A 45,867-nucleotide genomic window follows, 5' to 3' on the forward strand; every position below is an offset into this window, starting at 1 on the left:
GCGTGGAAAACCCGCCAAGGTAGCCCTGATCGCCTGCCTACGCGTCTTGCTGATTCGGCTCAATGCCATGCTCAGGGACGGTACTCCTTGGCGATCTGAGCCCGCTTGAGAAGACAGTTGCTCCTACAGGGAGTGATGCTCTCGTAGGAGCGGCCCATGGCCGCGATGGCGCACCGAACGCTTAGCCGGTAGGGTGGAAAACCGCGTAGCGTTTTCCACGCGCAGGCTTTCAGGCAGGTGGCGTCAGGACTTGCCGATCTATAGGTGGAAAAGGCTACCCCCGTTTCCACGCCACGTTCTTGATCGCCATGGCCGCGATCAAGAACCATCACTTCCCACCCCCTGCCTCATCCAACAGCCCCATGAACGCCTGGGCCGCGTTCGAATGGGTGCGTTCCGTATGCAGGATGTACCCCAGTCGCCGCTCCAGCTGGATGCCCGGCAACGGCAGCTGGCGCACCTGATCGTCCAGCAGCGTCCGTGGCAATACGCTCCAGGCCAGTCCGATGGACACCAGCATCTTGATGGTCTCCAGGTAGTTGGTACTCATGGCGATGTTGGGCGTCAGCCCCTGGGCATCGAACAGTCCATGGACGATCAGCCGGGTGAAGGTATTGCCGCCGGGAAACACCGCCGGATGCCGTGCCACGTCGGCCAGGGTGACCCGCTCCTGATTGGCCAGCGCATGCTCGGGCGCCGCGACGAAATCCAGCGGATCGCTCCACACCGGCACCGCCTTGATCGGCACCGCGGTTTGGGGTGCCAGGGTGATGATGGCCAGTTCCACCCGTCCATGCAGGATCTCGTCGTAGGCCGCCTCCGAATCGAGAAAGCGGATATCCAGCGCCACTTCCGGATATTCCCGGGTGAAGCGCCTCAGGATCGGCGGTAGACGATGCAGGCCGATATGGTGACTGGTCGCCAGCGTCAGCCGGCCGCCGATGGCACCATTGAGATTGGTCAGGGCACGCCGGGTGTCATCTATCACGCCTAGAATCTGATAGGCGCGGGGGAGCAGGGCGCGGCCCGCCTCGGTCAGGCTGACCTCGCGCCCGATGCGGTCGAACAGCCGCAGCCCCAGCTGCTGCTCCAGCGCGGCGATGCGCTTGCTCACCGCCGGCTGGGTCAGGTGCAGGCGCTCGCCGGCGTCGGAGAAGCCGCCGGTTTCGGCGACGGCGACGAAGGCATTGAGATTGGCGAGGTCCACGACTTTGAATTCCTGTTGGTTATGCGCTTCATGAAAAAGATGAATTTGTTTCATGCGAGCCTAGCGCGGTATCTTTGACCCCACAAGCACCAAGGGCATGCAAAGGCCCGTGCCGTTCCACGCCTGATGAGGAATCCACCCATGGCTGGCAAGACGCTCTACGACAAACTCTGGGATATGCACCTGGTCAAGCAGCGCGACGACGGTTCGGCGCTGCTCTACATCGACCGCCACATCATCCACGAAGTGACCTCGCCCCAGGCCTTCGAAGGCCTGCGTCTGGCCGGCCGCAAGCCCTGGCGCCTGGACGCCAACCTGGCGACGCCCGACCACAACGTGCCCACCACCCCGGATCGCAAGGAAGGCCTCGACTCCATCAAGGACGAGATCTCGCGTATCCAGGTCAAGACCCTGGACGAGAACTGCGATGACTTCGGCGTCACCCAGTTCAAGATGAACGACATCCGTCAGGGCATCGTCCACGTCATCGGCCCGGAGCAAGGTGCCGTGCTGCCCGGCATGACCGTGGTCTGCGGTGACTCCCACACCTCCACCAACGGTGCCTTCGGTGCCCTGGCCCACGGCATCGGCACCTCCGAGGTCGAGCACGTGCTCGCCACCCAGTGCCTGGTGGCCAAGAAGATGAAGAACATGTTGGTGAAGGTGGAGGGTGAATTGCCCTTCGGTGTCACCGCCAAGGACATCGTCCTCGCCGTCATCGGCAAGATCGGCACCGCCGGCGGTAACGGCCATGCCATCGAGTTCGCCGGCAGCGCCATCCGTGCCCTGTCCATGGAAGGCCGCATGACCATCTGCAACATGTCCATCGAGGCCGGTGCCCGCGTGGGCATGGTGGCGGTGGACCAGACCACCATCGATTACGTCGAAGGCCGTCCCTTCGCGCCCACCGGCGCCGTCTGGGAAGCCGCCGTGGCCCAGTGGCGTGGCCTGGTGTCCGATGCCGATGCTCACTTCGATACCGTGGTCGAGCTCGACGCCGCCCAGCTCAAGCCGCAGGTCAGCTGGGGCACCTCGCCCGAGATGGTCCTGGCCGTCGACCAACAGGTGCCGGACCCGGCCCGCGAAGCCGATCCGGTCAAGCGCGGCTCCATCGAGCGCGCCCTGAAGTACATGGGCCTCAAGGCCAATCAGCCGATCACCGACATCGTGCTGGATCGCGTCTTCATCGGTTCCTGCACCAACTCCCGCATCGAGGACCTGCGCGCCGCCGCCGCCGTGGCCAAGGGTCGCAAGGTCGCCGCCACCCTCAAGCAGGCCCTGGTGGTGCCGGGCTCCGGCCTGGTCAAGGCCCAGGCCGAGCGTGAAGGCCTGGACAAGGTCTTCATCGAAGCCGGTTTCGAGTGGCGTGAGCCGGGCTGCTCCATGTGCCTGGCGATGAACGCCGACCGCCTGGAGAGTGGCGAGCACTGCGCCTCCACCTCCAACCGCAACTTCGAAGGCCGTCAGGGCGCCGGTGGCCGTACCCACCTGGTGAGCCCGGCGATGGCCGCCGCTGCCGCCATCGCCGGTCGTTTCGTCGACGTCCGCGACTTCGCCACCGCCTGAGGAACCCGACCATGCAAGCCTTTACCCAGCACAGCGGTTTGGTCGCACCCCTGGACCGCGCCAACGTCGACACCGACCAGATCATTCCCAAGCAATTCCTCAAGTCGATCAAGCGCACCGGCTTCGGCCCCAATCTGTTCGACGAATGGCGCTATCTGGACGTCGGCCAGCCCGGCCAGGACAACAGCAAGCGCCCGCTGAACCCCGAGTTCGTGCTCAACCAGCCGCGCTACCAGGGTGCCAGCATCCTGCTGGCCCGCGAGAACTTCGGCTGCGGTTCCAGTCGTGAGCACGCGCCCTGGGCGCTGGATGGCTACGGCTTCCGTTCGGTGATCGCGCCCAGCTTCGCCGACATCTTCTTCAACAACAGCTTCAAGAACGGCCTGCTGCCGATCATCCTGAGTGACGCCGACGTGGACGAGCTGTTCCGCCAGGTCGAGGCCAACGAGGGCTACCAGCTGACCATCGACCTCCAGAGCCAGACCGTGCGCCGGCCCGATGGCGTGGCCCTGACCTTCGAGATCGACGCCTTTCGCAAGCACTGCCTGCTCAATGGCCTGGACGACATCGGCCTGACCCTGCAGGATGCCGACGCCATCGCGAGCTTCGAAGCCCGCTATCGCCAGAGCAGTCCCTGGATGTTCCCCAGCGCTTGACCCAGCCGCCGATCCCCGGGATCGGCGCTCTTCCCGGAGGCTCCATGAGCGGTGACCACGAGCAACACGTACAGCAGCAATTCGGCGCCACCGCCGAGGCCTATCTGACCAGTGCCGTCCATGCCCAGGGCGCCGAGCTCCTTGAGCTGCGCGACGCCGTGGCCCAGCGGGAAGGCGCCAAGGTGCTGGATCTCGGTTGCGGTGGCGGTCACGTCAGCTACAACGTCGCGCCGGTGGCCGGGCAGGTGGTCGCCCTGGACCTGGCCGAGGAAATGCTCTCGGTGGTCAAGCGCAGCGCGGCCGAGCAGGGCCTGGACAACATCAGCGTCCAGCCCGGCATGGCCGAGCACCTGCCGTTTGGCGACGCCAGCTTCGACTTCGTCTTCAGCCGCTATTCGGCGCACCACTGGCGCGACATCGGCGCGGCCCTGCGCGAAGTGCGCCGGGTACTGCGACACGGTGGCGAAATGGCCATCATCGACGTGGTCTCGCCGGCCAACCCGCGCCTGGACACCTACCTGCAGACGGTGGAGATCCTGCGCGACATCAGCCATGTGCGTAACTACTCCCTGGCCGAGTGGCACCGCCTGCTGGACATGGCCCGTCTGGGCGTGACCCGCTGCCGCCGCCAGCGCCTGCGCCTGGACTTCGCCAGCTGGACCGAGCGCATGCGTACGCCCGAGCCCCAGTGCCAGGCCATCCGCAGCCTGCAGAGCAAGATCGGCCAGGAAGTCCGCCAGTATTTCGAAATCGACCGCGACGGCTCCTTCAGCGTCGACGTCATGGTTCTCTGGGCCCAGCCCATCTGATTTGGAACAGGAAAAGACAATGAGCAAGCAGATCCTCATCCTGCCGGGGGACGGCATCGGTCCGGAAATCATGGCCGAGGCGGTCAAGGTGCTGGAGACGGTCAATCGCGACTACGAGCTGGGCTTCGAGTTGGTCCATGACGACCTGGGCGGTGCCGCCATCGACCGTTATGGCGTGCCCCTGGCCGACGAGACCCTGGAGCGTGCCCGCGCGGCCGATGCCGTGCTGCTGGGCGCCGTGGGCGGTCCCAAGTGGGACAAGCTCGAGCGCGACATCCGTCCCGAGCGCGGCCTGCTGAAGATTCGCTCCGCCCTGGGCCTGTTCGGCAACCTGCGACCGGCCATCCTCTATCCGCAACTGGCCGAGGCTTCCACCCTCAAGCCGGAAGTGGTGTCAGGCCTGGACATCCTTATCGTCCGGGAGCTCACCGGCGGCATCTACTTCGGCTCGCCACGCGAGACCCGGGTGCTGGAGAATGGCGAGCGCCAGGCCTTCGACACCCTGCCATACAGCGAAGGCGAGATCCGCCGCATCGCCCGCGTCGGCTTCGACATGGCGCGTCTGCGTGGCAGGAAGCTCTGCTCGGTGGACAAGGCCAACGTGCTCGAATCCAGCCGCCTGTGGCGCGAAGTGGTGGATGAGGTGGCCAAGGACTATCCGGACGTCGAGCTCAGCCATATGTACGTCGACAACGCTGCCATGCAGCTGGTCCGTGCGCCCAAGCAGTTCGATGTCATCGTCACCGACAACATGTTCGGCGACATCCTCTCCGACGAAGCCTCGATGCTCACCGGCTCCATCGGCATGCTGCCCTCGGCCTCCCTGGATGCCCACAACAAGGGCATGTACGAACCCTGCCACGGCTCGGCACCCGATATCGCCGGCCAGGGCGTGGCCAACCCCCTCGCGACCATCCTCTCGGTGGCCATGATGCTCAGATACACCTTTGGTGCCGCCGTGGCGGCCGAGGCCATCGAGGCGGCGGTGGGCCAGGTGCTGGACCAGGGGCTGCGGACCGGCGACATCTGGTCGGAAGGCAAGCAGCGGGTCGGTACCCGCGAGATGGGCGAAGCAGTAGTAGCGGCGCTCGTTAGGCGTTAATCTGATCGGCCGCCAGGGCGGGCGGCCGTCCTCAAGACAACAAAGGTGCAGTAGCGATGAAGCGTGTAGGTCTGATCGGTTGGCGTGGCATGGTGGGCTCCGTGCTCATGCAGCGCATGCTCGAAGAGCGGGATTTCGACTTGATCGAGCCCGTGTTCTTCACCACCTCCAACGTCGGCGGTGAAGGCCCCGCCATCGGCAAGGGCGTGGCACCGCTCAAGGATGCCTACAGCATCGACGAGCTGAAGACCCTCGACGTCATCCTCACCTGCCAGGGCGGCGACTACACCAGCGAGGTGTTCCCCAAGCTGCGCCAGGCCGGCTGGAAAGGCTATTGGATCGACGCGGCTTCCAGCCTGCGCATGCAGGATGACGCCGTCATCGTGCTGGACCCGGTCAACCGCCGGGTCATCGACCAGGCCCTGGCCGATGGTCGCAAGGACTTCATCGGCGGCAACTGCACCGTCAGCCTGATGCTGATGGCCCTGGGCGGGCTGTTCGAAGCCGGTCTGGTGGACTGGATGAGCGCCATGACCTACCAGGCCGCCTCCGGCGCCGGTGCCCAGAACATGCGCGAGCTGATCCGCCAGATGGGCGCGACCCACGCCGCCGTGGCCGACAGCCTGGCCGATCCGGCCAGCGCCATCCTCGACATCGACCGCCAGGTCGCCGAGACCCTGCGCAGCGAAGCCTTCCCCACCGAGCAGTTCGGCGTGCCCCTGGCCGGCAGCCTGATCCCCTGGATCGACAAGGAACTGCCCAATGGCCAGAGCCGCGAAGAGTGGAAGGCCCAGGCCGAGACCAACAAGATCCTCGGTCGCTTCAAGAACCCCATCCCGGTGGACGGCATCTGCGTACGCATCGGCGCCATGCGCTGCCACAGCCAGGCGCTGACCATCAAGCTGAACAAGGACGTCCCGCTGTCCGACCTCCATGGTCTGATCAGCCAGCACAACCCCTGGGTCAAGCTGGTGCCGAACAACCGCGACGTCAGCATGCGCGAGCTCACGCCGGCGGCCGTCACCGGCACCCTGAGCGTGCCGGTCGGCCGGCTGCGCAAGCTCAACATGGGCTCCCAGTACCTGGGCGCCTTCACCGTGGGCGACCAGCTGCTGTGGGGCGCCGCGGAGCCGCTGCGGCGGATGCTGCGGATCCTGCTGGAGCAGTGAACCGACGGCATAACGTTTGCCAGTGGAGGAGGGCCGCCAGTAAAGTGCGGCCCTCTTTCGTTTTGGACCGCCTATCATGACTGCCAGAGATATCGCCCTCGTTGGTGCGACCAGCGCCTACGGCGAAGCCATTCGCGAACTGCTGGACGAGCGTGACGTGCCCCTCGGACGCCTGCACCTGCTCGCCAGTGGTGAATCGGCAGGTCAGAATCTGCCCTTCCGAGGCAGCAACCTGAGAGTCACAGGGCTCGAAGGCTTCGATTTCGCCCAGGTCGGCATCGCCATCCTCGCCGTGCCCGCCGCCGTGGTGGAGACCTTGAAGCCGCAACTGGCCGCTGCCGGCTGCGCGGTGCTGGACCTCAGCGGTGCCTCGGCCGCGGCATCCGTGCTGCCACGTATCAACGGCGAGCGCCTCGATAGCCTGCCCGCCGCGCCCTGGCTCGGCGTACCCCTCGCCGCTGCCCAGGCCGCTGCCAGCGTGGCGGCCGTGCTGGCGCGCCGCAACAGCCTGACCGATGCCTCCCTGACCGCCTGTCTTGCCGCCTCCGGTGCGGGGCGCGGTGGTGTCGAGGAACTGGCGCGCCAGGCGACCGAGTTGCTCAACGGTCGCCCCGTCGAGGCCCGGCTGTTCGAAGGCCAACTGGCGTTCAATCTACTCGGTCGTACCGGTGCTCCCGTAGCGGATGGCTATACTGCCCAGGAACATCGTTTGTTGGACGAATGTCAGCAGCTACTGGGCGAAGCCTTGCCGGTGCTGGACGTCACGGCGCTGCAGGCGCCGGTGTTCTTTGGCGACAGCCTGGCGCTGAGCCTGAGGGGCGAGGAGCCCTGGCAGCTGGAGCAGGTGCTCGAGGCGCTGGGTGACGAGCCCGGGCTGGCGCTCGATGAAGAGGTTGATTGTCCTTCCGCGGTGGGCGATGCCCTGGGGCGGGAGGAGGTGCTGGTGGGGCGGGTACGGCTGCATCCGCGAGATGCGCGGAGGCTGGAATGCTGGTTGGTGGCGGACAACGTCAGATTGTCGGCGCTGACTGCCGTTCAGCTGGCCGAATTGTTGCTTAAACAGTCGGCCTAAAAGATACTCCGTGAAACGTTTCGCCCTGGTCGCCTGAGCGACGGGGCGTTGACGCAGCACGCAGCGATGGACACAGGCGCCGCTCTCCTGGCGCGGTCGATAGCTTCTAAAAAGGGACGGTCATGGTTCGAGTTCAGAAACTGGTGCGGGCAATTGCAGCGGCGAGCGCCTTGATGTCCGGCGCAGCCCAGGCACTCAGCCTGGGGGAGATCCACCTCAATTCCGCTCTCAACCAGCCTTTCGATGCCACCATCGATCTGTCGGACCTGCGTGATCTCGGCTCCGCCGACTTGCGGCCCGGCCTTGCCTCTCCTGAAGAGTTCGGCAAGGCCGGGGTGGATCGCGCCTTCTTCCTGAACGATCTGAAGTTCGCGCCGGAAACGCGCAATGGTCGCACGGTCATCCGCGTCACCTCGGCCCGTCCGGTGCGCGAGCCCTATCTGAATTTCCTGCTCGAGGTGAATTGGCCCAGTGGCCGCATCCTCCGCGAGTACACCGTGCTGCTCGATCCGCCGCTGTATACCCCGCAGGCGGCCGCGGCTCCCTTCGCCCCCCAGGTCCAGGCGACCCCGCGGCCCCGCGCGACCGGCCCGGACGCCCCGCGCCCGACGGCGGCACCCGCGGCGCCGGTGCCCAGTGCCCCCCAGGCGCCCGGTACCTACACCACCGAAGCCCGCGACACCCTGTGGGAAGTCGCCGCGCGCAACCGGCCTTCGGGCAGCGTCAGCGTCGACCAGACCATGCTGGCGATCCAGGACCTCAACCCGGACGCCTTCATCGACCGCAACATCAACCTGATGAAGAGCGGTCAGGTGTTGCGCCTGCCCGATCAGGCCCAGGTCAAGACGCGCTCCCAGCGTGAAGCCGTGGCCGAGATTGCCCGCCAGACCCGTGCCTGGAAGCAGGGGGGCGACAGCGCCGCGTCCGGCACGCCGCGCCGCCAGGTGGACGCCGCCAGCCAACCGGGTGCCACCGAGGCGCCTGCTGCCGCTGCCCCCCGGGACAACCTCAAGCTGCTCTCCGGCCAGCCGACGAACAAGCCGGGCGATGCCGCCAACGGCAAGGGTGGCAAGGTCAGCGACCAGGCCCTGGCCGATCGCCTCGCCGTGACCCAGGAAAGCCTGGACACCACGCGCCGCGAGAACGATGAACTCAAGAGCCGTCTGGGCGACCTGCAATCGCAACTCGACAAGCTGCAGAAGATCATGCAGCTCAAGGATGCCCAGCTCGCCCGCATGCAGGCCACCATGGCCAATCCCCAGGCTGCGGGCCAGCCCGCGCCGAGCACGTCCGAGGCGCCAGCGACGGCGACGCCGCCGGTGAATGGCGCGCCGCCAGCGACCCAGGAGCCCAGCGCGGCCGTGCCGGCCGCTACGCCGCCTGCGGAGACGCCGCCTGCCCAGCCCGCCACACCGCCTGCCAGCGAGGCCGGCACCGGCACGGCGCCGCCAGCCGCCAGCGAGCCCAAGGTCATCCCCGTCACGCCGAGCACCCCGGCCACGCAGCCCACCGAGGCGACCAACAGCTTCCTCGACGACATCCTCAGCAATCCGCTGTGGCTCGGCATCATTGGCGGCAGCGCCTTGCTGGCCCTGCTGGTGCTGCTGATGGTCAATTCGCGGCGCAATGCGGTGAAGGAAGCCGAGCGCGCCCGTGAGGCCGAAGCGGCGCGTACCGATACCGCCTTCGAGCCGGACCCGGAACTTGGCGATCACCACGGCCTTGCCGGTCTGGAGCTGAGCCAGAATGCCCAGGATGCGAGCCGTGACGCCGATGCCCAGGACGATGCCCTGGGCCAGGCGGACATCTACATGGCCTACGGGCGCTTCAGCCAGGCGGCCGAGGTGCTCAAGAAGGCCAGCGACCAGGAGCCCCTCCGCGCCGACCTGCGCCTCAAGCTCATGGAGGTCTATGCCGAGATGGGCGACAAGGACGGCTTCCAGCGCGAGGAGAGCGAACTCAAGGAAATTGGCGGTGCCCAGCCGGCGGTCGATCACCTGAAGTCGCGCTATCCGGCCATGGCTACCATGGCCGTGGGCGCTGCTGCCGTGGGGGCCGCGGCCCTGGCCGCCGCCCACGAATTGAGCGAGGAATCCACGCGCAACCAGGGATTCTCGGCCACCGAGGACAGCCAGGACTTCGACCTTTCCCTGGATGATTTCGGCAACGACGAGCCTCGCCCGGCCGCCGGCCCGGCCGAAGAGCCCCTGTTCGGCGAAGCCTTCGCCGAGGCCCAGGCCAATGGCCGGGAGGCCCGCGACGATTTCGATTTCGACCTCAACTTCGATCCGGCACCCGCCGGTTCGTCTGCCAATCCGGCGGCCAAGGACGATGACTTCGCCCTGGATTTCAGCGACTTCGAACGCCAGGGCGATCTGGCGCGGGACGAAACCAGTGCGCCGTCCACGGCGGATTCGGCTTTCGATGAGCCGCTGAGCCCCCGCGAGCCGGTCGCCGACAGCGAGTTGCCGGCCAATTTCGACCTGGCCGATTTCGAGGAGCAGCCGGCACCCAAGCGTGAGAGCGACGAGGAATTCGCCGCCCGCCTGCAAGAAGCTTCCCGCCAGTTCGATGCCGAGACCACGAAGGGTGCCGCCGCCGGGGAGGGCGTGGACGATTTCGACTTCCTCTCCGGTGAGGACGAGACCGCGACCAAGCTGGACCTGGCGCGCGCCTATATCGACATGGGCGATCCCGAAGGGGCCCGCGACATCCTCGACGAGGTACTGGCCGAGGGCAATGCCGGGCAACAGCAGGAGGCCCGGGAGATCCTCGCCCAACTCAGCTGAGATGCGCCAGGCTTGGCAGAGGAGGGGAGGCGGCTATAAGCTGCCTCCCCTTTTTTTCGCCTGGCCGCCGCTGTGGATTTTCTCGACCCCACCCTGACCGCTCCCCCGCAACGCATCGCCCTGGGCGTCGAATACAAGGGCGCTCGTTATCGCGGCTGGCAACGCCAGCAGCCGGGGGTGCGCTCGGTGCAGGAAACCCTGGAGGCGGCACTGTCCAAGGTCGCGGCGGCGCCCATCAGCCTGAGCTGCGCCGGGCGCACCGATGCCGGCGTCCACGCCAGTGGCCAGGTGGTGCATTTCGATTCGCCGGTGGAGCGGCCGCTCAAGGCCTGGGTGCTGGGTACCAACGCCAACCTGCCGTCGGACATCAGCGTGACCTGGGTCCAGCCGGTCAGCGATGCCTTCCATGCCCGCTTCAGTGCCATGGCCCGGCGTTATCGCTATGTCATCTACAACGACCCCATTCGACCCGCACACCTGGCGGAAGAGGTGACCTGGAACCATCGGCCTCTGGACCTCGAGCGCATGCGCGAGGCGGCTCAGGTGCTGATCGGCACCCACGACTTCACCTCCTTCCGTGCCAAGGAATGCCAGGCCAAGTCGCCGCTCAAGACGGTGCATCACCTGCGGCTGTGGCAGAACGACCGCTTGCTGGTGCTGGACATTCGCGCCAACGCCTTCCTCCATCACATGGTACGCAACATCGCGGGGGTGCTGATGGCGGTGGGCTGTGGTGATCGGCCGGTGGAATGGGTGGCCGAGGTGCTGGCGGCGCGCGAGCGGCGCCAGGGCGGGGTCACGGCCCATCCCTTCGGTCTCTACCTGGTGCGGGTGGAATATCCCGACCACCTGCAGGTACCGGAGCGCCCCCTGGGCCCGCTGTTCCTGGGGCGGGTACCGGAGCTGGATGACCCCCAAGGCTGACGCTGGGCGGGCGGTCTGCTAACATCCATCGATTTGGGACGAGGTCATTCCAGTTTGGCTAACGTTCGAGTGAAGATCTGCGGGATCACCCGGGTCGAGGATGCCCTGGCCGCCGCGGCGGCCGGTGCCGACGCCATCGGCCTGGTGTTCTACGCCCGCAGTCCGCGGGCGGTCAGTGCGGCCCAGGCCCGGCAGATCGTGGCGGCCTTGCCGCCCTTCGTGACCAGCGTGGGGCTCTTCGTCGATGCCTCGCCCTGCGAGATCGAGGAAACGCTGGACGCCGTGCCCCTGGATCTCCTGCAGTTCCACGGCGACGAGACGCCGGCCCAGTGTGCCCGTTATCGTCGCCCTTACATCAAGGCGCTGCGCATGCGCGCGGATATCGACCTCGCCGCCATCGCCCAGGACTACGCCGACGCTCGCGGGCTGCTGCTCGACACCTACGTCGCCGGCGTGCCCGGTGGCACCGGCCAGGCCTTCGACTGGACGCGGGTGCCGCAAGACCTGGCGCTGCCGTTGATCGTCGCGGGCGGCCTGGAGGCGGGCAATGTCGCCACGGCCATCGCGGCGGCGCGGCCCTATGGGGTGGATGTGAGTGGCGGCGTGGAACGGGCCAAGGGCATCAAGGATGCGGCTGAGATCGCGCGATTCATGGCTGCCGTGCGGAGTGCCCCTATCCCCTGATGTGACCCTCGCGGGACGGTGGCCGTCCACACCTGCGACATATTTGACAGGCTCGCCCCGGCAGGCCTGAAGTCCGACCCCGGCGGAGTCGGCATTGAGACGTGGCAGTGGCCCGCAACTGAGCGGGCATTGCCGAACCCTATATACGGATGCTCAAGGAAGGCGTGGCCTAGGTCGCGCTGGGAGCCCATGCAAGTGGAGAGAGATGCATGAGCAATTGGCTGGTCGACAAACTGATTCCTTCCATCATGCGGTCCGAGGTGAAGCGCAGTTCGGTACCGGAAGGTCTTTGGCACAAGTGTCCGGCCTGCGAAGCGGTCCTCTATCGTCCGGAGCTGGAAAAGAACCTGGACGTGTGCCTGAAGTGCGGTCACCACATGCGCATCAATGCGCGTCGCCGCCTGGACATCTTCCTCGATGCCGATGGGCGTGAAGAGCTGGGTGCCGAGCTGGAGCCGGTGGATCGCCTGAAATTCCGCGACAGCAAGAAGTACAAGGACCGCTTTACCGCGGCGCAGAAGGAGACCGGCGAGAAAGACGCCCTGATCTCCATGCGTGGCACCCTCAAGGGCATGCCGGTGGCGGTCTGCGCCTTCGAATTTTCCTTCATGGGCGGCTCCATGGGCGCCGTGGTGGGTGAGCGTTTCGTCCGTGCCGCCAACGTGGCGCTGGAAGAGCGCTGCCCGCTGGTCTGCTTCTCCGCCTCGGGCGGTGCGCGGATGCAGGAGGCCCTGATCTCCCTGATGCAGATGGCCAAGACCTCCGCGGTGCTGGCGCGCCTGCGTGAAGAGGGCATTCCCTTCATCTCCGTGCTGACCGATCCGGTCTATGGCGGCGTCTCCGCCAGTCTGGCGATGCTGGGTGACGTCATCGTCGCCGAGCCCAAGGCGCTGATCGGCTTCGCTGGCCCCCGTGTGATCGAGCAGACCGTGCGCGAAAAACTGCCGGAAGGCTTCCAGCGCAGCGAATTCCTGCTGGACCACGGCGCCGTCGACATCATCGTGCCACGCAGGGAACTGCGTGATCGCCTGGCCCGCCTGCTGGCGACCTTCCAGCACCAGCCGGCTCCGGCAGCCTGATGTCTTCGCGCAGCCTCGCGCAGTGGCTGGCCTATCTCGAGCAGCTGCATCCGTCGGCGATCGACATGGGCCTGGACCGGGTGCGCGAGGTTGCGCAGCGGCTGGGCCTGACCCGGCCGGCGCCGCGGGTGGTGACCGTCACCGGCACCAACGGCAAGGGCTCCACCTGCGCCTTTCTCGCCAGCCTGCTGCGCGCCAACGGTCAGCGGGTCGGCGTCTACGCCTCGCCGCACCTGGTGCGCTACAACGAGCGGGTGGACGTCGAGGGTATCCTCGCCAGCGATGACGACCTCTGTACCGCCTTCGCTGCGGTGGACGCCGCACGCGGCGAGATCAGCCTGACCTATTTCGAGATGGGCACCCTGGCGGCCTTCTGGCTGTTCGAGCGGGCCCAGCTGGACGTCGCCGTCCTCGAGGTCGGTCTGGGTGGTCGCCTGGATGCGGTGAACCTGATCGACGCCGATCTGGCGCTGGTCACCAGCATCGGCCTGGATCACGCGGAATGGCTGGGCGATACCCGCGAAAGCGTGGCGGTGGAAAAGGCCGGTATCTTCCGTGCCGGCAAGCCGGCCCTCTGTGGCGATCTGGAGCCACCCGCGCCGCTGACCGAAGCCGCCGAGCGCCTGGGCGCGCCCCTGCTGCAGCGGGGCGAAGCCTTCGATCTGCGGATCGAGAGCGCCGGCTGGTTCTGGCGCGGGCGCGATGCCCAGGGTAACGACCTGACGCTGGCCGGTCTGCCTTTGCTGGATCTGCCCATGGAAAATGCCGCCCTGGCGTTGCAGGCCTATGCCTTGCTCGGACTGCCCTGGATTCCCGAGAGGATCGCCGCGGCCCTGCTGGCCACGCGCATGGCCGGCCGGCTGGATCGTCGCCAGGTGGCATGGGCAGGGGAGCGGCGCCAGGTGCTGCTGGACGTGGCCCACAATCCCCATGCGGCCGAGTACCTGGCGCGCCGCCTGACCATGAAGCCTGTCGCAGGTGTGCGCCGCGCCGTGTTCGGCGTGCTGGCGGACAAGGATCTGGACGGTATCCTGGCACCGCTGGAACGACTCTTCGCCAGTTGGGCGGTAGCCACGCTGCCGACCGGTCGCAGTCGTGACGGTACCGAGGTGGCGGCCATCCTCACCGCCCGGGGCGCCCAGGCGGAGGTCCACGACTCCCTGGTCGCCGCCTTCGATGCCCAGTTGGCGGCCAGTACCGCGGACGACGAAGTGGTCGTGTTCGGCTCCTTCTACAGCGTCGCCGAGGTGCTCGCGCAGCTCACCCCTCTATCCGAATCCGCGGAGACCTAACCCATGCTCAAGCAGCGAGTCATCGGAGCGCTGGTGCTGCTGGCGCTGATCATCATCTTCGTGCCCATGCTCTTCAGCCGCCAGGACGACGCCCGCAAGGTGGTGGTCGAGACCCCGCCGCAACCCGCCGCGCCGACCGTGCCCAGCACCACCGTGCAACCGGTGCAGACGCCCGAGGCGCCGCCGGTGGAAGTGGTGCCCGACGATCCGGCCAAGCCACTCGGCAAGCCGCAGACACCCATTGCCGGAACCGCTAGCCAGGCGCCGGTGCAGAACGCTCCGGTCAGTCCGCCGCCAGCCCAGCCCCAGGCTGCGCCCTCTGCCCCGATCGCCAAGGTGCCGCCGACCACTACGCCTGCAGCGCCGACCGCTACCCCGGCACCGGTAGCCAAGCCCGATACACGGCTGGGCGCCGCCAATCTGCCAGTCAGCTGGTCGGTCCAGCTCGCCAGCCTGTCGTCGCGTCCCAGTGCCGATGCGCTGCAGGCCAAGCTGCGCAGCCAGGGTTACAACGCCTACGTGCGTACCGCCGATGGCATGAACCGGGTCTTCGTCGGGCCGGTGATAGAGCGGACCGAGGCCGATCGGCTGCGCGACCAGCTCAACAAGCAGAATGGCGTCAAGGGCTTCGTCGTACGCTTTCAGCCGGAGCGCGGTTAACCCGGTCACAAGGCTCTGCTAGAATGCAGGGCCTTTTTGTAAGTGGACCTTGCCGTGGGCTTCACCTGGGTGGACTGGGCGATCGTCGCCGTCGTCATCGTTTCCAGCCTGATCAGTCTCAGGCGTGGCTTCGTCAAGGAAGCGCTGTCGCTGGCCACCTGGATCGTCGCCGGCGGCGTCGCCTGGGTGTTCGGCGGGGCCCTGTCGACCTACCTGGTGGACTACATCCAGGTACCTTCGGGGCGAGTGATCGCCGCCTGCGTCATTCTCTTCGTGCTGACGCTGCTGGTGGGTGCTCTGGTGAGCTTCTTGCTTGGTGAATTGATCCGTGTCACGGGCTTGTCGGGTACCGACCGTTTCCTGGGCATGGCCTTCGGCGCCGCCCGTGGTGCCTTGCTGATCACCGTGGCCGTGGGTCTGTTGAGCCTGGGGCCGGTGCAGCAGGACGGCTGGTGGCAGCAGTCGGTGCTGGTACCGCATTTCCTGTTGGTGGCCGATTGGTCGAAGAATCTTCTGCTGGGCTTCGCTGGCCAATGGCTGGGCGCTACGCCCATGCCGAGTCTGCAGATGTTGCCGCAGTTGGGGCCCAAGGCTCCTTGAACCGTTTTTCAGGCTCCGTTCCGCCGGGGTCATCCGGCGATGGTTCGCCATCGCATCACTTGAAACAGTGGGGTCGCGTCACATGTGTGGCATCGTAGGTATCGTGGGCAAGACGAACGTCAACCAGTCGTTGTACGACGCGCTCACCGTCCTTCAACATCGCGGTCAGGATGCCGCCGGTATCGTGACCAGTCGGGACGGCAAACTCTACCTGCGCAAGGACAACGGCCTGGTCCGTGATGTCTTCCAGCAGCGGCACATGCAGCACCTGATCGGCCATATGGGCATCGGCCACGTGCGCTATCCCACCGCCGGCAGCTCCAGCTCCGCCGAGGCGCAGCCGTTCTACGTGAACTCGCCCTATGGCATCACCCTGGCGCACAACGGCAACCTGACCAATGTCGAGCAGCTGTCGCGGGAGATCTACGAATCCGACCTGCGCCACGTCAACACCACCTCCGATTCCGAGGTGCTGCTCAACGTCTTCGCCCACGAGCTGGCCGTGCGCAACAAGCTGCAGCCCACCGAGGACGACGTCTTCGCCGCGGTCTCCGAGGTGCACGAGCGGTGCCGCGGGGGCTATGCCGTGGTGGCCATGATCACCGGCTACGGCATCGTCGGCTTCCGCGACCCCAACGCCATTCGCCCCATCGTCTTCGGCCAGCGCCACACCGAATACGGCGTGGAGTACATGATCGCCTCCGAGAGCGTCGCCCTCGACGTGCTCGGCTTCACCCTGATCCGCGACCTGGAGCCGGGCGAAGCGGTGTACATCACCGAAGACGGCCGTCTCTACACCCGCCAGTGCGCGCAGAACCCCCAGTACGCGCCGTGCATCTTCGAGCACGTCTACCTGGCCCGGCCGGATTCCATCATCGATGGCATCTCGGTATACAAGGCGCGCCTGCGCATGGGGGAGAAGCTCGCCGAGAAGATCCAGCGCGAGCGCCCGGACCACGACATCGACGTGGTCATCCCGATCCCCGACACCAGCCGCACCGCGGCTCTGGAACTGGCCAACCACCTGGGCGTGAAATTCCGCGAGGGCTTCGTCAAGAACCGCTACATCGGCCGGACCTTCATCATGCCCGGCCAGGCCGCACGCAAGAAGTCGGTGCGCCAGAAGCTCAATGCCATCGAGCTGGAGTTCCGCGGCAAGAACGTGATGCTGGTGGACGATTCCATCGTGCGCGGCACCACCTGCAAGCAGATCATCCAGATGGCCCGCGAAGCCGGCGCCAAGAAGGTCTACTTCTGCTCGGCGGCACCGGCGGTGCGGTTCCCCAACGTCTATGGCATCGACATGCCCAGCGTGCACGAGCTGATCGCCCACGGCCGCACCACCGAGGAAGTCGGCGAACTGATCGGCGCCGACTGGCTGCTCTATCAGGATATACAGGACCTCAAGGAAGCCGTGCGCACCCGCAAGGCGCCCAAGGTCGAGCAGTTCGACTGCGCGGTGTTCGACGGCGAGTACATCACCGGCGACGTCGACGCGGCTTACCTGAATCGCATCGAGCAGGCGCGTAACGACGCGGCCAAGGTCAAGCACCAGGCAGTCAGCGCCATCATCGATCTCTACAACGACTAAGGAGCTGCACATGAGCCAAGACTGGGATGCCGGACGCCTGGACAGTGATCTCGAGGGCGCGGCCTTCGAGACCTTGGCAGTGCGGGCCGGGCAGCAGCGCTCGCCGGAAGGCGAGCACGGCGAGGCACTGTTCCTGACCAGCAGCTACGTCTTCCGCACCGCCGCCGACGCGGCGGCGCGGTTCGCCGGCGAGGTGCCAGGCAACGTCTATTCGCGCTACACCAACCCCACGGTGCGCACCTTCGAGACCCGCATCGCGGCCCTCGAAGGCGCCGAGCAGGCGGTGGCCACCGCCTCGGGCATGTCGGCCATCCTGGCCATGGTGATGAGCCTGTGCAGCGCCGGCGATCACGTGCTGGTCTCGCGCAGCGTGTTCGGCTCCACCATCAGCCTGTTCGAGAAGTACTTCAAGCGCTTCGGCATCGAGGTGGACTATCCGCCGCTGGCCGACCTGGAGGCCTGGCAGGCAGCCTGCAAGCCCAACACCCGGCTGTTCTTCGTCGAGTCGCCGTCCAACCCTCTGGCCGAGCTGGTGGACATCACCGCCCTGGCCGAGATCGCCCATGTCCAGGGCGCGCTGCTGGCGGTCGACAATTGCTTCTGCACCCCGGCGCTGCAGAAGCCGCTGGCACTGGGTGCCGACATCGTCATCCATTCGGCGACCAAGTACATCGATGGTCAGGGCCGCGGCATGGGGGGCGTGGTCGCCGGTCGGGTCGAGCAGATGAAGGAAGTGGTGGGTTTCCTGCGCACCGCCGGGCCGACCCTCAGTCCCTTCAACGCCTGGCTGTTCCTCAAGGGCCTGGAGACGCTGAAGATCCGCATGCAGGCCCACAGCCAGACCGCGCTGGAATTGGCGCGCTGGCTGGAAGGGCAGCCGGGTATCGAGCGCGTCCACTATGCCGGCCTGGAAAGTCATCCGCAGCACGAGCTGGCCCGACGCCAGCAGTCTGCCTTCGGCGCGGTGGTGAGTTTCGAGGTGGCGGGTGGACGTGACGCCGCCTGGCGCTTCATCGATGCCACCCGGATGATCTCCATCACCACCAACCTGGGTGATACCAAGACCACCATCGCCCACCCGGCGACCACCTCCCATGGCCGGCTGTCGCCGGCCGAGCGAGCCAATGCCGGGATCCGCGACAGCCTGATCCGCGTGGCCGTAGGTCTGGAAGACCTGGGTGATCTGCAGCAGGACCTCGCCCGCGGTCTGGCGGCGCTATGAGTCTGACGTTCGCACCGGTGGAACCGCGGGTTGCCCTGGTCACGGGCGCGGCCCGTGGCATCGGCCTCGGCATCGCCGCCTGGCTGATCGTCGAGGGCTGGCGCGTGGTGATAGCCGACGTCGAGCAGGCACGCGGTGCCAAGGTGGCGGAGGCCCTCGGCGAGCGGGCCTGGTTCGTCGCCCTGGACGTGGCGGACGAGACCCAGGTGGAGGCGGCGGTCGCCCAGGTGATCGGCCAGTTCGGTCGGCTGGACGCCCTGGTCAACAACGCCGGGCTCGCCACCGCCCAGGGGCAACCGTTGGAAAGCTTGGCGCTGGGCGAGTGGCGCCGGGTACTTGGGGTGAATCTGGATGGCCCCATGCTCCTGGCCAAGCATTGCGCGCCTTACCTGCGTGAGCAGCTGGGTGCCATCGTCAACATCGCCTCGACTCGCGCCCAGCAGTCCGAGCCACACAGCGAAGCCTATGCCGCGAGCAAGGGCGGGCTGCTGGCCCTGACCCACGCGCTGGCCATCAGCCTGGGGCCGGAGGTGCGGGTGAATGCGCTCTGTCCGGGCTGGATCGACGCGCGCGATCCCCATGAGCGTGAAGCCGAGCCGCTGTCGGCTGCCGATCACGGGCAGCATCCAAGCGGGCGGGTAGGGACGGTCGAGGACGTGGCGGCCTGCGTGGCCTGGTTGCTCGGCGGCAATGCCGGGTTCATCACCGGCGAAGCCATCACCCTGGACGGTGGCATGACCCGCAAGATGATCTACGCCGACTAGCCCTCAAAGGCTGCTGCGCATCGGCCCAACTGCGTTGAAAAGACCCTGGATCGCCAGCCCGGCCTGGGCGGCCCCGTTGCAATGCTCATTTACCACTCGTAAACCCGGGCGCGGGTCCGATCCGCTTCCTCAGGTCTTTGATTCGCTGTCGCTCACCCTACGGGCCAGCCGTTGGCTGTTGCTCCCATTGGTCGTTGCGCCTGGTTTGGCTCCAGCTTGCGAGCCTTTGAACAGGCCTTCATGAAAAAATAAAATTGGAAAAATCCTTGACGGATCAAGGAGCTATGAGCAGAATGCGCGTCACCCGAAGGGGATGGCTGATTAGCTCAGCTGGGAGAGCACCTGCATCACACGCAGGGGGTCGGCGGTTCGATCCCGTCATCAGCCACCAATCTCCTCGGGAAGTGTTCCGCAAGGTACACGCACTGCGCGGCGGTAGTTCAGTCGGTTAGAATACCGGCCTGTCACGCCGGGGGTCGCGGGTTCGAGTCCCGTCCGCCGCGCCACATAGCTCACTTCAGGTCCTCTGAACTGCCTGAACGAGACGAAGAAAGCTGCCCAAGGGCAGCTTTTTTTGTGCCTGGAGAAAAGCGGGGGAACGACTCAGGCGGTGCACCTATCCCTCATCCGGCCGCTGCGGCCGAGACCGCCTAGTGTGGTGTTTCAGAAGTTCGCGCAGAAATTGGCGAGTGATTTTTCGGCGGGGCTAGGCGCCGCGACGAGTCATGGCAGGGCTATGACGAGGAGTGGCAACAACGCCCACGCCGAAAAAACGCCGCCAAAATCGTGCAGTTAATTTCTGAAACACCACACTAGCGCGCGCGACCGAACAACTCCACCAGCACGCCGCGCAGCCAGCGGTTGCCGGCATCCTGGTGATAGCGGGCATGCCAGTGCTGCTTGACCGTGAAGCCCTCGATGGGCACCGGACATTCCAGGACCTGCAGGCCATAGGTGTCGGCCAGTGTCTGGCCGATGTGGCGGGGCAGGGTCACCAACAGGTCGGTGCTCTGGATCACCGCGCCGACACCGAGGAAACCGGGCAGCTCCAGCACGATCCGGCGTTTCGTCTGCGCCCGCACCAGGCCGGCGTCCAGCAGTTTCTGGCCGGTACCGGCGCTGACCTGGACATGGCCTTCGCGCTGGTAGTCCGAGATCGTCAGCTGGCCGTCGATGCGCGGGTGCGTCGGGCCGGCGAGGCAGACCCAATCCTGGGGAAACAGCACCTGCTGGTAGATGCCGCCACCCAGCCAGGGAATGAAGCCGATGGCCAGGTCAGCTTCGCCGATTTCCAGTGCCTGCTCGGTGTGGCCATCGATCCGTGCCAGTTCCAGGCGTACCCCCGGGGCGATCTCGCGCAGCCGCTCCAGCAGGCGCGGCAGCAGGGTGATGTGGCTGGCGTCGCTCAGGCAGAGGCGAAACAGCCGCTGGGCGGTCGCCGGATCGAAGGCGACCTCCCAGTCCACCAGGCGGCGCAGGGATTCCAGCACTTCACGGCAGGGGGTGATCAGCGCCTCGGCCTGGGGGGTGGGCTTCATGCCGCCGGGGGTGCGCACGAACAGGGGGTCGCGCAGCTGCTGGCGCAGCTTGCCCAGCCAGAGGCTGATGGTGGGCTGGCTCTGGCCCAGTCGCTCGGCGGCCCGGGTGACGCTACCGGTGCTGTAGAGCACCTCGAACAGCAGCAGTAGCTTGGGTTCCGGCAGGCCGTCGCTGGCTGGCATTATCAGAATTCCTGATGGGCGAATTGAGTTCATTGTATAGCTCAACATCGCGGCTCGGCCTAGGGTAGGGACTCAACAAGGAGCCCTGATCCCATGAGAATCTGCATCCTCGGCGCTGGCGCGCTGGGCAGTACCTTCGGTGCCTGGCTGAGCGAAGCGGGACACGACACCTGGCTGCTCAACCGGCCCAATGCCCATATCGAGGCCATCGGCCGGGACGGCCTGGAGGTCGAGACGCCCGACGGCAGTCGCCGGGTTCAGGTCCGGGCCGCGGTGGCCGCCGAGGCCGTCGGGGTGGTCGATCTGGTGGTGGTGCTGGTCAAGTCCTTCGCTACCGCTGAGGCCATGACCCAGGCGCGGGCACTGGTCGGTCCCGAGACCCTGGTGCTTTCGCTGCAGAACGGCCTCGGCCATGAGGAGCTGCTGGCCGGGATCGTCGGCCGCGAGCGGGTGATCGCCGGCAAGACCTATGTCGGCGGCGTACTGCTCGGACCGGGGCGGATCCGCAGCGGGGTGGCGGGCAAGCAGACCCTGATCGGCGAGCTCGACGGCCAGGTCACGCCGCGGGTCCAGGCGGTCGCCGAGGCCTTCGGCGGCGCGGGCCTCGCCACCACGGTCAGCGCCAACATCCGCGGCACCCTGTGGGACAAGCTGCAGGTGAACGTCGCCACCGGGGCCCTCACCGGCATCACCCAGCTCACCTACGGCCAGCTCTACAGCGAGCCGTTGCTGCGCGACATCGCCTTGCAGGCGGTGGCCGAAGCCATCGCGGTGGCCCGCGCTGCCGGCGTCGAGCTGGGGCTGCAGGAGCCGGAAGCGGCCTGGCAACTGGCGCGCGAAGGGCTGGCGCCGTCGTTCAAGACCTCCATGCTGCAGAGCCTGCAGAAGGGCTCCATTACTGAAATCGACTTCATCAATGGCGCGGTGGTGCGGCTCGGCCAGCAGTACCGCGTACCGACCCCGGTCAACGCCACGCTGGTCGCCTGCATCAAGGGCATCGAGCGGGCCATGGCCGACCGACAACAAGAGGACGCCAAACCATGAGCATTCCCAAGGCCTATCTGGAACACGTGGCCATCTGGGTGAAGGACATCCACTGGCACATTCGCTTCTTCCACGAGGTGTTCGGCATGACCCTGCGCGAGGTCCACGGCACGCTGGAGGAGCCCACCCAGTACTGGACCCTGGGCGGCATGCAGTTCATGAGCAAGCCGGACTTCGCCGGCCCCGAGGGGCGCCTGGGCCACCTGGGGTTGATGTGCGAGGACGTCGACGCCGCTCTGGCCGCCGCCCGCTGCTTCGCGGGGGTGGAGGAAATGCCCCAGGGCCATAACTGGCTGCGCCTGCCCGATGGCCTGGCGCTGGAGTTCATCCAGGCCGTGCCGGCCAGCGCCGTGCACGACGCCCTGGCCGTCAACGCCCGGCAAACCGAGTGACAGCGACCATGACCCTACAAGAAAAATACTTCGAGGACGCCCGCGAGGGCGACGAGGCGATCACGCCGAGCTACCAGGTCACCAAGGAACGCATCCTGGCCTATGCCGACCTCACTGGCGACCACACCCCCGTCCACGTCGACGAGGCCTATGCCAACGCCAGTCACTTCGGCGGCCTGGTCGCCCATGGCCTGATGGGGTTGTCCATCGCCGATGGGCTGAAGACCCAGTGCGACTATCGCTTCCTGCCGGGGATGTCGCTGGGCTGGACCTGGGATTTCCTGCTGCCGATCCGCGTCGGTGACGAGCTGCACGTGAAGCTGCGCGTCGGCGCCATGCGTCCGAGCAAGAGCAAGCCGGGCTGGGGCATCGTGGTGTTGCCGTCCGAGCTGATCAACCAGAAGGGCAAGGTCGTCCAGCGCGGCGAGCACCGGCTGATGGTGCCGCGGCGGGAGGGTGCGCTATGAGCCAGCCACTGCCCCTGCAAGGCCTGAGGGTCATCGACTACAGCCACTTCCTCGCCGGCCCCTACGTGGGGCGCTGCCTGGCGGCGCTGGGCGCCGAGGTGATCAAGGTGGAACGACCCGGCAGTGGCGACGCCGGCCGCCAGCACGCCTTCGTCCTGGACGACCAGCAGAGCGGCTATTTCCTGCAGCTCAACATGGGCAAGCAGGGCGTCAGCGTCAACATGAAGGACCCACGCGGCAAGGCCTTCATGCAGCAGCTGTGCGACAGCGCCGACGTCTTCATCGAGAACTACCGCCCCGGCGCCCTGGACAAGCTGGGGCTGGGTTACGCGGAGCTGTCCGCGCGCAATCCGCGGCTGGTGTACTGCTCGATTTCCGCCTACGGCCATACCGGCCCCGACGCCCATCGCGCCGGCTTCGGGCTGATCGCCGAGGCCAAGAGCGGCATCATGCAGATGGTCGGCACGCCGGGCGAGGCGCCGCCGCTGCTGCGCATCTCCCTGGGCGACATGTACACCGGCGCCCATGCGGTGGCCGCCATCAACGCGGCGCTGCTCGGCCGGGTCACCAGCGGGCGCGGCCAGCACATCGACATGGCGCTGTACGACACCCTGGTGTCCATGCACGAGTACGCCGTGCAGTGCTACACCCTGTCCGGCGGCGAGATCCTGCCGCAGCAGACCGGCCACGACATGCCCACCTCGACCCTCTATGGCGTGTTTCGCGCCCAGGATGGCGACCTGGTGATCGCCGCCCAGGTGGACGACTCCTGGAAGCGCTTCGCCGCGCTGGTGGAACAGGATGCCGGCCAGCCGGGCTTCGGTGGCGATGTTCGCTTCCACACTTCCACCGGCCGCAATGCCCATCGCGACGCCATCCTGCCCGTCGTCAAGGCCTGGGTGGCGGCCAATCCGGTCGCGCGGCTGCTGGCGCTGCTCGACGATATCGACGTGCCCTGCGCCAAGGTGCAGCGCATCGACGAGGTGATCGAAGATCCGCAGATCAAGGCGCGCGGCATGATCCAGGAGCAGCAGCATCCGCGCCTCGGTACCCTGCGGATGCCCAATCTGCCGTTCCGCTTTTCCGAGTGCGACACCACCATCAACCGGGTGGCGCCGGATCTCGGCCAGCACAACGCCGCCGTGGCCCGGAGCCTGGGCTACAGCGCAGAAGACATCGCCCGGCTGCAGGCCGACGGCGTGCTGTTCAGCCAGGAGCCCTCCGCATGACCGACAACTACGCGGTGATCGGCCGCCCGATCAATCACACCAAGTCGCCCCTCATCCATGGCCTGTTCGCCAGCACCACCGGGCAGGAGCTGGAATACGGCGCCATCGAAGGCTCGCTGGAGGATTTCGCCGGTGACGTGGCGCGCTTTCGCACCCAGGGCGGGCGGGGCCTGAATGTCACGGCGCCCTTCAAGCTGCAGGCCTTCCAGCTGGCCACCGAGCCCAGTGAGCGGGCGCGCCTGGCCAAGGCGGCCAATGCGCTGAAGTTCGAAGGCGAGCGGGTGCTGGCGGAGAACTTCGACGGCATCGGCCTGCTGCGCGACATCGAGGTCAACCTCGGCCAGCCCCTGGCGGGCAAGCGAGTGCTCTTGCTGGGCGCGGGCGGTGCGGTGCGTGGGGCGCTGTTGCCCTTCCTCGCGGCCGGACCGGCGGCGCTGGTGATGGTCAATCGCGATGGGCAGAAGGCCGCAGGGCTCGCCAAGGAGATCGGGCACCCGCTGCTGAGCGTGAGTAGCTATGAGGCCTTGGCGGGGGAGCGCTTCGACCTGGTGATCAACGCCACCTCGGCCAGCCTGGTTGGCGAGTTGCCGCCGGTACCGGCGGGCGTCTTCGCCCGGGCGGCGCTGGCCTACGAGCTTGCCTATGGCAAGGGGCTGACGCCCTTCCTGCACCTGGCGCAGGAGCAGGGCGTGGCGCAGCTGGCCGATGGCGTGGGGATGCTGGTCGAGCAGGCCGCCGAAGCCTTCGCCTGGTGGCGCGGCGTCCGCCCCGAAACCCGGCCGGTCATCGACCAGCTGACCATCCCCTTGACCTGAGCGGACCCATGAAGATCCTGATGCTGCACGGTATCAACCACAATATGTTCGGCAAGCGCGATCCGGTGCAGTACGGCACCGTGACCCTGGCCGAGATCGACGCCACCCTGGCGGCCCTGGGTGACGAACTCGGCGTGGAAGTGGAGAGCTTCCAGAGCAATCACGAAGGGGAGATCGTCGAGCGCATCCACCGCTGCTTCGCGGAGGGTGTGGCCGGGGTGCTGATCAACGCGGGGGCCTGGACCCACTACAGCTACGGCATCCGCGACGCCCTGGCGATCCTGACCGTGCCGGTGGTGGAGCTGCACATGTCCAACATCCACGCGCGGGAAAGCTTCCGCCACCACTCGGTGTTCGCCGAGATCGTACTGGGGCAGATCGCCGGCTTCGGGGTGGACAGCTACCTGCTGGGCCTGCGCGCGGTGGTCAGCGCCGCGGCACGCTCACCGGGCTAGTCGCACCGGCAGCGCCCAGGGGCAGGCACTCGCGACGACGAGGTGCGTATCCCTGGCGACTCGAAGAGCGGCTAACAAAACGTAGCGAGCGGTTGTCAGGCGGGTGCGCGCGGCGCGCAGGAACCGCACCGGGCTCGCGCACGAGTGTACGAGAGGTACATGAGGATTCCGAGCACTGCACGCGCCCGTCTGGCGGACGCGCAGTAGTTTTGTTAGCTGCTCTTAGCCGGGATAATAGCGGCCAATCTGTCTGCCGTCCGGAACGCTGTGCATGGAAATCAAGGTCAATTTTCTCGACAACCTGAGGCTCGAGGCCAAGTTCGACGACTTCTCGGTGATCGCCGATCAGCCCATCCGCTACAAGGGCGACGGCTCGGCCCCGGGGCCCTTCGACTACTTCCTGGCGTCCTCGGCGCTCTGCGCGGCCTATTTCGTCAAGCTCTACTGCCAGACTCGCGACATCCCCACCGACAACATCCGCCTGGCGCAGAGCAACATCGTCGACCCGGAGAATCGCTACAAGCAGACCTTCAAGATCCAGGTCGAGCTGCCCGCGGATCTGTCCGACAAGGATCGCCAGGGCATCCTCAGGTCCATCGATCGCTGCACGGTGAAGAAGGCGGTGCAGGCCGGCCCGGACTTCATCATCGAGGCGGTGGAAAGCCTGGATGCCGACGCCCAGGCCCTGCTGCTGCCCAGCGATACCAGCAGCAAGACCTACATCCCCGGCAAGGACCGGCCGCTGGAAGAGACCATCGCCAAGCTCTCCGGCATCCTCGCCGAGCTGGGCATGAAGGTGGAGATCGCCTCGTGGCGCAATATCGTGCCCAACGTCTGGTCGCTGCACCTGCGCGATGTGCAGTCGGCGCTGTGCTTCACCAACGGCAAGGGCGCGACCAAGGAAGCCGCCCTGGCCTCGGCGCTGGGCGAATTCATCGAGCGCCTAAACTGCAACTTCTTCTACAACGACCAGTACTGGGGCGAGGCCATCGGCCAGGCCGCCTTCGTCCACCATCCCAGTGAACGCTGGTTCCAGCCGGGGCCCAAGGATGCGCTGCCCCGGGAGATCCTCGACCGTTACTGCCGCAAGCTCTATGACCCGGAAGGCGAGCTGCGCGCCTCGCACCTGTACGACACCAACTCCGGCAACGTGGCGCGCGGTATCTGCGCGCTGCCCTTCGTGCGCCAGTCCGACGGGGAGGTGGTGTACTTCCCCTCGAACCTGATCGAGAACCTCTACCTCAGCAACGGCATGAGCGCCGGCAATACCCTGGCCGAAGCCCAGGTGCAGTGCCTGTCGGAGATCTTCGAGCGGGCGGTGAAGCGCGAGATCCTCGAAGGCGAGCTGGCGCTGCCGGATGTTCCTGAAGAGGTACTGGCACGCTATCCGGCCATCGTCGAGGGCATCCGTGGTCTGGAAGCCCAGGGCTTCCCGGTGCTGGTCAAGGACGCCTCCCTCGGCGGCCAATTCCCGGTGATGTGCGTGACCCTGATGAACCCCCGCACCGGTGGGGTGTTCGCCTCCTTCGGCGCCCATCCGCGGCTGGAGATCGCCCTGGAGCGCAGTCTCACCGAGCTGCTGCAGGGCCGCAGCTTCGAGGGCCTCAACGACCTGCCCCAGCCGACCTTCGAGAGCCAGGCGCTAATGGAGCCGAACAACTTCGTCGAGCACTTCATCGATTCCAGCGGCCTGGTCTCCTGGCGCTTCTTCAGCGCCAGGGCCGACCATGACTTCGTCGACTGGGACTTTTCCAGCGACGGCGAAGACGCCACCGCCCGGGAGGCCGCTACCCTGTTCGGCATCCTCGCCGAGCGGGACCTGGAGGCCTACATGGCGGTGTACGAGGAGCTGGGCGCGCCGGCCTGTCGCATCCTGGTGCCCGGCTACTCGGAGATCTATCCGGTCGAGGACCTGATCTGGGACAACACCAACAAGGCCCTGCCGGTGCGCGAGGACATCCTCAATCTGCACCGCCTGGACGATGCGGCCCTGGAATCCCTGCTCGAACGCCTGGACGACACCCAGGTGGACGACTACACCCGTATCGCCACCCTGATCGGCGTGGAGTTCGACGAGAACACCGTCTGGGGCCAGCTGACCGTGCTGGAGCTCAAGCTGCTCATTCACCTGGCGCTGCAGCAATTCGAAGAGGCCAAGGAGGAGGTGGAGACCTTCCTGCAGTTCAACGACAACACCCTGGAGCGCGGCCTGTTCTACCAGGCGCTCAATGCGGTGCTGGAAGTCGAAATGGACGATGAACTGAAACTGGCCGACTTCGAGGTCAACTTCCGGCGCATGTTCGGCAACGAACGGCTGGATGCCGCCCTGGGTTCGGTCTCGGGAGCGGTGCGCTTCCACGGCCTGACGCCCACCAGCCTCAAACTGGAAGGCATCGACAAGCATCTGCGGCTGATCGATAGCTATCGCAAGCTGCACGCGGCGCGGGCCAGGGCGGCCGGCATCGCGCTCTGACGGATAGCCCGCCCGGACCCAGGCGGGGCCTTCCCTGCGTCAGCAGACCGCGATATGGGAATCCGCGCGCGGCTCGGTGCCGCCGCAGAGCACGCCGGTTTCGGGATCGCGGACGATGATCTGGCCGCGACCGAAGTCGGTGGAGTCGTGGGCGATCTCGATCTGGTGGCCGCGCCGCGCCAGGCCACTGGCCAGGGAGCGGGAAGCCGCTTGCTCGATGCCGACCTTCATGTCACCCAGCCACTGCCAGCGCGGCGCATCCAGCGCCGCCTGGGGGTTGAGGCCGAAGTCCACCAGGTTCATCACCATCTGCACATGGCCCTGGGGCTGCATGTAGCCACCCATGACGCCGAAGGGGCCGATGGGCACGTCGCCCTGGGTCAGGAAGCCGGGGATGATGGTGTGGAAGGTCTGTTTGCCCGGCGCCAGGGCGTTGGCGTGCGCGGCATCCAGGCTGAATTCCGAGCCGCGATTCTGCAGGCCGATGCCGCTGTCGGGCAGCACCACCCCGGAACCGAAGCCGTGGTAGGCGCTCTGGATGAAGGAGACCATGTTGCCCTCGCCATCGGCGGTGGCGATGTAGACGGTGCCGCTGGCCTGGGGATCGCCGTGCAGCGGCGGCTGGGCCTGGTCGGTGATCTCGGCGCGGCGGCGGTCGGCATAGGCATCGTCCAGCAGGACGCTGGCGGCGACCCTCATGTGCTCCGGATCGGTGATGTAGTGCAGGCCGTCGGCGTAGGCCTTCTTCATGGCCTCCAGCTGGCGGTGCCAGGTGAGCTGGCTGTCGCGCTGGTCGAAGTCGTAGCCCTTGAGGATGTTCAGCGTCATCAGGGCGATCAGGCCCTGGCCACTCGGTGGGATCTCCCACACCTGGTAGCCCCGGTAGTCGACCTTGATCGGCTCCACCCAGCGCGGCTGGTAGCCGGCCAGGTCCGCCGTGGTCAGGTGACCGCCGCTGGCCGCGGCATGCTCGGCCAGGCGCCGGGCGATGGCGCCCCGGTAGAAGCTCTCGCACCCGGTCTGCGCCAGTTCTTCCAGGGTGCGGGCCTGGGCCGGATTGCGGAACAGCTGGCCGGCGACCGGTGCCTGGCCGTCGATGAGGAAGGTGTCGAACCAGGCCGCCAGTTCCGGCGCCTGGTCCCGGCTGGCCTGGTACTCGGCCTGGGCGATGCGCCACTGGTGGGCGACCACCGGCGACACCGGGAAGCCGTCGCGGGCCAGGGCGATGGCGGGTTCGAACAGGGTGGCGAAGGGCAGCTTGCCGAACCGCCGCGACAGCTCGGCCCAGGCCGCCGGGCAGCCCGGCACCGTGACCGGCAGCCAGCCGTGCACCGGCATACGCTCGTGGCCGGCGGCCTTGACCGTGGCGATGTCCAGGCTGGCCGGGGCATGGCCGCTGGCGTCCAGGCCGTGCAGCCGGTCCTTGACCCAGACCAGGGCGAAGGCGTCACCGCCGATGGCATTGCCGGTGGGTTCCACCACGGTCAGGGCCGCGGCGGTGGCGATGGCCGCGTCGATGGCGTTGCCGCCCTGGCGCAGCATGGCGATGCCGGCTTCGGCGGCCAGCGGCTGGGAGGTGGCGACCATGCCATTGCGCGCGAAGACGCTCTGGCGTTGGGAGGCGTAGGGGTAGTCGTGGGCGGAGAAATTCAGCATGGCAGGCTCTTCGTTTTCAATCGGGTATCGGTGCGCTTCGGCTCAGAGCACGCGACTGAGGAATTCGCGGGTGCGCGGATGGGTGGGATTGCCGAACACCTGGGCGGGCGGGCCTTGCTCGATCAGCTCGCCCTGGTGCAGCACCACCACGCGGTCGGCCACCTCGCGGGCGAAGCCCATCTCATGGGTCACCACCACCATGGTCATGCCGTCTTCGGCCAGCTCCTTCATCACCTGCAGCACCTCGCCGACGGTTTCCGGGTCGAGGGCGCTGGTGGGTTCGTCGAACAGCATGGCCTGGGGCTTCATGGCCAGGGCACGGGCGATGGCCACGCGCTGCTGCTGGCCACCGGAGAGTTGCGCCGGGTAGTGATCGGCCTTGTCGGCCAGCCGCACCCGGGCGAGCAGGGCGCGGGCCTGCTCCACGGCGGCGGTGCGGGCCACGCCGAGCACCTGGATGGGCGCCTCGATGATGTTTTCCAGCACCGTCATGTGCGGGAAGAGGTTGAACCTCTGGAACACCATGCCGATGTCGCGGCGGCGGCGGGCGATGTTGCGTTCGGAATCGCGCACCCAACGGCCGTCGGGGCGCTCGCGAAAGCCCATCAGCGCGCCGTTGACGCGGATGGTGCCGCCCTGGATGTCTTCCAGGTGGTTGAGGCAGCGGATGAAGGTGGTCTTGCCCGAGCCGGAGGCGCCGATCAGCACCACCACCTCACCGCGGCGTACCTCCAAGGTCACCCCCTTGAGGATGTCCAGCTCGCCGAAGGCCTTGTGCACCTCCAGCGCCTGGATCACAACATCTTGCGTGGTCGTCATGGCTAGCGTCCCCGTAGCTTGAAGCCCTGCAGGCTGAACAGCCGGCCGGTGGCGGTGGGTCGCTGACCGTCGGCCTTGCCGAAGCGCCGCTCCAGCCAGGCCTGGAAGAAGCCCCAGAGGGTGGTCAGGACCAGGAAGTAGATGGCCACCACCAGGTACAGCTCGAAGACGCGGAAGGTCGCCGAGGTGATCATCTGGGTGCTGAGCAACAGCTCCTGCACCCCGATGACGCTGACCAGGGTGGTGTTCTTGAGCATCACGTTGAACTCGTTGCCGAGCGGCGGAATGATCACCCGCAGCGCCTGGGGCAGCACGATGCGGCGCATCAGCTTGGCCGGCGTCATGCCCAGGGAGCGCGCCGCCTCGTACTGGCCACGATCCACCGCCCCGATGCCGGCGCGGATGATCTCGGCCATGTAGGCGCCTTCGTTGAGCCCCAGGGCGATGATGGCCGCCTGGATGTTGCCCGGGATCACCAGGAAGCCCAGGTCCAGGTCCTCGAAGCGGAAGATGCCGCCGGCCGCCAGGGCCGTGTAGAGGAAGACGATCTGCACCAGCAGCGGCGTCCCACGCATCAGCCAGACATAGCAGCGCACCGGGTATTGCAACGCCCGGTAGCGCGACAGCCGCGCCAGCGCCGCCAGCAGGCCGAGCGCGCAGCCCAGCAGCATGGCGCCGACGGCGATGACGCAGGTCAGCCCGAGGCCGTAGAGGTAGACGTCGCTCGGGTGCAGCAGGTACTGCCAGAACACATCCCAGCTGAAGTTCATCGTGGCCTTCCCTTAATCGAGCTTGTCGCCTTCCAGGTGCCACTTGGCCATGAGGGTGGCGTAGCTGCCATCGGCCTTCATGTCGGCGAGGATCTGGGTGAGGGCGCTGCCGAGCTGGCTGTCGTCCTTGCGCACGCCGATCCCGGTGAGGATGCGGGCGAAGGCCGGCACGCCGGTCTCGAACTGGCCGGGCGCCACGCCCTGGTAGTAGGCGGCGGTTTCCACGGTGGTGCCGTAGGCGTCGGTCTGGCCCAGGCGCAGGGCCTGGAAGGCGTCGGTGTCGCTGTTGTAGGCCACCAGCTTCATGGGTGCCTTGCCGGCCTTCTTCAGCGCTTCGTTGTGGGCGTCGAGCAGGGTGCGGATGGTGGAGCCGTTGAGCACCGCCACCTTCTTGCCGGTGAGGTCGTCCAGGGTGTGGATGCCGGCCTTGTTGCCGGCCGGCACCACCACCGCCTGGCTGGAGTACATGTAGTTGACGATGTCGATCACCTGGCGCCGCTCGGGCTTGTCGAACAGCTGGTCGATCAGCAGATCGCACTGGCCGGCCAGCAGCGCCGGGATCAGGCCGGAGAAGGGCACCACGCGCCAGTCCACCTTCTTGTCGCCGAGGCGCTTGGCGATCTCGGCACCGAGGTCGACGGTCAGCCCCTGGGGCTTCTGGTTGGCGTCGAAGAAGCCGATGGGTGGGGTATCGAGGGCGCCGCAATAGGTGATCTTGGACGCCTTGGCCAGGCGCTCGGGAATCTGGGGCGCGGCCTGGGTGAAGCCGGTGACGAGGGTCAGGGCGAGCAGACTGCAGGAAAGCCGGTAGCGGGTCATGGTCTTCTCCGGGTGGACGAGGATGGCAGGGGCGGATGGCTCAGCTTCGGGGCTCACTTCGGGTCTGGTCGCCCGATCGTTCGATGAAGGTCAGCAGGTCGGGCACGGTGCTTTCGATGTGCTCATGCAGCACCCGCTCCGCCTCGGCGGCATCTCCGGCGCGCAGGGCGGCGAGGATGGGCGCGTGGTCGTCGCGCGCCGACTGGGGACGGTCGACGTGCAGCCAGAGCAGCATGTGCGGCTCGATCAGGGCATAGAGCCCATTGATCTGGCGCAGCAGCCGCGGCCGACCGGCCAGGCCGCACAGGTATTCGTGGAAGGCACGGTGTTGCAGCACCCAGGCGCTGGGGTCGTGTTCCTCGTCCAGGTCTTCCAGCAGGCGTTCCAGGCGGGTCATCTCACGCGGGCCGACGTGGGGCGTGGCCAGGCGGATGGCCAGGCCTTCCAGGGCGCTGCGCATCTCGAACACCTCGCGCATGTCGGCGAGGTCCAGGCCACTGACCACGGCGCCGCGATGCGGCCGGAGGATCACCAGGCCCTCGGCGGCCAGACGCTGGAAGGCGCTGCGCACCGGCATGCGACTCATGCCCAGGGTGGTGGCGATGTCCTCGGCGATCAGCCGTTCGCCATTGCGATAGTGCCCGGCGCAGATGGCCTGCAGCAGATGGCGATAGGCCTCTTCTTCGGCGCTCAGGGCAGTGGAGCGGGACAGGGCGGAGAGCGGCATGGGCTGGCTTCCTGGATTTTTGTATCCAATCTGCCAAGGCAAAGCCCATGCCAGGCAGCCCAGCGCCCGGTAGCGCTGGGCTGCGGGTCAGAGCGCCCCGGCGCCGGCGTTACCTTTTGCACCAGCCTGGGTCGCAGCTGCGGCCGCTTTGCTACCCCAGGACCCGAAACGGGGCAGCGTCAGTCCAGCAACTGGCCGTCGGCGGCGAAGAAGGGGTAGGGCCCGGGGTAGTTGCCCAGCGGCAGATGGTGGGTCACCAGGGCCTCGTCCGCCCAGCGATGCAGCAGCAGGCCCGGCGGCTCCAGGCGGAAGCGCGACGGCGCCGCCTCGCGCAGGTCCAGGTCGACCTGGTGCGACACGCCGGGACAGACGCAGGCCAGGGTGCCGCCGAAGCGGCGCTGGATCAGCCGGTGCAGATGACCGCAGAGCAGCCGCTCCACCTGGGGATGGCGGCGGATCACGGCTTCCAGTTCGGCGCTGCCGGCCAGGCCGATGCGATCCATATGGTCGATGCCGACCGGGAACGGCGGGTGATGCAGGAGCACCAGGGTCGGCTGGTCGGACGCCTGGTTGAGCTGGTCGTCGAGCCAGGCCAGTTGCCTGGCGTCGAGACGCCCCCCGTGCTCGCCGGGGATATGGGTATCCAGGCCGATCAGCCGCAGCGGGCCGCAGTCCTGCTGCCAGTCCAGGGTGCCCTGGGCCGGCAGATAGGGGTGATCGGCGAAGGCGGCGCGCAGGGCGGCGCGGTCGTCGTGATTGCCGGGGATGACGAAGAAGGGCATGGCCAGCTCGGCCAGCACCTCGCGCAGGGTGGCGTATTCTTCGGGAGTGCCGAAGTCCACCAGGTCGCCGGTGATGACCAGGGCATCCGGGCGCGGTTGCAGGGCGTTGAGGCGGTCCACCGCGGTGCGCAGGGCACCCAGGGTATCGACCACCCCGTAGGACAGCCGGCCGCCGGCCTTGATGTGCAGGTCGCTGAGCTGGGCCAGCAGGAAGGGCGCGGGCATGGGGATCTCCTAGGAAGCGAGGGTGAAGAGGGTGTCGGGACGCACGTTCAGGTGCAGCAGGTCGCCCGGTTGCGCCTGCAGGGGCTGGGCGGTGTCCACCAGCAGCGGCTGGCCGGTGCCCACCTCCACCAGCAGCCGCGAATGGGCGCCCTGGAAGAACTGCCCGACCAGGATGCCGGTGAGGTGCGCGGGCGTCGCGCTCGGCTCCAGGTGTTCCGGGCGACAGAACAGGGTGCTGGCAGCGCCGGTCCAGGGCAGCCGTCCGCCGGCGACCGCCACCTCGGCGCCGCTCTGGCCGCGGACCTCGAAGCGGTTGAGCTGGCCGACGAAACCGGCGACGAAGCGACTGGCCGGGCGCTGGTAGATCTGCGTTGGGGTGCCGATCTGGGCGATGCGGCCTTCGCCCATCACCACGATGCGATCGCCCAGGGCCAGGGCCTCCTGCTGGTCATGGGTGACGTAGACGGCGGTGGTGCCCAGTTCGCGCAGCAGCGCGCCGATGTCGGCCCGCAACTGCTCGCGCAACTGGGCGTCCAGCGCCGCCAGGGGTTCGTCGAACAGCAGCACCCGGGGGCGTGGCGCCAGGGCCCGGGCCAGGGCCACGCGCTGACGCTGGCCGCCGGACAGCTGCTGGATGCGCCGCTCGGCCAGGGCCTCTAGCTGCATCATGGCCAGCAACTCGGCGACCCGGGCATCGCGCTCGGCGCGCGGCAGGCCACGGATCTTCAGGCCGTAGGCGATGTTGCCGGCCACATCCAGGTTGGGGAACAGGGCGTAGCTCTGGAACACCATGCCGACGTCGCGCCGCTCGATGGGCAGGGCGGTGACGTCACGGTCGTCGAACAGCACCTGGCCGCCGGCATCGGGCTGCTCCAGGCCGGCGATCAGCCGCAGGGTGGTGGTCTTGCCGCAGCCGGAGGGGCCGAGGAACACCAGGGTCTCGCCCGGGTGGATGTCGAGGTCCAGGGGCTGCAGCACCTGGCGGTCTCCGGGGAAGGTCTTGGCGCAGTGGCGCAGGCGGACGGCGGTACCTTGGGTCATCGCAGGGCTCCACGGGAGAGGCGGGCGCTGAGGGCCTGGAGGGCGACCAGCAGCGGCACGATCAGCAAGAGGAAGATCAGGGTGTAGGCGGAACCCACCTCCAGCCGCGCCGAGGCGTAGCTGTCGGCCAGGCCCACCGGCAGGGTCTTGGTCAGGGGCGTGTGCAGCATCCAGGTGAGGTTGAACTCCCCCAGCGAGAGGGTGATCACCATGAGGCTGCCGGCGAGGATGCCAGCGCGGGCATTGGGCACCACCACGCCGAAGAAGCGCCGCCAGGGGCCGGCGCCCAGGCTGGCGGCGGCTTCCTCCAGCAGCGGCAACTGGCTGCGCCGGAGCACCGCCATGACCGGGCGGATCAGGAAGGGCAGGGTGAACAGCAGGTGCCCCACCAGGATGATCGCCGGGCTGCGGCGAAAGCCGCCGAGGTGCCCGTAGGTCAGCAGCAGCGCCAGGGCCGAGGCGAAGCCGGGCATGGCCACCGGCAACACCAGCAATTCCTCGAAGGCGCGGGCGAAGCGGTTGTCCAGCCGGACCAGGGCATAGGCCGCCGGGACGCCGAGCACCACCGCGAGGGCCGCCGTGCCCAGCGCAAGTTGCAGCGACAGCCAGACGGTGGGCGCATAGGCCTGCCAGACCTGCAGCACCCAGTCGAGGGTGAGGCCGCCGGTGAGGCCCTGGAAGTAGTTGCGGGTGAGGCCGGCCAGCACCGAGAGCAGCACCGGCACCAGCAGGAAGGCCGCCACCAGCAGGGTGAACAGCAGTTGCAGCCAGAAGCGCGGAGGTCGATTCATCGCAGGTCTCCCTGGACGCCGCCGAGGCGGCGCGCCAGCAGCAGGACCAGCCAGGTGACGAGGCCGAGCACCACCGAGAGCGCCGCGGCGACGCCGAAGTTGGCGAAGTTGGTGAAGGTGTCGTAGATGGCGATGGGCGTTACCGCCAGGCGCGTGCCGAGGGTGAAGGCGGTGCCGAAGGCGCCCATGGCGGTGGCGAAGCACAGCGCGCCGCTGGAGAGCAGCGCCGGGGTCAGGCCGGGGATCAGCACATCGCGCACCACGGCGAAGAGGCCGGCGCCCAGGGAGCGGGCGGCTTCTTCCAGGCTGGTGTCGAGGGTCTCGCAGGCCGCCATCACCGTGAGGATCACCCGTGGGATGGAGAAATAGAGATAGCCGAGAAACAGCCCGAACAGCGAATAGGCGAACACCCAGGGCTCGCCGAACAGGCTGCGCCCAAGGCTGGCGAACAGGCCCTGGCGACCACCCAGCAGGATGATCAGAAAGCCCACCACCACGCCGGGAAAGGCCAGCGGAAAGGTCAGCAGGGCCACCAGCAGGCTGCGCCCAGGGAAGGCATGGCGCGCCAGGAAGCAGCCGGCGATGCCGGCCACCAGCAGGGTGGCCAGGGTGGTGACGGCGGCCAGGGCCACCGTCTGGGCGAGTCCGGATAGATAGCCGGCGCTGGTCAGCACCTGCCAGTAGCCGGAGCTGCCGGCGGCGTCCGTATGTGCGCCGAGCACCAGCAGCTGGGCCAGCGGCAGCAGCCAGAAGGCCAGCAGGAAGGCGCTCGCCGGGGCCAGGGCGACGAGCACCGGCCCGGGCAGCCGGCGCGGCACCCGGCGGCGCCCGAAGGAAACGGCGAGGCCCTGCATCTCAGCGCACCTCGGCCTGGTAACGCTTGGCGAAGGCTTCCTGGACCGCCGCCATGTGACCGTAGTCGACGGTACCGGCGCGGGCATAGTCGGCGGCGGGCAGGAAGCGCGCCTTCACCTCGGCCGGCAGCGGTACATCACGCACCGGGCGCAGATAGGCCTGGGCCCAGAGCGCCTGGCCCTTGTCCGAGAGCACGTAGTCCAGCACCTTCTCGCCATTGGCGCGGTGCGGCGCGCCCTTCACCAGACTCATGGTGTAGGGCACGGTCAGGCTGCCTTCCTGGGGAATGACGAAGGCCACCGGGGCGTTGTCCTTGTAGCGGGCGCGATAGGCGTTGAAGTCGTAGTCCACCAGGATCGGGATCTCGCCGGAGAGCAGGCGGGCATAGGCGGTCTGCTTGGGCACGATGGGATCGTTGGCCGCCAGTTTCTTGAAGAAGGCCATGGCCGGGCCGAAGTCGTCGAGGTTGCCGCCCAGGGCCTGGTTGAGCGCTACCGCGGTGACGTAGCCGACGAAGGCGCTGGAAGGGTCCAGGTAGCCCACCAGGCCGCGGTACTCGGGCTTGAGCAGGTCGGCCCAGCGCTGTGGCACCGGCTTGCCGCTCAGGGCCTGGGTATTGACCATGAAGCCGAGGGTGCCGGAATGGATGGAGGTCCATTCACCCTTGGGGTCCTTGAGGCCGGCCGGGACCTGGTCCCAGTGCTTGGGCTGGTAGGGCTGCAGCACCCCGGCCTTGTCGGCCTGGATGCCGAAGGTCACTCCGTAGTAGACGACGTCCGCCACCGGCGCCTCGCGTTCGGCCACCAGTTGCGCCAGGGACTGTCCGGAATTCTTGTTGTCCTTGGGGACTTCGATACCGGTGTCGGCGGCGATGGCCTTGAGCTGGGCGCCCCAGTCGGCCCACTCCAGCGGGCAGTTGTAGCAGATGGCGGTTTCGGCGGCCTGGGCACTGGCCAGGCCGCAGGCCAGGGCCACGCCGGCCAACAGGCGACGCAAGGGGAAGCGAGAGTTCATCGGTAAGGCTCCTTCAGGGGCCCGGCACTGGAGCCGGGGCGGACGAGGCAGGGCAGGCACTGTTGGTGGATGGCACTGCCGGCGATCAGCGCCAGCAGTTCGGTGACGAGGAGGGTGCCCAGGCTCTGCAGCGGTTGCATGACGCTGCACAGGCTGGGTTCGAGGCGCGAGCCCATGGCGATGCCATCGAAGCCCACCACCGAGAGTTCGTCGGGGACCCCTAAGCCATTGCGCTGCAGCTCGGCGACCACACTGATGGCCAGCAGGTCGTTGGTGCAGAGCAGGGCAGTCGGGGCATGGCGTTCCAGCAATGGGGCCAGCTCCGCCCAATCGGCGTCGGTGTGGCTGGCCAGCTCGAGGCGCGGCAGCGTTGGCAGGCCAGCGGCCGCCATGGCCTGGCAATAGCCGGCGAAGCGTCGCTCGGCGCGGTCCGACTGCTGGGCCGGTCCCGAGACCAGGGCGATGCGGCGATGACCCAGGCCGAGCAGGTGCTCGGTGGCCATGGCCATGCCCTGGCGGTTGTCCACCGCCACCGCCGCATAGGGGCGCTGGGGTTCGTGATAGGCCAGGATGAAAGGCGTGCGCTCGCGACTCAGCTCGGCCAATACCTGGCTGCGGTCGGCATCGGCCACCGTCAATACCAGTCCGGCGACGCGCTGGCGCAGCAGTTCCTCCACCACCGCCGCCTCGCGCTCGGGCTGGTAGTCGGTGGTGGCGATCACCAGGGAATAGCCCTGGCTGCGCGCGGTGCGTTCCATGGCGTGCAACTGCTCGGCGAACACCGGGTTGAGCAGGCTGGGCACCACCACGCCGATCAACTGGGTGCTCTGCTGGCGTAGCTGGCGACCCAGCAGGTTGGGGCGGAAGTTGAGGGTGCGCGCAGCGGCCATCACCCGTTCGCGGGTACTCTCGCGCACCTGCTCGGGACTGGCGAACGCCCGTGCCGCCGTGGCCCGGGACACCCCGGCCTCTTCCGCCACCTGTTTCAGATCGGTCATGACTGCCTCGCTTGAGATCGATCTCATTGGGGGCAGACGATGCACGCGACGTGTGTCGTTGCGATGACAGCCAGATGAAGCTTCTGCTCCGGCACCGGGCGCTGGCACGTCCTCCGGCGCGCATGGCAGCCGGCGAGGGCAGGCCTCGAAGGGATATACCTTGGTATAGCCAGACATCCATGGTTTCAATGGCCTGGACGCGGCGGCGGACCTAGATTAGGCCGGCGGTTGGCACCTGCGCGGCAGGTGGCCCACCGATCTCCCTAGGCCCGTTCATTCACGAGGTACGCCATGAAGACGCTTCCTGGCCTCTACAGCCCCGCCGTGGCGCCGCGCCTGCCGCGGCACCGTCCGACCTCCCTCTGGGCCGATGGTCTCTGCGTGCTGCTCGGCGTCATCGCCCTGGCCCTGGTCTGGCACGGGGTGAGCGAGATGCGCGCGCCCCTGGCCGTGCTCGACGCCGATCCCATGACCCTGGACCTGGCGCGGCTGCCCGAGTACGCCCTGCGCACCACCCTGCGCATGTTCATCGCCCTGGGCGCCTCGCTGCTGTTCACCTTCGTCTTCGCCACCCTGGCCGCCAAGAGCCGCAAGGCGGAGCTGCTGATCCTTCCGGCCATCGACATCCTGCAGTCGGTGCCCATCCTCGGCTTCCTGACCTTCACCGTCAGCTTCTTCCTCGGGCTGTTCCCGGGGCGCCAGCTGGGGGCCGAGTGCGCGGCCATCTTCGCTATCTTCACCAGCCAGGCCTGGAACATGGCGTTCGGCTTCTACCAGTCGCTGCGCACCGTGCCCGAGGACCTGCAGCAGGTGAGTCGCCAGTTCGGGCTGTCCCCCTGGCGGCGCTTCTTCCGCCTGGAACTGCCGTTCGCCATCCCCGGCCTGGTGTGGAACACCATGATGTCCATGTCCGGCGGCTGGTTCTTCGTGGTGGCCTCGGAGGCCATCACCGTCGGCGACAACACCATCAATCTGCCGGGCATCGGTTCCTGGCTGGCGCTGGCCATCGCCAGGCAGGACATCGCCGCCATCGGCTGGGCGGTGCTGGCCATGGGTTTGGTGATCCTGCTCTACGACCAGTTGTTCTTCCGCCCCGTGGTCGCCTGGGCCGATCGCTTCCGCGTCGAGCAGACCGCCAGCCAGCAGGTGCCGCGCTCCTGGGTCTACGACCTGGTCCGCCGGGCCCGCCTGGGCCGCGCGCTGGCCGGCTTCGGTAGCTTCTGCAGCCAGCTCGCCACCCCGCGGGTCCGCCTTGGCTGGCCGCACTGGCAGCTGGCGCCGCAGAGCCGCGCCTGGCTGCAGCGGGGGCTGGACATGCTCTGGTACGGCCTGCTGCTGGTGGTGCTGCCCTATGGCGTCTACGCGCTGTACAGCTTCATCGCCGCCAACGTCTACTGGGTCGAGGCGGTTTCGGTACTCGGCCTGGGGCTGCTGACCATGGTCCGGGTACTGCTGCTGATCGCCGTCGCCAGCCTGATCTGGGTGCCCATCGGCGTCTGGATCGGCCTGCGCCCGGGCTGGTCGCAACGCCTGCAGGCGGTGGCCCAGTTCCTCGCCGCCTTTCCGGCCAACGTGCTGTTCCCGGTGGCGGTGGTGGGCATCGTCAGCTTCCACCTCAATCCGGACATCTGGCTGTCGCCGCTGATGGTGCTGGGCACCCAGTGGTACATCCTGTTCAACGTCATCGCCGGTGCCAGCGTGCTGCCCAACGACCTGCGCGAAGCGGCCCGGCTGTTCGGCCTCAGGCGCTGGCAGTGGTGGCGGCAGCTGGCCCTGCCGGCGATCTTTCCCTACTACGTCACCGGTGCCCTGACCGCCGCCGGCGGCTCCTGGAACGCCAGCATCGTCGCCGAGGTGGTGAGCTGGGGTAACGAACGCCTGCAAGCCCACGGCCTGGGCGCCTACATCGCGCAGATGACCACCGCCGGGGACTTTCCCCGGGTGGCCCTGGGCATCGTGGTGATGTCGATCTTCGTACTCGGATTCAATCGGCTGCTCTGGCGGCCCCTGTATGCCTATGCCGAACGGCGCCTGCGGCTCGATTGAGAGGAGAAACGCCATGAACCTGACCACCCTGAACCCGCGTCCCCTCATCGACGTCCGCAACGTCCGCCAGCTCTACGGCAACGCCGGCGGCCCGGCGCGGGTCGTGCTGGACGAAGTCTCCCTGACCCTGCACGAGAACGAGATCGTCGGCCTGTTGGGCCGCTCCGGCTCCGGCAAGTCGACCCTGCTGAGGTCCATCGCCGGGCTGCTCACCCCCAGCGGTGGCACCGTCGACTTCCCGCCCAAGGACGACGGCCAGCGCGCCCGCGTCAGCATGGTGTTCCAGAGCTTCGCCCTGTTTCCCTGGCTGACCGTGCTGCAGAACGTCGAGATCGGCCTGGAGGCGCTGCACGTGCCGCTGGAGGAGCGTCGCCGCCGCGCCCTGGCGGCCATCGACCTGATCGGCCTGGACGGCTTCGAGAGCGCCTATCCCAAGGAGCTGTCCGGCGGCATGCGCCAGCGCGTCGGCCTGGCCCGCGCCCTGGTGGTGCATCCGGACGTGCTGCTGATGGACGAACCTTTCTCGGCGCTGGACGTGCTCACCGCCGAGACCCTGCGCACCGACCTGCTGGACCTCTGGGTCGAGGGCCGCATGCCGATCCGTTCCATCCTCATGGTCACCCACAACATCGCCGAAGCCGTGCTGCTCTGCGATCGTGTACTGATCTTCTCCAGCAATCCCGGCCGCGTCGCCAGCGAGATCCGCATCGACCTGCCGCAGCCGCGCAATCGCCACGACCCGGCCTTCCGCGAACTGGTGGAGGAAATCTACGTGCGCATGACCGGGGAAACCAAGCCGACGCCCCACGAAGGCGTCTTCCCCGGCAGCGGCCTCGGCATGCTGCTGCCGAGCGTCTCCACCAACGCCCTGGCGGGCCTGCTGGAAGCGGTCCACGCCGAGCCCTACCGGGGCCGCGCCGACCTGCCGGAACTGGCCGGCGGCCTGGGCTACGCGCTGGACGAGCTCTTTCCCCTGGCCGAGGTGCTGCAGCTGCTGCGCCTGGCCGTGCTCGAAGGCGGCGACCTGCACCTGCTGCCGGCCGGCCGCGCCTATGTCGAGGCGGGGGTGGACGTGCGCAAGCAGCTGTTCGCCCGGCAACTGCTCAATTGCGTGCCGCTGGTGGGCCACATCCGCCGGGTGCTGGACGACCGCCAGGGCCACACGGCGCCGGCGCGGCGCTTCCGGGACGAGCTCGAGGACTTCATGGACGAGGCCGACGCCGCTCGTACCCTGGGCAGCGCCATCCAATGGGGGCGCTATGGCGAACTCTTCGCCTATGATCAAGCGGCCGATATGTTCAGCCTGGAAAATCCGGGCTGATCACCTTCCGCGCCGATTCCTCCGGCGTGGCTTCCGAACCGAGACTGGCCATGGATCGACGACCCTTCGCCACCACCACCCACTGGCTGCGGCTAGGGGGCCTCTGCGCCCTGGCACTGGGCATCGCCTTGCTGGATACCTTCACCGACCGGGAGATCGCCATCGGTGTCTTCCAGGTGGTGGTGGTCCTGCTCGCCGCGGGCTTCCTCTCCACCCGTGGCGTGACCGTCACCGCCCTGGGCTGCGCGCTGCTGGTGCTCTGTAGCTACGCCGCCACCCGTACGGGAGACCGCGATGCCGGGCTGGTCAACTGCATCATCAGCCTCATGGCCATCGTCGCGGTGGCCGCCCTGGCACTGCGCCTGGACGCCGCCAAGCGCGCCGCCGATGCTGCCCGGACGCGGCTCACCCAGGCCGGGCGCCTCAGCCAGCTCGGTGAGCTGGCCGCGTCCATCGCCCACGAGGTGAACCAGCCCCTCACCGCCATCGCCGCCAGTGGCAACGCCTGCCAGCGCTGGTTGAGCAACGAGCCGCCGCAGGTGGAGCGTGCCGTGCAGGCGGCGCAACGGGTCATCGACGACGCCCATCGCGCCAGTGCCGTGATCGCCCGGGTGCGTGGCCTGGTGCGCCAGGCCGAGGTGGCCAAGGATTGGCTCAACGTCGCCGACACCGTGGAGCAGGTGCTGGATTTCATCCGCGGCGAACTGGCCCAGCGTCAGGTCGCCGTGGAGCTGCAATTGCAGGAGGGCCTGCCGCCGCTGCTGGCGGACCAGAGCCAGCTGCAGCAGGTCGTCCTCAATCTGCTGCTCAATGCCCTCGATGCGCTGGAAGGCGTAGCGCCCGAGGCGCGGCGCCTCGTCGTCAAGGTGGCGCAGGACACGGCCGGCGCCATTCGCCTGGGGGTGGAGGACAGCGGTCGCGGCTTGACCCCCGGCGCCCGCGAGCAGATGTTCGAGGCCTTCTATACCACCAAGCCACAGGGGATGGGCCTGGGGCTGGCGCTCAGCCGCTCCATCGTCGAAGCTCATGGCGGACGCATCTGGGCCACCTCGCTACCGGAAGGGGGTACCGGTGTTTATTGCAGCCTGCCAAAGGATCAGGAACCCTGATGGATAACGCCTTGCCCACCCTGGTCCACCTGGTGGACGACGACGCCTCGGTGCGCGCCGCCCTCGAAGACCTGCTGGCCTCGGTGGGGCTCTCCACCCGCAGCTACGTGTCGGCGGCCGACTTTCTCGAACGGGCCATGCCGGATGCCCCGGGCTGCCTGGTGCTCGATGTGCGCATGCCGGGCATGAACGGTCTGGACCTGCAGCAGGAGTTGCAGCGCCGTGAGATCGTCCTGCCGATCATCTTCATCACCGGCCATGGCGACATTCCCATGTCGGTGCGGGCGATGAAGCAGGGCGCCCTGGAATTCCTCACCAAGCCGTTCCGCGACCAGGACCTGCTCGATGCCATCGACCAGGCCTTGCGCAAGGCCCACGAAGCTCATGCGCAGCGCGCGCAACTGCAGGAGTTGCAGGCCCGGGTCGACACCCTCAACGAGGGTGAACGAGCGGTGCTGGCACGGGTGGTCACCGGCCTGCTCAACAAGCAGATCGCCGCTCAGCTGGGTGTCAGCGAGATCACCGTCAAGGTGCGCCGTGCCGCCCTCATGCGCAAGCTGCAGGCCGGCTCCCTGGCCGAGCTGGTGAAGCTGGTGGAGCGATTGGAAGCGCTGCGGCCCTAGTCCTAGTCAGGCGCGCCAAGCACCGTTGACAGCCTGGCTCAAGCGAAGCGGCTTTTATCGTCCTAATCAGCAGCGTGCTAAAGAAGTTGAATAGTCAGTCGATTAAAGGGTTCTAGCAGATCGCCTTTCGATCTCAAGGAGCCCGTCTTGAACCTTCGCGCCTTACGTATCGCCCCTCGCGCCACCTTCTGCTTCGGCGGCGTGACGCTGTTCGTGATCCTGCTCGGCGTCTTCGCCCTGATCCAGCTCGGCGCGCTACGCGCCACCGAGCAGGCGATGGAGGCCAAGTGGCTGGCCAGCGTGCAAACGGCCGACGATATCCAGATCGCGCTGTTACACACCCGTTTGGAAAGCATCCGCCTGCTGGCCACCGAAGACAGTGCCGCCATCAACATGGCGACCCGCCAGATCGAGCAGAATCGCGACGTGATGAACGCGCGGACGGACTTCTATCGCGACCATCTCATCACGACGGCCGAAGGGCGCGCCAGTTTCGAGCAGGCTGCCGTGCAGATGAAGGCCTATCTCGACGGCCTCGATCGCGTCGTCGCCCTGGCCAAGACCGACCACGACCAGGCGCTCAGCCTGGCCAATGGCGAACAGCGGGGCCGGGCGGAAGCCTATCAGGAGCAACTCACCCGGCTGCGTGAGTTCAACGCCGAGGGCGCTCGCCAGGCCGGTCAGTCCGCCACGGAGATCTATGAGCGTAGCGTGCGCATCGTCGTCGGCATCATGCTGCTGGCGGTGCTGGTCACCCTGCTGCTGGCCTGGCGGCTGACGCGCAGCCTGGCCCAGCCCATCGGCGATTCCCTGGCCGTGGCCAACGCCATCGCCCAGGGCGAATTGACCGGCAAGATCGATCCGAGCGGCGCCGACGAAGCCGCCGGCCTGATGCGCGCCCTGGCGCAGATGCAGGACAACCTCAAGGCCACCCTGCACGGCATCTCGCACTCGTCCCAGCGCCTGAGCGAGACGGCCCAGACCATGACCCTGGTGACCGAAGACGCCAGCCGGACGCTGTCCCACCAGAACGCCGAGATCGACCAGGCCGCCACGGCGGTCACCGAGATGAGCGCCGCGGTGGAGGAGGTGGCCCGCAATGCAGCCTCCACCTCGCAGGCGGCACGTGAATCCAGCGTGGCGGCGGAGAATGGCAACGCCAAGGTCGGCGAGGCGCTGGACGCCATGCAGCGCCTTTCCCAGCAGGTGCAATCGACCTCGGTCCAGGTCGAGGGGCTGGCCGGGCAGGCGCAGGACATCAGCCAGGTGCTCAGCGTGATCGGTGCCATCGCCGAGCAGACCAATCTGCTGGCGCTGAACGCCGCCATCGAAGCGGCCCGGGCCGGCGAGCAGGGCCGTGGCTTCGCGGTGGTCGCCGACGAGGTGCGGGCCCTGGCGCACCGCACCCAGACCTCGACGCGCGAGATCGAACAGATGATCCAGGCGATCCAACAAGGCTCGGCGCAGGCCCTGGATTCCATGCAGCTCAGCACCAGCCAGGCCCAGGCGACCTATGCCATCGCCCAGGACGCCGGCCACTCGCTGAAGGCCATCCTTCAGGCCGTGCGCCTGATCGACGAGCGCAACCTGCAGATCGCCACCGCGGCCGAGGAGCAGGCCCACGTCTCCCGCGAGGTGGACCGCAACCTCATCAGCATCCGCGACCTCTCGGTGCAGAGCAGCGACGGCACCCGGCAAACGGTGGGTGCCAGCCAACAGCTGGCCGAACTGTCCGGCGAACTCCAGACCCTGATGCGGCGCTTCAAGCTGGCCTGAGCCAGCGAAGGCGAGCATCCGTAAGCCCCCCTCTCCCTTCGGGAGAGGGCTGGGGCGAGGGAATTCTTCGCGGCGAACTCCCCATGGAAAAGGCTGTGCCGTTTTCCACACCGGGGTCTGTAGGAGCAATGGTCTAATCGCGGCCATGGGCCGCTCCTACAGGATAGATCAGTGCCTGTAGGAGCGGCCCATGGCCGCGATTAGCCCTGTCGTGAACGCTCGGCTTCAGGCATTTTCGCGGGGCCGCCTAGGCCTTGTTTGTCTCTAGCTCACGAGATCGTGAACAGCTTCTGGGGCAGGGGGCTCTGGCTGAGCTAGGTAGGGCGGATGACAGCGAAGGGCGCCCTTAGGGTTTCCTGGCGGGGCCTCGGCCCGCCAGGGCGGACACGAGGCTATCGAGCGGAGAGAGTGAGGTCAGTTGCCCAACGAAGCCTTGACCACTTCGGCGGCTGGCTTGCCGTCGCGGCTGGTCACGCCGGCCAGCCACTGGTCCAGCTGCTGCGGATGCGCCTTGAGCCACACCTTGGCCGCCGCATTCGCGTTCTGCTTCTCGTTGAGGACCTTGTCCATCAACTGGTTTTCCATGTCCAGGGTGAAGGACAGGTTGGTCAGCAACTTGCCCACGTTCGGGCATTCCTGCACGTAGCCCTTGCGCACGTTGGTGTAGATGGTGGCGCCGCCGTAGTTGGGGCCGAAGACGTCGTCGCCGCCCG

Annotated in this window: 42 protein-coding genes, 2 tRNA genes, 1 other RNA gene and 2 pseudogenes; 32 read left to right on the top strand and 15 right to left on the bottom strand. The window is 67.5% G+C overall.

Annotated elements, in window-relative coordinates:
- Positions 1 to 109, top strand: a pseudogene (locus AR540_RS26150) (IS110 family transposase); the annotation flags it as partial.
- Between the two features lie 219 nt (positions 110 to 328).
- On the opposite strand, the gene AR540_RS22355 reads toward AR540_RS26150, so the two are convergent.
- Positions 329 to 1,207, bottom strand: a complete 879-nt coding sequence (locus AR540_RS22355) for a LysR family transcriptional regulator (protein WP_059232171.1) — start codon at positions 1,205 to 1,207, stop codon at positions 329 to 331.
- Between the two features lie 141 nt (positions 1,208 to 1,348).
- Between AR540_RS22355 and leuC the strand changes: the two genes are divergently transcribed.
- The 18 genes from leuC (at position 1,349) to AR540_RS22445 (ending at position 19,692) form a co-directional block, all read left to right on the top strand.
- On the top strand, positions 1,349 to 2,773 hold the full coding sequence (gene leuC / locus AR540_RS22360; RefSeq protein WP_059232172.1) for a 3-isopropylmalate dehydratase large subunit: 1,425 nt from the start codon (positions 1,349 to 1,351) through the stop codon (positions 2,771 to 2,773).
- A gap of 11 nt (positions 2,774 to 2,784) precedes the next feature.
- Positions 2,785 to 3,429 carry a 3-isopropylmalate dehydratase small subunit gene (gene leuD / locus AR540_RS22365; protein ID WP_059232173.1) on the top strand — a complete coding sequence of 215 codons (645 nt, stop codon included), beginning with the start codon at positions 2,785 to 2,787 and terminating at the stop codon, positions 3,427 to 3,429.
- A 44-nt stretch (positions 3,430 to 3,473) separates the two neighbouring features.
- Positions 3,474 to 4,238 carry a class I SAM-dependent methyltransferase gene (locus AR540_RS22370; protein WP_059232174.1) on the top strand — a complete coding sequence of 255 codons (765 nt, stop codon included), beginning with the start codon at positions 3,474 to 3,476 and terminating at the stop codon, positions 4,236 to 4,238.
- A gap of 19 nt (positions 4,239 to 4,257) precedes the next feature.
- A complete protein-coding gene (gene leuB / locus AR540_RS22375; RefSeq protein ID WP_059232175.1) occupies positions 4,258 to 5,340 on the top strand; it encodes a 3-isopropylmalate dehydrogenase in 1,083 nt (360 codons plus the stop codon).
- A 56-nt stretch (positions 5,341 to 5,396) separates the two neighbouring features.
- Complete coding sequence (gene asd, locus AR540_RS22380; protein WP_059232176.1) at positions 5,397 to 6,509, top strand: aspartate-semialdehyde dehydrogenase; 1,113 nt, start codon at positions 5,397 to 5,399, stop codon at positions 6,507 to 6,509.
- A 76-nt stretch (positions 6,510 to 6,585) separates the two neighbouring features.
- Complete coding sequence (locus tag AR540_RS22385) at positions 6,586 to 7,581, top strand: aspartate-semialdehyde dehydrogenase (RefSeq protein ID WP_059232177.1); 996 nt, start codon at positions 6,586 to 6,588, stop codon at positions 7,579 to 7,581.
- Between the two features lie 173 nt (positions 7,582 to 7,754).
- Entirely contained in the window at positions 7,755 to 10,370 is a 2,616-nt protein-coding gene (locus tag AR540_RS22390; protein WP_059232178.1) for a FimV/HubP family polar landmark protein, read from the top strand.
- Positions 10,371 to 10,430: 60 nt separating this feature from the next.
- Positions 10,431 to 11,294: a tRNA pseudouridine(38-40) synthase TruA gene (truA, locus tag AR540_RS22395; RefSeq protein ID WP_236712119.1), complete on the top strand. Its 864-nt coding sequence runs from the start codon at positions 10,431 to 10,433 to the stop codon at positions 11,292 to 11,294.
- 54 nt (positions 11,295 to 11,348) lie between these two features.
- Positions 11,349 to 11,978, top strand: a complete 630-nt coding sequence (locus tag AR540_RS22400) for a phosphoribosylanthranilate isomerase (protein WP_059232180.1) — start codon at positions 11,349 to 11,351, stop codon at positions 11,976 to 11,978.
- 209 nt (positions 11,979 to 12,187) lie between these two features.
- A complete protein-coding gene (gene accD, locus AR540_RS22405) occupies positions 12,188 to 13,057 on the top strand; it encodes an acetyl-CoA carboxylase, carboxyltransferase subunit beta (protein WP_059232181.1) in 870 nt (289 codons plus the stop codon).
- Positions 13,057 to 14,349, top strand: a complete 1,293-nt coding sequence (folC, locus tag AR540_RS22410; RefSeq protein ID WP_059232182.1) for a bifunctional tetrahydrofolate synthase/dihydrofolate synthase — start codon at positions 13,057 to 13,059, stop codon at positions 14,347 to 14,349. Before accD ends, folC begins: the two co-directional genes overlap by 1 nt.
- Before the next feature lie 3 nt (positions 14,350 to 14,352).
- Complete coding sequence (locus AR540_RS22415) at positions 14,353 to 15,009, top strand: SPOR domain-containing protein (protein ID WP_059232183.1); 657 nt, start codon at positions 14,353 to 14,355, stop codon at positions 15,007 to 15,009.
- 54 nt (positions 15,010 to 15,063) lie between these two features.
- Positions 15,064 to 15,609: a CvpA family protein gene (locus AR540_RS22420; RefSeq protein WP_059232184.1), complete on the top strand. Its 546-nt coding sequence runs from the start codon at positions 15,064 to 15,066 to the stop codon at positions 15,607 to 15,609.
- Positions 15,610 to 15,691: 82 nt separating this feature from the next.
- Positions 15,692 to 17,200, top strand: coding sequence for an amidophosphoribosyltransferase (gene purF / locus AR540_RS22425; RefSeq protein ID WP_059232185.1), 1,509 nt, complete (start codon positions 15,692 to 15,694; stop codon positions 17,198 to 17,200).
- A gap of 10 nt (positions 17,201 to 17,210) precedes the next feature.
- On the top strand, positions 17,211 to 18,422 hold the full coding sequence (locus AR540_RS22430) for an O-succinylhomoserine sulfhydrylase (RefSeq protein ID WP_059232186.1): 1,212 nt from the start codon (positions 17,211 to 17,213) through the stop codon (positions 18,420 to 18,422).
- Positions 18,419 to 19,186, top strand: coding sequence for an SDR family oxidoreductase (locus AR540_RS22435; RefSeq protein ID WP_059232187.1), 768 nt, complete (start codon positions 18,419 to 18,421; stop codon positions 19,184 to 19,186). The genes AR540_RS22430 and AR540_RS22435 overlap by 4 nt, the downstream gene beginning before the upstream one ends.
- Positions 19,187 to 19,501: 315 nt before the next feature.
- Positions 19,502 to 19,577 (top strand) — tRNA-Val (locus AR540_RS22440).
- Between the two features lie 38 nt (positions 19,578 to 19,615).
- A tRNA-Asp gene (locus AR540_RS22445) sits at positions 19,616 to 19,692 on the top strand.
- Between the two features lie 306 nt (positions 19,693 to 19,998).
- Here AR540_RS22445 and AR540_RS22450 read toward each other — a convergent pair.
- A complete protein-coding gene (locus AR540_RS22450; RefSeq protein ID WP_059232188.1) occupies positions 19,999 to 20,907 on the bottom strand; it encodes a LysR family transcriptional regulator in 909 nt (302 codons plus the stop codon).
- A gap of 93 nt (positions 20,908 to 21,000) precedes the next feature.
- Here AR540_RS22450 and AR540_RS22455 point away from each other — a divergent pair, with 93 nt between their 5' ends.
- From AR540_RS22455 to aroQ, 6 genes are read left to right on the top strand one after another with little or no spacing between them, the layout of a single operon-like run.
- Positions 21,001 to 21,951 carry a ketopantoate reductase family protein gene (locus AR540_RS22455; RefSeq protein WP_059232189.1) on the top strand — a complete coding sequence of 317 codons (951 nt, stop codon included), beginning with the start codon at positions 21,001 to 21,003 and terminating at the stop codon, positions 21,949 to 21,951.
- A complete protein-coding gene (locus AR540_RS22460) occupies positions 21,948 to 22,343 on the top strand; it encodes a VOC family protein (protein WP_059232190.1) in 396 nt (131 codons plus the stop codon). Before AR540_RS22455 ends, AR540_RS22460 begins: the two co-directional genes overlap by 4 nt.
- 8 nt (positions 22,344 to 22,351) lie before the next feature.
- A complete protein-coding gene (locus AR540_RS22465; protein WP_059232191.1) occupies positions 22,352 to 22,810 on the top strand; it encodes a MaoC family dehydratase in 459 nt (152 codons plus the stop codon).
- Positions 22,807 to 24,039: a CaiB/BaiF CoA transferase family protein gene (locus AR540_RS22470; RefSeq protein WP_059232192.1), complete on the top strand. Its 1,233-nt coding sequence runs from the start codon at positions 22,807 to 22,809 to the stop codon at positions 24,037 to 24,039. The genes AR540_RS22465 and AR540_RS22470 overlap by 4 nt, the downstream gene beginning before the upstream one ends.
- Positions 24,036 to 24,854, top strand: coding sequence for a shikimate dehydrogenase (gene aroE / locus AR540_RS22475; RefSeq protein ID WP_059232193.1), 819 nt, complete (start codon positions 24,036 to 24,038; stop codon positions 24,852 to 24,854). The genes AR540_RS22470 and aroE overlap by 4 nt, the downstream gene beginning before the upstream one ends.
- Positions 24,855 to 24,862: 8 nt before the next feature.
- A complete protein-coding gene (gene aroQ, locus AR540_RS22480) occupies positions 24,863 to 25,309 on the top strand; it encodes a type II 3-dehydroquinate dehydratase (protein ID WP_059232194.1) in 447 nt (148 codons plus the stop codon).
- 69 nt (positions 25,310 to 25,378) lie between these two features.
- On the opposite strand, the gene AR540_RS22485 is transcribed toward aroQ, so the two are convergent.
- Positions 25,379 to 25,453, bottom strand: a non-coding RNA gene (locus AR540_RS22485) — sX9 sRNA.
- Between the two features lie 127 nt (positions 25,454 to 25,580).
- On the opposite strand from AR540_RS22485, the gene AR540_RS22490 reads away from it, so the two are divergent.
- On the top strand, positions 25,581 to 27,782 hold the full coding sequence (locus AR540_RS22490) for an OsmC domain/YcaO domain-containing protein (RefSeq protein ID WP_059232195.1): 2,202 nt from the start codon (positions 25,581 to 25,583) through the stop codon (positions 27,780 to 27,782).
- A gap of 39 nt (positions 27,783 to 27,821) precedes the next feature.
- On the opposite strand, the gene AR540_RS22495 is transcribed toward AR540_RS22490, so the two are convergent.
- The 11 genes from AR540_RS22495 to AR540_RS22545 form a co-directional block, all read right to left on the bottom strand.
- Positions 27,822 to 29,438, bottom strand: coding sequence for a gamma-glutamyltransferase family protein (locus AR540_RS22495; protein WP_059232196.1), 1,617 nt, complete (start codon positions 29,436 to 29,438; stop codon positions 27,822 to 27,824).
- A 42-nt stretch (positions 29,439 to 29,480) separates the two neighbouring features.
- Positions 29,481 to 30,257, bottom strand: a complete 777-nt coding sequence (locus AR540_RS22500) for an amino acid ABC transporter ATP-binding protein (RefSeq protein ID WP_059232197.1) — start codon at positions 30,255 to 30,257, stop codon at positions 29,481 to 29,483.
- Positions 30,258 to 30,259: 2 nt separating this feature from the next.
- Positions 30,260 to 31,027, bottom strand: coding sequence for an amino acid ABC transporter permease (locus tag AR540_RS22505; RefSeq protein ID WP_059232198.1), 768 nt, complete (start codon positions 31,025 to 31,027; stop codon positions 30,260 to 30,262).
- 12 nt (positions 31,028 to 31,039) lie between these two features.
- The gene (locus tag AR540_RS22510; RefSeq protein WP_059232199.1) at positions 31,040 to 31,846 is read right to left on the bottom strand and encodes an ABC transporter substrate-binding protein; all 807 of its coding nucleotides are present in this window, start codon (positions 31,844 to 31,846) and stop codon (positions 31,040 to 31,042) included.
- A 40-nt stretch (positions 31,847 to 31,886) separates the two neighbouring features.
- On the bottom strand, positions 31,887 to 32,573 hold the full coding sequence (locus AR540_RS22515; protein ID WP_059232200.1) for a GntR family transcriptional regulator: 687 nt from the start codon (positions 32,571 to 32,573) through the stop codon (positions 31,887 to 31,889).
- A 179-nt stretch (positions 32,574 to 32,752) separates the two neighbouring features.
- Positions 32,753 to 33,580 (bottom strand): phosphodiesterase, encoded by an 828-nt coding sequence (locus AR540_RS22520; RefSeq protein ID WP_059232201.1) that lies wholly within the window; start codon positions 33,578 to 33,580, stop codon positions 32,753 to 32,755.
- Positions 33,581 to 33,589: 9 nt separating this feature from the next.
- Entirely contained in the window at positions 33,590 to 34,621 is a 1,032-nt protein-coding gene (locus tag AR540_RS22525) for an ABC transporter ATP-binding protein (protein WP_059232202.1), read from the bottom strand.
- Positions 34,618 to 35,412: an ABC transporter permease gene (locus AR540_RS22530; RefSeq protein ID WP_059232203.1), complete on the bottom strand. Its 795-nt coding sequence runs from the start codon at positions 35,410 to 35,412 to the stop codon at positions 34,618 to 34,620. The genes AR540_RS22525 and AR540_RS22530 overlap by 4 nt, the downstream gene beginning before the upstream one ends.
- Positions 35,409 to 36,266 carry an ABC transporter permease gene (locus AR540_RS22535; protein ID WP_059232204.1) on the bottom strand — a complete coding sequence of 286 codons (858 nt, stop codon included), beginning with the start codon at positions 36,264 to 36,266 and terminating at the stop codon, positions 35,409 to 35,411. Before AR540_RS22535 ends, AR540_RS22530 begins: the two co-directional genes overlap by 4 nt.
- Before the next feature lies 1 nt (position 36,267).
- Positions 36,268 to 37,281 (bottom strand): ABC transporter substrate-binding protein, encoded by a 1,014-nt coding sequence (locus AR540_RS22540; RefSeq protein WP_059232205.1) that lies wholly within the window; start codon positions 37,279 to 37,281, stop codon positions 36,268 to 36,270.
- Positions 37,278 to 38,279: a LacI family DNA-binding transcriptional regulator gene (locus tag AR540_RS22545; RefSeq protein WP_059232206.1), complete on the bottom strand. Its 1,002-nt coding sequence runs from the start codon at positions 38,277 to 38,279 to the stop codon at positions 37,278 to 37,280. Before AR540_RS22545 ends, AR540_RS22540 begins: the two co-directional genes overlap by 4 nt.
- Before the next feature lie 291 nt (positions 38,280 to 38,570).
- On the opposite strand from AR540_RS22545, the gene AR540_RS22550 reads away from it, so the two are divergent.
- The 6 genes and pseudogenes from AR540_RS22550 (at position 38,571) to AR540_RS26720 (ending at position 45,154) form a co-directional block, all read left to right on the top strand.
- A complete protein-coding gene (locus AR540_RS22550) occupies positions 38,571 to 40,325 on the top strand; it encodes an ABC transporter permease (protein ID WP_059232207.1) in 1,755 nt (584 codons plus the stop codon).
- Positions 40,326 to 40,338: 13 nt separating this feature from the next.
- Positions 40,339 to 41,646: an ABC transporter ATP-binding protein gene (locus AR540_RS22555; protein ID WP_059232208.1), complete on the top strand. Its 1,308-nt coding sequence runs from the start codon at positions 40,339 to 40,341 to the stop codon at positions 41,644 to 41,646.
- A 50-nt stretch (positions 41,647 to 41,696) separates the two neighbouring features.
- Positions 41,697 to 42,755: a sensor histidine kinase gene (locus AR540_RS22560; RefSeq protein ID WP_059232209.1), complete on the top strand. Its 1,059-nt coding sequence runs from the start codon at positions 41,697 to 41,699 to the stop codon at positions 42,753 to 42,755.
- Positions 42,755 to 43,378 carry a response regulator transcription factor gene (locus AR540_RS22565; protein WP_059232210.1) on the top strand — a complete coding sequence of 208 codons (624 nt, stop codon included), beginning with the start codon at positions 42,755 to 42,757 and terminating at the stop codon, positions 43,376 to 43,378. The genes AR540_RS22560 and AR540_RS22565 overlap by 1 nt, the downstream gene beginning before the upstream one ends.
- Positions 43,379 to 43,525: 147 nt before the next feature.
- Positions 43,526 to 44,293: pseudogene (locus AR540_RS26715) on the top strand (MCP four helix bundle domain-containing protein); the annotation flags it as partial.
- A 69-nt stretch (positions 44,294 to 44,362) separates the two neighbouring features.
- On the top strand, positions 44,363 to 45,154 hold the full coding sequence (locus AR540_RS26720; protein ID WP_442963813.1) for a methyl-accepting chemotaxis protein: 792 nt from the start codon (positions 44,363 to 44,365) through the stop codon (positions 45,152 to 45,154).
- 414 nt (positions 45,155 to 45,568) lie between these two features.
- Here the strand turns inward: AR540_RS26720 and AR540_RS22575 are convergent.
- On the bottom strand, positions 45,569 to 45,867 hold a 299-nt coding region (locus AR540_RS22575), incomplete at its 5' end, for a glycine betaine ABC transporter substrate-binding protein (RefSeq protein ID WP_330219601.1).

This window comes from Pseudomonas sp. EpS/L25, assembly GCF_001512295.1.
In the GTDB taxonomy this organism is placed as follows: Bacteria; Pseudomonadota; Gammaproteobacteria; order Pseudomonadales; family Pseudomonadaceae; genus Chryseomonas.

What these genes read in the sequence shown, in the direction of transcription:
- AR540_RS22415 (WP_059232183.1), top strand. Translation starts at nt 14,353, where the DNA reads ATGCTCAAGCAGCGAGTCATCGGAGCGCTGGTGCTGCTGGCGCTGATC.
- AR540_RS22490 (WP_059232195.1), top strand. Translation starts at nt 25,581, where the DNA reads ATGGAAATCAAGGTCAATTTTCTCGACAACCTGAGGCTCGAGGCCAAG.
- AR540_RS22430 (WP_059232186.1), top strand. Translation starts at nt 17,211, where the DNA reads ATGAGCCAAGACTGGGATGCCGGACGCCTGGACAGTGATCTCGAGGGC.
- purF (WP_059232185.1), top strand. Translation starts at nt 15,692, where the DNA reads ATGTGTGGCATCGTAGGTATCGTGGGCAAGACGAACGTCAACCAGTCG.
- AR540_RS22565 (WP_059232210.1), top strand. Translation starts at nt 42,755, where the DNA reads ATGGATAACGCCTTGCCCACCCTGGTCCACCTGGTGGACGACGACGCC.
- AR540_RS22530 (WP_059232203.1), bottom strand. Translation starts at nt 35,412, where the DNA reads ATGAATCGACCTCCGCGCTTCTGGCTGCAACTGCTGTTCACCCTGCTG.
- AR540_RS22545 (WP_059232206.1), bottom strand. Translation starts at nt 38,279, where the DNA reads ATGACCGATCTGAAACAGGTGGCGGAAGAGGCCGGGGTGTCCCGGGCC.
- AR540_RS22470 (WP_059232192.1), top strand. Translation starts at nt 22,807, where the DNA reads ATGAGCCAGCCACTGCCCCTGCAAGGCCTGAGGGTCATCGACTACAGC.
- leuC (WP_059232172.1), top strand. Translation starts at nt 1,349, where the DNA reads ATGGCTGGCAAGACGCTCTACGACAAACTCTGGGATATGCACCTGGTC.
- AR540_RS22535 (WP_059232204.1), bottom strand. Translation starts at nt 36,266, where the DNA reads ATGCAGGGCCTCGCCGTTTCCTTCGGGCGCCGCCGGGTGCCGCGCCGG.
- AR540_RS22525 (WP_059232202.1), bottom strand. Translation starts at nt 34,621, where the DNA reads ATGACCCAAGGTACCGCCGTCCGCCTGCGCCACTGCGCCAAGACCTTC.
- AR540_RS22435 (WP_059232187.1), top strand. Translation starts at nt 18,419, where the DNA reads ATGAGTCTGACGTTCGCACCGGTGGAACCGCGGGTTGCCCTGGTCACG.
- AR540_RS26720 (WP_442963813.1), top strand. Translation starts at nt 44,363, where the DNA reads ATGACCCTGGTGACCGAAGACGCCAGCCGGACGCTGTCCCACCAGAAC.
- AR540_RS22385 (WP_059232177.1), top strand. Translation starts at nt 6,586, where the DNA reads ATGACTGCCAGAGATATCGCCCTCGTTGGTGCGACCAGCGCCTACGGC.
- AR540_RS22560 (WP_059232209.1), top strand. Translation starts at nt 41,697, where the DNA reads ATGGATCGACGACCCTTCGCCACCACCACCCACTGGCTGCGGCTAGGG.
- AR540_RS22555 (WP_059232208.1), top strand. Translation starts at nt 40,339, where the DNA reads ATGAACCTGACCACCCTGAACCCGCGTCCCCTCATCGACGTCCGCAAC.
- leuD (WP_059232173.1), top strand. Translation starts at nt 2,785, where the DNA reads ATGCAAGCCTTTACCCAGCACAGCGGTTTGGTCGCACCCCTGGACCGC.
- folC (WP_059232182.1), top strand. Translation starts at nt 13,057, where the DNA reads ATGTCTTCGCGCAGCCTCGCGCAGTGGCTGGCCTATCTCGAGCAGCTG.
- AR540_RS22520 (WP_059232201.1), bottom strand. Translation starts at nt 33,580, where the DNA reads ATGCCCGCGCCCTTCCTGCTGGCCCAGCTCAGCGACCTGCACATCAAG.
- AR540_RS22540 (WP_059232205.1), bottom strand. Translation starts at nt 37,281, where the DNA reads ATGAACTCTCGCTTCCCCTTGCGTCGCCTGTTGGCCGGCGTGGCCCTG.
- AR540_RS22370 (WP_059232174.1), top strand. Translation starts at nt 3,474, where the DNA reads ATGAGCGGTGACCACGAGCAACACGTACAGCAGCAATTCGGCGCCACC.
- AR540_RS22550 (WP_059232207.1), top strand. Translation starts at nt 38,571, where the DNA reads ATGAAGACGCTTCCTGGCCTCTACAGCCCCGCCGTGGCGCCGCGCCTG.
- aroE (WP_059232193.1), top strand. Translation starts at nt 24,036, where the DNA reads ATGACCGACAACTACGCGGTGATCGGCCGCCCGATCAATCACACCAAG.
- AR540_RS22500 (WP_059232197.1), bottom strand. Translation starts at nt 30,257, where the DNA reads ATGACGACCACGCAAGATGTTGTGATCCAGGCGCTGGAGGTGCACAAG.
- AR540_RS22390 (WP_059232178.1), top strand. Translation starts at nt 7,755, where the DNA reads ATGTCCGGCGCAGCCCAGGCACTCAGCCTGGGGGAGATCCACCTCAAT.
- AR540_RS22460 (WP_059232190.1), top strand. Translation starts at nt 21,948, where the DNA reads ATGAGCATTCCCAAGGCCTATCTGGAACACGTGGCCATCTGGGTGAAG.
- asd (WP_059232176.1), top strand. Translation starts at nt 5,397, where the DNA reads ATGAAGCGTGTAGGTCTGATCGGTTGGCGTGGCATGGTGGGCTCCGTG.
- AR540_RS22495 (WP_059232196.1), bottom strand. Translation starts at nt 29,438, where the DNA reads ATGCTGAATTTCTCCGCCCACGACTACCCCTACGCCTCCCAACGCCAG.
- AR540_RS22465 (WP_059232191.1), top strand. Translation starts at nt 22,352, where the DNA reads ATGACCCTACAAGAAAAATACTTCGAGGACGCCCGCGAGGGCGACGAG.
- AR540_RS22510 (WP_059232199.1), bottom strand. Translation starts at nt 31,846, where the DNA reads ATGACCCGCTACCGGCTTTCCTGCAGTCTGCTCGCCCTGACCCTCGTC.
- leuB (WP_059232175.1), top strand. Translation starts at nt 4,258, where the DNA reads ATGAGCAAGCAGATCCTCATCCTGCCGGGGGACGGCATCGGTCCGGAA.
- aroQ (WP_059232194.1), top strand. Translation starts at nt 24,863, where the DNA reads ATGAAGATCCTGATGCTGCACGGTATCAACCACAATATGTTCGGCAAG.
- AR540_RS22450 (WP_059232188.1), bottom strand. Translation starts at nt 20,907, where the DNA reads ATGCCAGCCAGCGACGGCCTGCCGGAACCCAAGCTACTGCTGCTGTTC.
- accD (WP_059232181.1), top strand. Translation starts at nt 12,188, where the DNA reads ATGAGCAATTGGCTGGTCGACAAACTGATTCCTTCCATCATGCGGTCC.
- AR540_RS22505 (WP_059232198.1), bottom strand. Translation starts at nt 31,027, where the DNA reads ATGAACTTCAGCTGGGATGTGTTCTGGCAGTACCTGCTGCACCCGAGC.
- AR540_RS22515 (WP_059232200.1), bottom strand. Translation starts at nt 32,573, where the DNA reads ATGCCGCTCTCCGCCCTGTCCCGCTCCACTGCCCTGAGCGCCGAAGAA.
- AR540_RS22455 (WP_059232189.1), top strand. Translation starts at nt 21,001, where the DNA reads ATGAGAATCTGCATCCTCGGCGCTGGCGCGCTGGGCAGTACCTTCGGT.